General features: G+C 68.8%; 40 protein-coding genes and 1 tRNA gene. 19 read left to right on the top strand and 22 right to left on the bottom strand.

Annotated elements, in window-relative coordinates:
• Positions 1 to 43 precede the first annotated feature (43 nt).
• The 3 genes from AC1RVW_RS24295 to AC1RVW_RS24285 form a co-directional block, all read right to left on the bottom strand.
• On the bottom strand, positions 44 to 1591 hold the full coding sequence (locus tag AC1RVW_RS24295; RefSeq protein ID WP_493203048.1) for a benzoate-CoA ligase family protein: 1548 nt from the start codon (positions 1589 to 1591) through the stop codon (positions 44 to 46).
• Positions 1592 to 1622: 31 nt separating this feature from the next.
• Entirely contained in the window at positions 1623 to 3173 is a 1551-nt protein-coding gene (locus tag AC1RVW_RS24290; RefSeq protein ID WP_493203046.1) for a 3,4-dehydroadipyl-CoA semialdehyde dehydrogenase, read from the bottom strand.
• 123 nt (positions 3174 to 3296) lie between these two features.
• Positions 3297 to 3788, bottom strand: a complete 492-nt coding sequence (locus AC1RVW_RS24285; protein ID WP_493203044.1) for a 4-hydroxylaminobenzoate lyase — start codon at positions 3786 to 3788, stop codon at positions 3297 to 3299.
• A gap of 163 nt (positions 3789 to 3951) precedes the next feature.
• On the opposite strand from AC1RVW_RS24285, the gene AC1RVW_RS24280 reads away from it, so the two are divergent.
• The 5 genes from AC1RVW_RS24280 (at position 3952) to AC1RVW_RS24260 (ending at position 10324) form a co-directional block, all read left to right on the top strand.
• Positions 3952 to 4899 carry a helix-turn-helix transcriptional regulator gene (locus AC1RVW_RS24280; protein ID WP_493203042.1) on the top strand — a complete coding sequence of 316 codons (948 nt, stop codon included), beginning with the start codon at positions 3952 to 3954 and terminating at the stop codon, positions 4897 to 4899.
• 416 nt (positions 4900 to 5315) lie between these two features.
• Positions 5316 to 6992: a 2,3-epoxybenzoyl-CoA dihydrolase gene (boxC, locus tag AC1RVW_RS24275; protein ID WP_493203040.1), complete on the top strand. Its 1677-nt coding sequence runs from the start codon at positions 5316 to 5318 to the stop codon at positions 6990 to 6992.
• Positions 6993 to 7023: 31 nt separating this feature from the next.
• The gene (gene boxB, locus AC1RVW_RS24270) at positions 7024 to 8451 is read left to right on the top strand and encodes a benzoyl-CoA 2,3-epoxidase subunit BoxB (protein ID WP_106936228.1); all 1428 of its coding nucleotides are present in this window, start codon (positions 7024 to 7026) and stop codon (positions 8449 to 8451) included.
• Positions 8452 to 8586: 135 nt separating this feature from the next.
• On the top strand, positions 8587 to 9870 hold the full coding sequence (boxA, locus tag AC1RVW_RS24265; RefSeq protein WP_493203038.1) for a benzoyl-CoA 2,3-epoxidase subunit BoxA: 1284 nt from the start codon (positions 8587 to 8589) through the stop codon (positions 9868 to 9870).
• Between the two features lie 10 nt (positions 9871 to 9880).
• A complete protein-coding gene (locus AC1RVW_RS24260; RefSeq protein WP_493203036.1) occupies positions 9881 to 10324 on the top strand; it encodes a MaoC family dehydratase in 444 nt (147 codons plus the stop codon).
• An 80-nt stretch (positions 10325 to 10404) separates the two neighbouring features.
• Here AC1RVW_RS24260 and AC1RVW_RS24255 read toward each other — a convergent pair whose 3' ends face one another.
• Positions 10405 to 10833 carry an adhesin gene (locus AC1RVW_RS24255; protein WP_493203034.1) on the bottom strand — a complete coding sequence of 143 codons (429 nt, stop codon included), beginning with the start codon at positions 10831 to 10833 and terminating at the stop codon, positions 10405 to 10407.
• Positions 10834 to 11055: 222 nt separating this feature from the next.
• Here AC1RVW_RS24255 and AC1RVW_RS24250 point away from each other — a divergent pair, with 222 nt between their 5' ends.
• The 3 genes from AC1RVW_RS24250 to AC1RVW_RS24240 all read left to right on the top strand — a co-directional run bounded on the left by AC1RVW_RS24250 (position 11056) and on the right by AC1RVW_RS24240 (position 12548).
• Positions 11056 to 11517: an RrF2 family transcriptional regulator gene (locus AC1RVW_RS24250; RefSeq protein WP_285413749.1), complete on the top strand. Its 462-nt coding sequence runs from the start codon at positions 11056 to 11058 to the stop codon at positions 11515 to 11517.
• A complete protein-coding gene (locus AC1RVW_RS24245; RefSeq protein WP_106936224.1) occupies positions 11507 to 12409 on the top strand; it encodes an NAD(P)/FAD-dependent oxidoreductase in 903 nt (300 codons plus the stop codon). The genes AC1RVW_RS24250 and AC1RVW_RS24245 overlap by 11 nt, the downstream gene beginning before the upstream one ends.
• Positions 12410 to 12472: 63 nt before the next feature.
• Positions 12473 to 12548, top strand: a tRNA-Gly gene (locus AC1RVW_RS24240).
• Positions 12549 to 12626: 78 nt separating this feature from the next.
• Here AC1RVW_RS24240 and AC1RVW_RS24235 read toward each other — a convergent pair.
• From AC1RVW_RS24235 to AC1RVW_RS24195, 9 genes are all read right to left on the bottom strand, one after another.
• Positions 12627 to 13667, bottom strand: a complete 1041-nt coding sequence (locus tag AC1RVW_RS24235; protein ID WP_493203031.1) for an RNA ligase (ATP) — start codon at positions 13665 to 13667, stop codon at positions 12627 to 12629.
• Positions 13668 to 13783: 116 nt separating this feature from the next.
• Complete coding sequence (locus AC1RVW_RS24230; RefSeq protein WP_159053677.1) at positions 13784 to 13924, bottom strand: hypothetical protein; 141 nt, start codon at positions 13922 to 13924, stop codon at positions 13784 to 13786.
• Positions 13925 to 13989: 65 nt separating this feature from the next.
• Entirely contained in the window at positions 13990 to 15315 is a 1326-nt protein-coding gene (gene fahA / locus AC1RVW_RS24225) for a fumarylacetoacetase (RefSeq protein WP_493203029.1), read from the bottom strand.
• A 10-nt stretch (positions 15316 to 15325) separates the two neighbouring features.
• Complete coding sequence (locus AC1RVW_RS24220) at positions 15326 to 16132, bottom strand: cyclase family protein (protein WP_081267321.1); 807 nt, start codon at positions 16130 to 16132, stop codon at positions 15326 to 15328.
• Between the two features lie 41 nt (positions 16133 to 16173).
• Positions 16174 to 16953: an ABC transporter permease gene (locus AC1RVW_RS24215; protein ID WP_493203026.1), complete on the bottom strand. Its 780-nt coding sequence runs from the start codon at positions 16951 to 16953 to the stop codon at positions 16174 to 16176.
• Complete coding sequence (locus tag AC1RVW_RS24210) at positions 16950 to 17720, bottom strand: ABC transporter permease (RefSeq protein WP_081267323.1); 771 nt, start codon at positions 17718 to 17720, stop codon at positions 16950 to 16952. The genes AC1RVW_RS24215 and AC1RVW_RS24210 overlap by 4 nt, the downstream gene beginning before the upstream one ends.
• Positions 17713 to 18570, bottom strand: a complete 858-nt coding sequence (locus AC1RVW_RS24205; RefSeq protein ID WP_493203024.1) for an ABC transporter ATP-binding protein — start codon at positions 18568 to 18570, stop codon at positions 17713 to 17715. The genes AC1RVW_RS24210 and AC1RVW_RS24205 overlap by 8 nt, the downstream gene beginning before the upstream one ends.
• The gene (locus tag AC1RVW_RS24200; RefSeq protein ID WP_493203022.1) at positions 18567 to 19529 is read right to left on the bottom strand and encodes an ABC transporter substrate-binding protein; all 963 of its coding nucleotides are present in this window, start codon (positions 19527 to 19529) and stop codon (positions 18567 to 18569) included. Before AC1RVW_RS24200 ends, AC1RVW_RS24205 begins: the two co-directional genes overlap by 4 nt.
• Positions 19526 to 20266, bottom strand: a complete 741-nt coding sequence (locus AC1RVW_RS24195) for a TetR/AcrR family transcriptional regulator (RefSeq protein ID WP_493203019.1) — start codon at positions 20264 to 20266, stop codon at positions 19526 to 19528. The genes AC1RVW_RS24200 and AC1RVW_RS24195 overlap by 4 nt, the downstream gene beginning before the upstream one ends.
• Before the next feature lie 100 nt (positions 20267 to 20366).
• Between AC1RVW_RS24195 and AC1RVW_RS24190 the strand changes: the two genes are divergently transcribed.
• Both AC1RVW_RS24190 and AC1RVW_RS24185 read left to right on the top strand, forming a co-directional pair.
• Positions 20367 to 22370: an acetoacetate--CoA ligase gene (locus AC1RVW_RS24190; RefSeq protein ID WP_493203017.1), complete on the top strand. Its 2004-nt coding sequence runs from the start codon at positions 20367 to 20369 to the stop codon at positions 22368 to 22370.
• A 7-nt stretch (positions 22371 to 22377) separates the two neighbouring features.
• A complete protein-coding gene (locus AC1RVW_RS24185) occupies positions 22378 to 22824 on the top strand; it encodes a YbaY family lipoprotein (RefSeq protein WP_493203015.1) in 447 nt (148 codons plus the stop codon).
• A gap of 9 nt (positions 22825 to 22833) precedes the next feature.
• On the opposite strand, the gene AC1RVW_RS24180 is transcribed toward AC1RVW_RS24185, so the two are convergent.
• Positions 22834 to 24768, bottom strand: a complete 1935-nt coding sequence (locus AC1RVW_RS24180; protein ID WP_493203013.1) for an adenylate/guanylate cyclase domain-containing protein — start codon at positions 24766 to 24768, stop codon at positions 22834 to 22836.
• 191 nt (positions 24769 to 24959) lie between these two features.
• Complete coding sequence (locus tag AC1RVW_RS24175) at positions 24960 to 25670, bottom strand: 2OG-Fe(II) oxygenase (RefSeq protein WP_493203011.1); 711 nt, start codon at positions 25668 to 25670, stop codon at positions 24960 to 24962.
• 98 nt (positions 25671 to 25768) lie between these two features.
• On the opposite strand from AC1RVW_RS24175, the gene AC1RVW_RS24170 reads away from it, so the two are divergent.
• Positions 25769 to 26119 carry a hypothetical protein gene (locus tag AC1RVW_RS24170; RefSeq protein ID WP_493203009.1) on the top strand — a complete coding sequence of 117 codons (351 nt, stop codon included), beginning with the start codon at positions 25769 to 25771 and terminating at the stop codon, positions 26117 to 26119.
• Positions 26116 to 26928 carry a zeta toxin family protein gene (locus AC1RVW_RS24165; RefSeq protein WP_493203007.1) on the top strand — a complete coding sequence of 271 codons (813 nt, stop codon included), beginning with the start codon at positions 26116 to 26118 and terminating at the stop codon, positions 26926 to 26928. The genes AC1RVW_RS24170 and AC1RVW_RS24165 overlap by 4 nt, the downstream gene beginning before the upstream one ends.
• Before the next feature lie 51 nt (positions 26929 to 26979).
• Here the strand turns inward: AC1RVW_RS24165 and AC1RVW_RS24160 are convergent, their stop codons facing one another.
• Positions 26980 to 27882: a LysR substrate-binding domain-containing protein gene (locus tag AC1RVW_RS24160; RefSeq protein ID WP_081267332.1), complete on the bottom strand. Its 903-nt coding sequence runs from the start codon at positions 27880 to 27882 to the stop codon at positions 26980 to 26982.
• 190 nt (positions 27883 to 28072) lie between these two features.
• Here AC1RVW_RS24160 and AC1RVW_RS24155 point away from each other — a divergent pair, with 190 nt between their 5' ends.
• Entirely contained in the window at positions 28073 to 29272 is a 1200-nt protein-coding gene (locus AC1RVW_RS24155; RefSeq protein ID WP_081267333.1) for an acyl-CoA dehydrogenase, read from the top strand.
• An 8-nt stretch (positions 29273 to 29280) separates the two neighbouring features.
• The gene (locus tag AC1RVW_RS24150) at positions 29281 to 30519 is read left to right on the top strand and encodes a CaiB/BaiF CoA transferase family protein (protein WP_493203004.1); all 1239 of its coding nucleotides are present in this window, start codon (positions 29281 to 29283) and stop codon (positions 30517 to 30519) included.
• A gap of 73 nt (positions 30520 to 30592) precedes the next feature.
• Here the strand turns inward: AC1RVW_RS24150 and AC1RVW_RS24145 are convergent, their stop codons facing one another.
• Positions 30593 to 31051: a CopD family protein gene (locus AC1RVW_RS24145; protein ID WP_493203002.1), complete on the bottom strand. Its 459-nt coding sequence runs from the start codon at positions 31049 to 31051 to the stop codon at positions 30593 to 30595.
• 56 nt (positions 31052 to 31107) lie between these two features.
• A complete protein-coding gene (locus tag AC1RVW_RS24140; protein ID WP_493203000.1) occupies positions 31108 to 32076 on the bottom strand; it encodes a LysR family transcriptional regulator in 969 nt (322 codons plus the stop codon).
• Between the two features lie 127 nt (positions 32077 to 32203).
• Here AC1RVW_RS24140 and AC1RVW_RS24135 point away from each other — a divergent pair, with 127 nt between their 5' ends.
• From AC1RVW_RS24135 to AC1RVW_RS24115, 5 genes are read left to right on the top strand one after another with little or no spacing between them, the layout of a single operon-like run.
• The gene (locus tag AC1RVW_RS24135; protein ID WP_493202998.1) at positions 32204 to 33544 is read left to right on the top strand and encodes a DUF3100 domain-containing protein; all 1341 of its coding nucleotides are present in this window, start codon (positions 32204 to 32206) and stop codon (positions 33542 to 33544) included.
• Between the two features lie 29 nt (positions 33545 to 33573).
• Positions 33574 to 34764: a M20 aminoacylase family protein gene (locus tag AC1RVW_RS24130; protein ID WP_493202996.1), complete on the top strand. Its 1191-nt coding sequence runs from the start codon at positions 33574 to 33576 to the stop codon at positions 34762 to 34764.
• Positions 34761 to 36146, top strand: coding sequence for an L-serine ammonia-lyase (locus tag AC1RVW_RS24125; RefSeq protein WP_493203050.1), 1386 nt, complete (start codon positions 34761 to 34763; stop codon positions 36144 to 36146). Before AC1RVW_RS24130 ends, AC1RVW_RS24125 begins: the two co-directional genes overlap by 4 nt.
• 55 nt (positions 36147 to 36201) lie before the next feature.
• Positions 36202 to 37032, top strand: a complete 831-nt coding sequence (locus tag AC1RVW_RS24120; RefSeq protein ID WP_106936206.1) for an isocitrate lyase/PEP mutase family protein — start codon at positions 36202 to 36204, stop codon at positions 37030 to 37032.
• A 4-nt stretch (positions 37033 to 37036) separates the two neighbouring features.
• The gene (locus AC1RVW_RS24115) at positions 37037 to 37612 is read left to right on the top strand and encodes a uracil-DNA glycosylase family protein (RefSeq protein ID WP_493202993.1); all 576 of its coding nucleotides are present in this window, start codon (positions 37037 to 37039) and stop codon (positions 37610 to 37612) included.
• A gap of 6 nt (positions 37613 to 37618) precedes the next feature.
• Here AC1RVW_RS24115 and AC1RVW_RS24110 read toward each other — a convergent pair whose 3' ends face one another.
• From AC1RVW_RS24110 to AC1RVW_RS24095, 4 genes are all read right to left on the bottom strand, one after another.
• On the bottom strand, positions 37619 to 39298 hold the full coding sequence (locus AC1RVW_RS24110; RefSeq protein ID WP_493202991.1) for an amidohydrolase: 1680 nt from the start codon (positions 39296 to 39298) through the stop codon (positions 37619 to 37621).
• Between the two features lies 1 nt (position 39299).
• Positions 39300 to 40289: a tripartite tricarboxylate transporter substrate binding protein gene (locus AC1RVW_RS24105; RefSeq protein ID WP_493202989.1), complete on the bottom strand. Its 990-nt coding sequence runs from the start codon at positions 40287 to 40289 to the stop codon at positions 39300 to 39302.
• 65 nt (positions 40290 to 40354) lie between these two features.
• Entirely contained in the window at positions 40355 to 40711 is a 357-nt protein-coding gene (locus AC1RVW_RS24100; protein ID WP_493202987.1) for a cupin domain-containing protein, read from the bottom strand.
• Between the two features lie 24 nt (positions 40712 to 40735).
• Positions 40736 to 41743 carry a quinone oxidoreductase family protein gene (locus tag AC1RVW_RS24095; protein ID WP_493202985.1) on the bottom strand — a complete coding sequence of 336 codons (1008 nt, stop codon included), beginning with the start codon at positions 41741 to 41743 and terminating at the stop codon, positions 40736 to 40738.
• Between the last annotated feature and the right edge of the window lie 137 nt (positions 41744 to 41880).

Raw genomic sequence — 41880 nt, 5'->3', positions numbered from 1 at the left:
CTCCCCCAGCGGGGGAGGGAGCAAGACAGAAACAGCGCGCCCGTCACGCCTGCTTTTCCTTCTCACGCAACCTGAACCGCTGGATCTTGCCCGTCGCCGTCTTCGGCAACTCGCTCACGAACTCCAGGAAGCGCGGGTACTTGTAAGGCGCAAGACGTTCCTTCACGAAGGCCTTGAGTTCTTCCTCGCTGGCCGCGGCGCCGTCCTTCAGCACCACGAAGGCCTTGGTCTTCGTCAGCCCTTCGGCGTCTTCCTTGCCGATGACGGCGGCCTCGAGCACCGAGGGGTGCTGCATCAGCGTGGCCTCGACCTCGAACGGCGACACATAGATGCCGCTGACCTTGAGCATGTCGTCGCTGCGCCCGGCGTAGGTGAAGTAGCCGTCGGCATCGCGCGTGTACTTGTCGCCGCTCTTGGTCCAGCCGCCCTGGAAGGTCTCGCGCGACTTCTCGCGGTTGGTCCAGTACATCAGCGCGGCGCTGGGGCCGCGGATGTAGAGGTCGCCCACCTCGCCGTCGGGCACGGGGCGCCCGTCCTCGCCGCGCAGCTCGACCTCGTAGCCGTCCACCGGCTTGCCGGTGGTGCCGTAGCGAATGTCGCCGGGCCGGTTGGAGATGAAGATGTGCAGCATCTCGGTCGAGCCGATGCCGTCGATGATCTCGCAGCCGAACTGCGCCTTGAAGCGCTGCGCGATCTCTCCTGGCAATGCTTCGCCGGCCGAGGAGCACATGCGCAGCGCCACTGCTTCGCGCGCGGGCAGCTTCGGCGAGGCGAGCATGCCCGCGAAGCCGGTGGGGGCGCCGAAGAACACGGTGGGCTTGTGTTCCACCCAGCGGCGGAAGGTGGCGTCGGGCGTGGGGCGCTCGGCCATCAGCACCACGGTCGCGCCCACCGACAGCGGGAAGGTCAGCGCATTGCCCAGGCCGTAGGCGAAGTACATCTTGGCGGCCGAGAAGCACACGTCGTCTTCGGTGAGCCCGAGCACCGGCTTGCCGTACAGCTCCGCCGTCCACCACAGGTTGGCGTGCGTGTGCACCGTGCCCTTGGGCTTGCCGGTGGAGCCGGAGGAATACAGCCAGAAGCCCGGGTCGTCGGAGGCCGTGGTCACGGGCGATGCCAGGGGCTCGGCGGCGGCGATCGCGGCATCGAACTCCTGCGCGTTGTCCGGCAGCGGGCCCGTCGGCTGCGACACCAGCATCGCCTGCACTTCATGCCCGCCGCGTGCCATGGCTTCCTGCAGCGTCGGCAGCAGCGCGCCCGACACCAGCACCGCCTGCGCGCGGCTGTGGTCGAGCATGTAGGCGTAGTCGTCGGGCGTGAGCAGCGTGTTCACCGCGACCGGCACGATGCCGGCATACAGGCAGCCCAGGAAGCTCACCGGCCAGTCGTTGCCGTCGAGCATCAGCAGCAGCACGCGCTCTTCGCGCCGGATGCCGGCGGCCTTGAGCGCGGCGGCCAGCCGGCGCGCGCGTTCCTCGAGCTGGCCGTAGCTCAGCGCGCCGCGGTCGTCGATGTAGGCGGTGCGCGCCGCGCGGCCGCGGTTGAGCGCGAACAGGTGCTCGGCGAAGTTGAATCGTGTGGGCAGGGTCATGTCTTGTCTCCTTCGGCCGTGTGTTCTTGTTCTAGAGGCCGAGCGCGGCGATGACGCCGGGGCTCGCCTGCACCGCGCTGCGGCGGTGATAGAAATCGAGCGCGCGCAGCCCGCCGAGTTCGGCGCCGCCGCCCGCGCGGCCGGGGCCGCCGTGCAGCGACATCGGCATCACGTTGCCGTGGCCGGTGTGGGCCTGGGCCACTTCGGGAGTGATGACATGCACGCGGCCGTGGCTGGGCGCCACTGCAAGCGCAGCCTGCGCCAGGGCCGCGTCGTCGCTGCCATACAGGGATGTGACCAGCGAGCCCTGGCCGCGATGCGCGAGCGCGATGCCGTGCGCGAGGTCGCGGTACGGCAGCAGCGTGGCGACGGGGCCGAACACTTCCACGTCGTGCACGCGCTGCGCCGCGTCGGCATCGCGCGCGCCGAGCAGCACGGGGCCGATGCATGCGGCCACGGCCGGATCCGCATCGACCAGCGGCTTGTCGCGGCCGTCGTGCAGCACCGTGGTCTGCGCGGCCAGCGCGTCGAGGCCTTCGCGCACCGCGTTCAGCTGCGCGCGGCTCACCAGCGAGCCCATGCGCACGCTCTCGTTGCGCGGATTGCCGACGGTGATGCCCGCGAGCTTGGCGCCGATGGCTTCGGCCGCCGCGTCGTACAACCCGGCCGGCACCAGGATGCGGCGGATGGCGGTGCATTTCTGGCCCGACTTGACCGTCATCTCGCGCACCACTTCTCGCACCAGCAGGTTGAAGGCCTCGCTGCCGGGCGCGGCGCCGGGCAGCAGCAGGGCGCTGTTGAGGCTGTCGGCCTCGATGTTCACGCGCACCGAGCGCTCGGCCACGGCGGGGTGCGAGCGGATCACCGCCGCTGTCTCGGCCGAGCCGGTGAAAGAGGCCACGTCGAAAGGCTGCAGGGCATCCATCAGGCCGGCCGAACTGCCGCAGACGATGGACAGCGCACCGGCGGGCAGCACGCCCGCATCGACCACGTCGCGCACCATGCGCTGCGTGAGCCAGGCGGTGGCGGTGGCGGGTTTCACGATCACCGGCACGCCCGACAGCAGCGCGGGCGCGGCCTTTTCCCACAGGCCCCACGACGGGAAGTTGAAGGCGTTGATGAACAGCGCCACGCCATGCGTCGGCACCTGCAGGTGCTGCGACTGGAACACCGGCTCCTTGCCGAGCTTGACCGCCTCGCCGTCGCGCAGCGCACGCACGTCTCCGAGCGCATTGCCCCACTTCGCGTACTGGCCGAGCGTGAAGATCGCGCCGTCGATGTCGACGGCCGAGTCGTTCTTCACCGTGCCGGAGTTGGCGGTGGCGATCTCGTAGTAGGCGTCTCGGTTGGCCTGCAGCACTTTCACGACGGCGGCGAGCAGCTCCGCGCGCTGGCGGTAGGTGAGGGCGCGCAGCGCGTTGCCGCCCTGTTCGCGTGCAAAGGCAAAGGCGGCGGGCAGGTCGAGGCCGGTGGCGTCGACGCGCGCGAGCTCGGTGCCGAGCACCGGGTCGAACAGCGGCGTGCCTGCGCCCGAGCCGCTTTGCCAGCGGCCTGCAACGTAGTTGGAAAGAAGCTCGGTCATTCGATGGGTCTCAACGTGGGCAGATTCGGGGAACACCGCGGAACCGGCTTCGACGGGCCGCTGGTGTTGCCCCCGGCGAGGGGATTGGCGGCCACACCAAGTGGGCGAGCCTTGGGGAGTACTTCATGCGGTGAACTTGATCTGCCCTTCGGGCAAGAGATACAGGACGAGTGCGCGGCCCTGGGCCACGGTCGGGCGATGCGCGGTGCCCGGGCCGTAGACGCACCAGCCGGCGGGCCGCCCGTCGAAGGTGGCGGGATGGTCGTCGAGCGGCATGATCAGGTCGATCTCGCCGTTGGGATGCGTGTGGTGCGGGCCGGCGATGTCCTGCATGTCGACCACGTCGACCGAGAAGCGGTGCAGCGCGTCTTCGGCCTTGAAGACGCGGCCGTACTTGATGCCGCCGCCTTCGCGCTCGCAGAGCCAGCCTTCGGCCACGCCGCCGATGCAGGCCTGGCGCAGCGCCTCGAAGCTGGGGCTTCCCGCGCCATGGTTGGCGTTGAGCCACTGGTCGAGCGCGCTGCCGAGCGGCTTGCCGGCAATTTCGGCGGTCAGGCCGGCAATCAGCTGGTGAAATGCTTCCTTGCCGGTGGCGGGTGTGTTGCGGTCGGACATCGTGGGGCCTCGAACTTATGAACTACCTTGCAGGAATGCTGCGTGTGCAGTATCTTGCTTGTGGCCGAACAATAAGCATCGAGACAATGAGTGTCAAGCAATATAGTGCATCTATGGTGTTTACCCTGAGCGCGCACAATCCCGGCGAAGAACGAGGAATTGCATGAACGAGCATGTAGACGCGGTGCTGGCCACCGCGCCCGAAAGCGCCACCGGCGGCAGCGGCGCGGCGCCGGCCGGGGAGGCCAAGAATCCGTTGCTGGCGGCATTGGGCGACCGCGTGCGCAACCTGCGCGCGCAACGCGGCCTCACGCGCAAGGCGGTGGCGCTGTCGGCCGACGTGTCGGAGCGGCACCTGGCCAACCTCGAGTACGGCATCGGCAACGCGTCGATCCTGGTGCTGCAGCAGGTGGCGGGCGCGCTGCATTGCTCGCTGGCCGAACTGGTGGGTGACGTCACGACCAGCTCGCCGGAGTGGCTGCTGATCCGCGAGCTGCTGGAGAACCGCAGCGAAGCCGACCTGCGCCGCGTGCGCGTGGCGCTCGGCGAGCTGCTGGGCACCGCCTCCGTCGACCCGGCGCGGCACCGCCGCATCGCGCTGGTGGGCCTGCGCGGTGCGGGCAAGTCGACGCTGGGCCAGATGCTGGCCGAAGACCTGGAGATTCCCTTCATCGAACTGAGCCGCGAGATCGAGAAGCTCGCCGGCTGCAGCGTGCGCGAGATTCACGACCTGTACGGCACCAACGCATACCGCCGCTATGAGCGCCGCGCGCTCGAGGAGGCGGTGCAGATCTACAGCGAGGTGGTGATCGCAACGCCCGGCGGCATCGTCTCGGACCCGGCTACTTTCAACGAACTGCTCGCGCACTGCACCACGGTATGGCTGCAGGCCGCGCCCGAGGAGCACATGGGCCGTGTGGCCGCGCAGGGCGACACCCGCCCGATGGCGGCCAGCAAGGAAGCGATGGAAGACCTGCGCCGCATCCTGAACGGCCGGGCCGCCTTCTATTCGAAGGCCGATCTGTCGGTAGACACCAGCGGCAGGACTTTGTCGCAGAGTTTCCAGGCGCTGCGGGCGGTGGCTCGGCAGTCGATGGGTCTGGGCGCCTGAATCTCCAGGCTCTTGTTCGGGGCGCGCTCACGCCGACGGGGTACCTTGCTCCGCGAATGTCCTCCGCCCTTCGGGCTCCCCCTTTATTTCGCTGCGCAAGGCACCCCGCCGTCGTGAGCGTCCAGAGCACTTGTTGACCAGCCAGCACAAGAGCAGCGCTCGTCGTGCACAGGGCGCCGGGTGCTCCCCGCAGCGAAATAAAGGAGGAGGGCGAAGCCCGGGGGACATTCGCGGAGGGGAGTACCCGGTGGCCTGGGCACGCACCCCGAACCCAACCAGCCCGAAATCTGAAAAAAAAGTGCAGCAGGCATTGACTTGCTTCTTTGCATGCAGCATGATGCATGTCATCGGAGCAGTAAAGTGCATTATCTTTCCTGTTCACGGTTTCCGAACACTGCCCCACAGGAGACTTCCGCATGACAGACACCACCACGCTCCAGGCGCCCCCGCGCGTCGACTACCGCACCGAGCCCGGCCAATACCGCCACTGGTCCCTCAGCTTCGACGGCGCCATTGCGCGCCTCGTGCTCGACATCGCGGAAGACGCGGGCATCCGCCCCGGCTACAAGCTCAAGCTCAACAGCTACGACCTGGGCGTGGACATCGAGCTGAACGACGCGCTCAACCGCGTGCGCTTCGAGCATCCTGAAGTGCGCAGCGTCATCGTCACCAGCGGCAAGGACCGCATCTTCTGCTCGGGCGCCAACATCTTCATGCTGGGTGTCTCCAGCCACGCCTGGAAGGTCAACTTCTGCAAGTTCACCAACGAGACGCGCAACGGCATCGAAGACTCGTCGAAGCACTCGGGCCTGAAGTTCCTCGCGGCCGTGAACGGCGCCTGCGCCGGCGGCGGCTACGAACTGGCGCTGGCCTGCGACGAGATCCTGCTGGTGGACGACCGCTCCTCCGCCGTCTCGCTGCCCGAAGTGCCGCTGCTCGGCGTGCTGCCCGGCACCGGCGGCCTGACCCGCGTGACCGACAAGCGCCATGTGCGCCATGACCTCGCCGACATCTTCTGCACCAGCGTCGAAGGCGTGCGCGGCCAGCGCGCGGTCGACTGGCGCCTGGTCGATGCCGTGGCCAAGCCCGCGCAGTTCGCTGCCGCCGTGCAGGACCGTGCTTCGCAGCTCGCCGCGGGCAGCGACCGCCCCGCCGGCGGCAAGGGCGTGGCCCTGACCCGCCTCGAACGCACCGACAGCGCCGACGGCATTGCCTATTCGCACGTCAACGTGCAGATCGACCGCAGCAAGCGCACCGCCACCATCACGGTGAAGGCGCCGACCGGCACGCAGCCGGCCGACGTGGCAGCCATCGAAGCGGCGGGCACCGCCTGGTGGCCGCTGGCGTTGTGCCGCGAACTCGACGACGCCATCCTCAACCTGCGCACCAACGAACTCGACGTCGGCACCTGGCTGCTCAAGACCGAGGGCGACGCCGCCGCGGTGCTCGCGTCGGACGCGGTGATGTTCGCCAACAAGGACCACTGGCTGGTGCGCGAAACCATCGGCGCGCTGCGCCGCACGCTGGCGCGCCTGGACGTGTCGTCGCGCAGCCTGTTCGCGCTGGTCGAAGCCGGCTCCTGCTTCGCCGGCACGCTGGCCGAACTGGCCTTTGCCGCCGACCGCACCTACATGCTCGCGCTGCCCGACGACGCCGAGCGCGCGCCCAAGCTCACGCTGGGCGAATTCAACTTCGGCTTCTTCCCGATGGTGAACGACCAGAGCCGCCTGCAGCGCCGCTTCTATGAAGAGGCCGCGCCGCTCGAAGCCGCACGCGCAGCCGCCGGCAAGCCGCTCGACGCCGACGAGGCCCTGAAGCTCGGCCTGGTCACTGCCGCTCCCGACGACATCGACTGGGACGACGAGATCCGCATCGCCATCGAGGAGCGCGCCGCCATGTCGCCCGACGCGCTCACCGGCCTCGAGGCCAACCTGCGCTTCGCGAGCAAGGAAAACATGGCCACTCGCATCTTCGGCCGGCTCACCGCCTGGCAGAACTGGATCTTCAACCGCCCCAACGCCGTCGGCGAAAAGGGCGCGCTGAAGGTCTACGGCACCGGCCAGAAGGCCGGCTTCGACATGAATCGCGTCTGATAGCGCAGTCCGTACAACCCAAGGAACAACGATGAGCACGATCAACTACAGCGAGAAGATCCCCAACAACGTCAACCTCGGCGAAGACCGCACGCTGCAGCGCGCGCTCGAAGGCTGGCAGCCCAACTTCATCAACTGGTGGGACGACGTGGGCCCCGAGGGCTCCACCAACCACGAGGTGTACCTGCGCACGGCCGTGAGCGTCGATCCGCAGGGCTGGGCCCAGTTCGGCCACGTGAAGATGCGCGACTACCGCTGGGGCATCTTCCTGAATCCGGGCGACGCCAACCGCGAGATCCACTTCGGCGACCACAAGGGCGAGAAGGCCTGGCAGGACGTGCCCGGCGAGCACCGCGCCAACCTGCGCCGCATCATCGTGACGCAGGGCGACACCGAGCCCGCCTCGGTCGAGCAGCAGCGCCACCTGGGCCTGACCGCGCCCAGCATGTACGATCTGCGCAACCTGTTCCAGATCAACGTGGAAGAAGGCCGCCACCTGTGGGCCATGGTCTACCTGCTGCAGAAGCACTTCGGCCGCGACGGCCGCGAAGAAGCCGACGCGCTGCTGCAGCGCACCTCGGGCGACGACAACAACCCGCGCATCCTGGGCGCCTTCAACGAGAAGACGCCCGACTGGCTCGCGTTCTTCATGTTCACCTACTTCACCGACCGCGACGGCAAGTTCCAGCTGGCCGCGTTGGCCGAGAGCGCGTTCGACCCGCTCGCGCGCACCACGAAGTTCATGCTGACCGAAGAGGCGCACCACATGTTCGTGGGCGAGAGCGGCGTGTCGCGCGTCATCGCGCGCACCGCGCAGGTCATGAACGAGCTGAAGACCGACGACGCGCAGAAGGTGCGCGCGGCCGGCGCCATCGACTTGGGCACCATCCAGCGCTACCTGAACTTCCACTACAGCGTGACCATCGACCTGTTCGGCGCCGACCAGTCGAGCAACGCCGCCATCTTCTACAGCTCGGGCCTGAAGGGCCGCTATGAAGAAGGCAAGCGCGACGACGACCACGTGCTCAAGGGCCAGACCTACAAGGTGCTGGAAGTGAAGGACGGCCAGCTCGTCGAGAAGGACGTGCCGATGCTCAACGCGCTGAACGAAGTGCTGCGCGACGACTTCATCAAGGACTCGGTGGCCGGCGTGAACCGTTGGAACAAGGTGCTCGAGAAAGCCGGCATCCCGACCCGCCTGAGCGTGCCGCACAAGGCTTTCAACCGCCAGATCGGCGCGCTCGCGGGCATCAAGATGTCGCCGGACGGCCGCGTGGTGAACGAGGTGGAATGGGCCGCCAAGCGCGACGAATGGCTGCCGAGTTCCGAAGACTTCGCTTTCGTGGCATCGTTGATGGGCCGCGTGGTGGAGCCTGGCAAGTTCGCAGGCTGGATCTCACCGCCGGTGATGGGTATCAACCGGCAGCCGGTGGATTTCGAGTACGTGCGTTTCGGTTGATCGAGGTAATTCGATATTGCTCCTTCCCCCTCTGGGGGAAGGCAGGGATGGGGGCCAGCGGCGCGACCACGACAAGCGCCGCAAGCCCCCACCCGACCCTCCCCCGAAAGGGGAGGGCTTTCAGGAGAGAACAACATGGACATGGCCGTTGAAGCCGGAGTCATCAAGCAGCACCTGATCGACCCCGAGATCTGCATCCGCTGCAACACCTGCGAGGCCATCTGCCCCGTGAACGCGATCACGCACGACGACAACAACTACGTCGTGCGCGCGGACACCTGCAACGGCTGCATGGCGTGCATCTCGCCGTGCCCGACGGGCTCGATCGACAACTGGCGCACCATGCCGGTGGTGCGCGCCTATTCGATCGAGGAACAGTTCACCTGGGAGTCGCTGCCCGACGAACTTTCCCCTGAAGAGCTCGAAGCCGCCGGCGTGTCCGCCGATGCGGCCGGCGACCCCGCCGCGTTGCCCGCACAGACGCATGCCCAGGCGGCCGTCGAGTCGGTGGAGCCGGTCTTCAACTCGGCGCAGTACGGCGCCAGCGTGCCGCCCTGGTCGGCCGCGCATGCGTACACCAACCTGTTTCCGCCGAAGACCCCGACGACCGCCACCGTGGTCGGCAACTTCAACTGCACCGAGGCGGGCTTCGACAGCGAGACCCACCACATCGTGCTGGACTTCGGCGTGGTGCCGTTCCCTGTGCTCGAAGGCCAGTCGATCGGCATCGTGCCGCCGGGCATCGACGCCATCGGCAAGCGCCACCATGCGCGCCAGTATTCGGTGGCCAGCCCGCGCAACGGCGAGCGGCCCGGCTACAACAACGTGTCGCTCACCGTGAAGCGCGTAACCGAAGACCACGAAGGCGAACCGGTGCGCGGCGTGTGCTCCAACTACGTGTGCGACCTGAAGGTGGGCGACACGGTGCAGGTGGTCGGGCCCTTCGGCTCGTCCTTCCTGATGCCGAACCACCCCAAGTCGCACATCGTGATGATCTGCACCGGCACCGGCAGCGCGCCCATGCGCGCCATGACCGAGTGGCGCCGCCGGCTGCGCAAGAGCGGCAAGTTCGAGGGCGGCAAGCTGATGCTGTTCTTCGGCGCGCGCACGCAGCAGGAGCTGCCGTACTTCGGCCCGCTGCAGTCGCTGCCCAAGGACTTCATCGACATCAACCTGGCGTTCTCGCGCACGCCGGGCCAACCCAAGCGCTATGTGCAGGACCTGATGCGCGAGCGCGCCGCCGACCTGGCCGCGTTGCTGAAGGACGGTGCCAGCCACTTCTACGTGTGCGGCCTGAAGAGCATGGAAGAGGGCGTGGTGCTGGCACTGCGCGACGTGGCGAAGGAAGCGGGGCTCGACTGGGACACCGTCGGCGCCGCCTTGAAGCGCGAAGGCCGCCTGCACCTCGAGACCTACTAAGCTGCGGCGGATGCAGTTCGCCGACTTCCATGCGGGCCAGGTCATCGAGGCCGGGCCCTATGTGCTCACCGAAGCCGAACTCGTGCAGTTCGCGCGGGCCTACGATCCGCAGTGGTTTCACACAGACGCCGAAGCCGCCGCAGAAAGCCCTTTCGGCGGGCTGATCGCGAGCGGCTGGCACACCTGCTCCATCGCGATGCGGCTGGTGGTCGACGCGGTGCTGGCGGGCTCGGAGTCTTTCGCATCGCCAGGGCTCGAGCATGTGCGTTGGCCCAACCCCGTGCGGCCCGGTGATGCGCTTCGGCTGGTGGCCGACGTGATCGAGGCGCGCCGCTCCGAGAAGCGGCCCACGCTCGGCATCCTGCGCTGGCGCTGGCGGCTGTTCAATCAGCGCGAGATGCTGGTGCTCGATGTGGAAGTCACCAGCCTGTTCAGGCTGAAGCCGATCGACTGAGGTTTTCTACAGACGAACAAAAAGGCCCGCCGCGCAATCAAGCGCCGCGGGCCTTCCACTTCGGGTGGCTCTGGCTTACCTTACTTCTTGAGGTCGACCGCGCCCGAACCCTGGGCCTTGCCGTTCGCCTTTACGCCCGCCGCGGGCGCCTTCACTGCACTGCCGGCCGAGCCCACGGCGCCGGTCGCGCCATTGAGCGTGCCGCCCACGGTGTTGGTCACACCGCCCACCGCGTTCGTGGCACCGCCGACAGCGCCCGTTGCACCGCCCAGCACGCCACCCACGGCATTGCCCGCACCGCCTGCCGTGCTCCCGGCATTGGCCTTGGCTCCTGCATTGGCGCCGGCAGCTGTGCCAGCGTTGCCGCCTGTGCCTGCACCGGATGCGTTCACGTCGGCATTGACGCCCACGCCAACCCCGACGCCTTGCGCCTGGGCCGCTCCGCCGATGGCCAGCAGGCCTGCGAGCACGGCGCCGATGAGGATGCGGTTGTGTTGTTGTTGCTTCATGGGTGACTGTTCCTTTCGTAGCATGGTCACGAATCAAGGAGCGACCGAGGTTCGATCGATCCGGGTGCAACCATGGCCGGGCCGTCGTCTGTCGCCATGTGCGCCACAGTCGCCCACGCGTGTGGGACATGGCTGTCGGCGGGATCGGGAGCTCGAACGTTTGCGCGGCGCCCCAAGACCCCAGGGCTTGTCATGTTAAAAACACGCAACTCATAATGTTGCATGAAAAGAGACAGCAAGCTTTCAGGCGTTCTCCACGTGCTGCTGCACATGGCCGAGATGGAGGGGCCGGTCACCTCCGAGTTGCTCGCGGTCGCGATGCACACCAACCCGGTCGTCATCCGCCGCCTCATGGCCGGCCTGCGGCAGGCGGGTTTCGTGAGTTCGGCCAAGGGGCACGGCGGCGGGTGGGTGCTGTCTTGCTCGCTCTCGGCGGTCACGCTGGGCGACGTGCACAACGCCGTCGGCGCGCCCGCGCTGCTGGCCATGGGCAACCGCACAGAGAGCCCGGGCTGCATCGTCGAGCAGGCGGTGAATGCCGCACTCGACGGCGTGTGCGATGAGGCCGAGGCGCTGCTGCTCAGGCGTTTCAACAGCATCACGCTGGCCGATCTTTCCAGGGACTTTCATCGCCGCATGACGGGCGGCGGCTTCACTTCAAAGGACATTGAACATGCGCTATGACGCTCTGGTGGTGGGCGGCAGCTTTGCCGGCCTTTCAGCCGCGATGCAACTGGCCCGCGCACGCAGGAAGGTATGCGTGGTCGACGCGGGCGCGCCGCGCAACCGCTTTGCCGCTGCGTCGCACGGCTTCTTCGGGCAGGACGGCACGCCACCGCTGAAGATGGTCGCCGATGCGCGCGCGAAATTGCTCGCGTATCCGTCGGTCGATTTTGTCCAGGGCAGCGTGACGGCCGCCGAGGCCGACGACTCCGGCGGCTTCACCGTGTCTGTGGCCGACGGCGCGCAGCTGTCGACCCGCAAGCTGCTGCTGTCGTTCGGCGTGCAGGACGGACTGCCCGACATTCCCGGAATCGGCCAGCGCTGGGGCAAGAGCGTGCTGCACTGTCCTTACTGCCACGGCTACGAGTTCGGCGAGCGCCAGCTGGGCCTGCTGTTCCACGCCGGCGGCCCGCCGGACCATGCATTGCTGATCGCCGAATGGGGTCCGACCACGCTCTTCCTGAACGGCAGCAAGGGCCCCGATGCGGAGGTTCGCGCCAGGCTGCAGTCGCGCGGCGTGACTGTCGAGCCGGGGCGTATTGCCGGGCTGGAAGGCGAGGCGACGGGCCTGGCCGGCGTGCGCCTCGAAGACGGCAGGCTCGTGCCGGTCGAGGCGCTGTTCGTGGCGCCGCACACGCGGCCTGCCAGCCCGCTGGCCGAACAGCTCGGCTGCGCCTTCGACGACGGCCCGATGGGCCAGGTGCTGCGCGTCGATGCCATGAAGATGTCGACGGTGCCCGGCGTCTACGCGGCGGGCGATCTTGCGATGGCGTTTTCCAACGCCACGCTGGCGTCTGCGGACGGGTTGATGGCCGGCGTGTCGATGCACCGGTCGCTGGTGTTCGGGGCCTGAAAGAACTTTTTTCCCGGATTCGGAAAAACCCGTCGAAAATCACCCTATAATCTGAGGCTCGACGCGGGAGTAGCTCAGTTGGTAGAGCGCAACCTTGCCAAGGTTGAGGTCGAGAGTTCGAGACTCTTCTCCCGCTCCAACATTGCCGAAAAAGGCCACCCATACGGGTGGCCTTTTTTCGTTGCGGCAAGCCTTTCCTGTCGGCTTGCCTTTTCGTTCAACGATCCGAGTGCTTCAGCAGGTAGCTGTTCGAGATCGCCTTGAACGACAGCCCGCCGTCCAGCCGCTTGAACACCACACCTTCCCGCTGGGTGTCCGGGTTCAGCGACGGCCCCTCGGCATACGCCAGCACCTCGGCGGTCGAGCCGCCGAAGCGTTCGAGCGTGGTCACTTCGAGCAGCGGCACGGTGCGAACCGTCGCCCCCAGCACGCGAAGCACGTCGATAACGGCGTTGCGCTCTTCCATCCCGCAGTAAGTGCCCCGGTCGATGTCGAACACATCGAACACGTGGAACGCCTGCCCGCGCAGCTTCTCCGGGTTGCCCTGGATGCCCTCGCCGACGATCTCGCCCTGCAACGCGAGGTTGCGGCCCAGCGTGGCCAGCGCTTCGAGCAGGCGGTCTTGCCGCGCCACGCGCCACAGGCTGTTGCCTGGGGTTTCGCGAAGCTGCCAGTTGCGTCCGCACACACCGAGCGCGCCTGCGTTGTGGAACACGGTCATGCTCGAGCCGTCGAGCTTGACCGTGACCTCGAACGACTGCCCGTCATGGGCCGCGAGCACCTCGGGCAGGTTCTGGATGCGCTCCTGGTCGGTCTTGGCGATGAACGCCGGAAATGCGCCTTCCACATCGCCCGACAGGCACGCCGGAATCACCGGCTCCCACTTGCCGACGCCGAACAGCTCGGCCCAGTCGCGTTGGCGAAGCGCCGGATCGGCCAGCGCGAGCGCGTCGATCTCGGCGAATCGCGACAGCGGCAGGATCAGCCCTTGCGAGATCTGCCCGCGCAGCTTCATCGTGCGAAGCCGTACGCCGCGCTTGCCGTTCCAGGTGATGGCCGACTTCTCGAGAAAGGCGAAGCGCGGATCGTCGAGCGGCAGGAACGCGTCGATCTCGAAGAAGACGCCACGGTCGCCGGCGGCGAACTCCCCCTTCTTGGTGACGACGGTCCAGCCTTCGACGATGGCGCATTCGATCGCGTCGGCCCCGGGGATGGGGCGAACGGCATCGAAAGTGCGGACGGTGACAAGCTTGCGCATGGTTTTTTCTCCCTGTGGTTGATTGATGATGAACTGACGGTGACGCAAAAAAAGAAAAAGGCCCGGAACCATTCGGTGTCCGGGCCTCTTGTGAAAGAGTGTCGAAGAGATGTGCGCTATGCGCTGCCCCCGCCCGGTGGTGTGTGTTCGCCTGCCTGCTGCAGGTTCGTCGCATGGTCGATGCCGTACGCGAATGTGCCGCCCGATGCGGGGCAGACGATGCGGCGGATGTTGGCGATGACCGATGCGGCGTTCACGATGAAGTTTCGGTGGAGGTGTGCGTTTCGAAGGAGGCGGACTGTAAAGAGTATTTACCGGGCCGTCAACCTCTGGCCGGCAGCACCATCCCCCGGCTCTCCCCGAACCCGATGCGCGCATGCCCCGGCTTCTCGCACCAGCCGCGCAGCAGCACAGCGTCGCCGTCTTCGAGAAAGCCGCGCTGCTCGCCGTTGGCCAGCGTCACCGGGCTCTGCGCCGCGCGCGTCAGCTCGATGATCGCGCCGGCCTCGCCGGGGCCCGGCCCGGAGATCGTGCCGCTGCCGAACAGGTCGCCGGGGTTCAGGCTGCAGCCGCCCATGGTGTGGTGCGTCACCATCTGCGCCACGCTCCAGTACTGGTGCCTGAAGCTGGTGGACGAGAGGCGCGATGGCCCTGTCTTCTCCTTGCGCGCTTTCTCGCTCTCGAGCCAGACCTCCAGGCGGATGTCGAGCGCGCCGCTCTCGCGGTTCGCCGCGTTCTCCAGATAGGCAAGCGGCTGGGGCTCGTCGGCCGGGCGCGTCCACGCTTGCCGGTAAGGCGCGAGCGCTTCCATCGTCACGATCCACGGCGAGATCGTGGTCGCGAAATTCTTCGCGAGGAACGGCCCGAGCGGCGCCATCTCCCAGAACTGGATGTCGCGCGCCGACCAGTCGTTGAGCAGGCAGATGCCGAAGATGTGCTCCTCCGCGCGCTCCAGCGCAATGGGCTCGCCCTGCGCATTGCCGGTGCCGATCCACACGCCCAGCTCCAGCTCGTAGTCGAGCCGCGCGCAGGCCTGGTACGTGGGCGCCTTCGCGCCGGGCGCCATCGCCTGGCCCATCGGCCGATGAAAGCGCTGGCCGCTCACGCCGATGGTCGACACCCGCCCGTGGTACGCCGTGGGGATCCAGCGGAAGTTGGGTGTCACGTCGCCGTCGGGGTTCATCAGCCGGCTGATGTTCAGCGCGTGATCGATGGAGGTGTAGAAGTCGGTGTAGTCGCCGATGCGCGCTGGCACGGTGTATTCGGCATCGGCCTGCGGCACGAGGCATTCGCGCACCGCCTGCACCGTGGCGACTGGCGCATCGTTCTTCAGCAGGCCGAAGAGCGCATGGCGGAGCGCCTTCCACGCGGCGGGGCCGAGTGCGAAGAAGTCATTCAGCGCAGGCTGCCCGGCCGCGCGTGCCGCATGCAGCGCGAGGCCCTCGAGCTGCTCGCGCGTGACCAGCGCAGCGAGGTCCAGCACCTGGTCGCCGATGGCGACGCCGCCGCGAAAAGCCTCGCTGCTTCCCGCGCGGCGGAACACCGCATGCGGCAGGTTCTGGATCGGAAAGTCGCTGCCGGCCGCATTGGCGGATTCGACCCAGCTGCGCGCATGAACGTCGTGCGTGTGGTTGAGTGCAATGCTCATGAACGGGCCCTCACACCGAAGCCATCAGCGCGTCGTCGAAGATCGCGACCGCGCGGGTCCAGCCCGCGGATGCGCCACGGATCTTGTGCGGAAAGCAGCTGATGAAGAAGCCGGTAGGCGGCAGCGCCTCCAGGTTGTGCAGCTTTTCGATGTGGCAGTAGCCGATGTCGCGGCCGGCCTTGTGGCCTTCCCAGATCAGCGAGGCGTCTTGCGTCTCGCCGTATTTCTTGGCGGTGTGCACGAAGGGGGCGTCCCAGCTCCATGCGTCGGTGCCGGTGAGGCGCACACCGCGCTCCAGCAGGTACATGGTCGCTTCATAGCCCATGCCCGCGCCGGCCGACACGTAGTCGGGGTTGCCGTAGCGCGAACCGGCGCGCGTGTTGACCACCACGATCTCCAGCGGGCTCAGCGTGTGGCCGATGCGCTTGAGCTCGGCCTCGACGTCCGCGGCGGTCACCACGTAGCCGTCGGCGAAATGCCGGAAGTCGAGCTTCACGCCGGGCTGGAAGCACCACTCTAGCGGCACGTCGTGGATGGCGATGGCGGGCTTCTTCTCGCCCAGCGCCTTGTCCATGGTCGAGTGGAAGTGATAGGGCGCATCGAGGTGCGTGCCGTTGTGCGTGGACAGCTGCACCAGTTCCACCGCCCAGCCCTCGCCGTCGGGCAGGTCTTCCTTCTTCAGGCCCGGAAAGAAGGGCTCGATCTGCTCGTAGGTCTGCTCGTGCGTGAAGTACTGGATCTTGGGCGCGAAGGCCGGCGGGTCGGACAGCACGTCGTTCTCCAGGAAGATCGACAGGTCGACGAATTTGCGTGGCATGGGAACTCCTTGTGGGGTGTTGGTGTTGGAAGACGAAGGAATCAGGGGTGCTGCCAGCGCAGCAGGCGTTGTTCGGCAAAGGCCAGCAGCGCATTGCTCGCGAAGCCGATGAGCCCCAGCAGCACGATGCCCGCGAACAGGTCGCTGGCGCGGAAGGCGCGCGCCGCCAGCAGGATGGCCTGGCCCAGGCCGCTTTGCGAGGCGATCATTTCGCCCACCACCGCGACGATGAGCGCAATGGTCAGCGCCAGGCGCATGCCGGCCAGGATGTCGGGCATGGCATTGGGCAGGCCCATCTTCCAGATGTACGCCGCGCGCGACATCTGCAGGCAGCGCGCCACTTCCGACAGGCGCGGCTCCACCGCAGCGAAGCCGTGCACCGTGGCCAGCAGCACCGGCCACATCGCGCCGAACGCGACCACGAAGAGCACCATGCCGGGGTTCAGGCCGAAGATCGAAATCGCCAGCGGCAGCAGCGCGGAAGCGGGCAGGGGACGGATGAACTCCAGTGTCGGCTGCACCCAGGCGCGCACCGAGGGCGATACGCCGATGGCCGCGCCCAGCAGCACGCCGAACAGCGAGGCCAGCAGCCAGCCTTCGATCATCCGGCCCACCGTGGCCTGCGTGAAACCGAGCAGTTCGCCGTTGCCGCCGGTGCCCGAGAGATTCAGCCCTTCGAGCAGGCTTGCGAACGTGGTCTGCGGCGTGGGCAGGAACACGCGGCTGACCCAGCCCGCATTGCTGGCCACCCACCACAGCCCGACCAGCGCGAGGAGCACGCCGAGCGAGCCGAGGCGATTCAGATGCGCGCGGCCATTCATGGCTGCACTCCCATCCGCCGCGCCACCATGCGCTGCAACAGCAGCATGCCGGCGTTGATTGCGAAGCCCACCACGCCGATCCAGCCCAGCCAGGCGAGCATCAGCGCGGGGTCGAAGCTCTGCTGCGCGATCATCATCGCGTAGCCCATGCCGTTGGGGTTGGCCGCGATCTCCACCGTCACGGCCACCACCAGCGCCACCGCCACGCCCAGCCGCAGCGCGACGAACAGGCGCGGCACGATGGCGGGCAGCACGATCTTGAAGGCCCGCTCGCGCGCCGACAGCCCCAGCACGCGGCTCACCTCGAGCAGCCGGGGCTCGACCTGCTGCACCGCCGCCTGCACCAGCACCAGCAGCGGCCAGAAAGTGGCAAAGGCGACGATGGCCAGCTCCATGCGCACGCCGAAGCCGAAGCCCAGCATCGCGAGCGGAATCAGCGCGACTGAAGGCACCGGGCGCAGCACCTCGATGGACATCGACCCGAGCTGCGCCGCACGGCGCGAGAGCCCGAGCACCAGGCCCAGCGCAATGCCGAGCACCGCGCCCAGCAGCAGGCCCAGCGCGGCGGTGCCCAGCGTGAAGCCGGTGGCCTGCCAGAGCGAGCCATCGATCGCCGCGCCGGCGAAAGCCTTGGCCGCGGCACTTGGTGGCGCGAGCGAATCGCTGCCCAGGGCAGCCGCGCGGCGCGCATACCACTCGAAGAGGCCGATCAGCAGCGCAGGAAACACCCACGGCCGCAGCCAGCGAAACAAGCCGCGCTCAGTCATGGCCCTGCTCGATGAAGGCGAAGAGTTCGCGCCGCAGGCGCAGGTACTCCGGATGCTCCTTGGTCGTGAGCTGGTCGCGCGGACGCGGGATCTTCACGTCGATCATCCGCGCGAGGCTGGGCCGGCCCGGACCGGGGTTGGCCTGCAGCGCGATCACGCGGTCGCCGAGGTAGATGGCCTCTTCCAGGTCGTGCGTGACGAACAGCACCGTGAGCCCGTCGTCGCGCACCAGCCGTGCCAGCTCGTCCTGCAGGCTCTGCCGCGTCAGCGCGTCCAGCGCGCCGAAGGGCTCGTCCATCATCATCAGCTCGGGCTTCTGCGCGAGGCAGCGGGCAATCTGCGCGCGCTGCTGCATGCCGCCCGACAGCTGCACCGGGAACTTGTGCGCATGTTTGGCCAAGCCGACCTTGCCGAGCACATCGGCAATGCGCGGCGCGCGCTCGGCCGTCGGCACGCCGGCGGCTTCCAGCGCCAGGCTCACGTTGCCTTCCACCGTGCGCCAGGGCAGCAGCGCGCGGCCGTAGTCCTGGAACACGAACGCCACTTCGCGCGAGGGCTCGGTCATCTTCACGCCGTTGCGCCGCACCTCGCCCGCGCTGGCAGTGACGAGGCCGCTGGCCGCGCGCAGCAGCGTGGTCTTGCCGCAGCCGCTGGGGCCGACGATGCAGACGAATTCGCCGCGCGCCACGTCGAACGAGGTGGGCGACAGGATCTCTCGGCCGCCGAGGCGGATGGTCACGCCGTCGAAGCGCAGGAAGGGAGTGTCTTGCATCGCGGGGCGGGCTGGCGAATCGAATGCGCTCGCCGACAGCGCGGCGCGCGCGGTGACAGGGGCGGGCGCCGAGATCACTTGGCCACCAGCTTCGCCACGTCGATGTTCGTCTTGAGCATGTCCTGCTCCTTCATGAGCCCGGTCCAGTAGGCGAGCTGCTTCTCGGTCACCACGGGGCCGGGCGGCGAGACCTGCACCTTGGCCAGCACCTCGGGCGGCAGCTTGATGTACTTGCCGATGGCCGCGCGCACCTTCGCGTCGTTCTTCGGCTGCTGCATGAACGCGGCAGCTTCCACCAGCGCCTCGCGGAACGCGCGCGCCGCCGCCGGGTTCTTCGCCACCCATTCGCGCTTGGCCGCATGCACGATGGTCTGGTTGTTCTCGGGCAGGAAGGTGGAGTAGTACGAGGCCACGTAGCCCGCGCCGCTTTCGGTGATGCGGCTCATGAACGGGTCGGCGGACACCACCGCGTCGACCGAGCCGCCTCGCAGCAGGTCGGCATGCTGCGGAAACGCAGCCTCCACGAAGTTGACCTTGCGGTAGTCCACGCCGCTGTCCTTCAGCCATGCGCGGAAGGTCACGTGCAGGAAGGCGCCCAGGCCCGGCACGCCGATCTTCTTGCCCACGCAGTCCTGCGCGCTCTTGATGCCCGAGCCAGCGCGCGCCACCAGGCCGAAGCCGGTGATGGTCTTCGAGGTGAGCCCGCCGCCGGCCACCAGCACCAGGTCCAGGCCGCCGTCCACCGCCTGCAGGAACACCGACGGCGTGGGCCCGCCGATCTGCAGCGAGTCGGACTGCAGCGCGGCCGGGATGGTCGAGTTCAGCGGAATGAACTTGAGCTCGACATCGAGGCTGCGCTTCTTGAAGTAGCCCTCTTCGGCCGCCACGAACACCGATGCGAAGTCGGTCACGGCCGTGTAGCCGAACACGATCTTCGTGGCGGACTGCGCGAGCGCGGGCAGCGTGGCGGCGGCCGATGCGGCAGCGAGCGCCGACAACAACAGGGTGCGCCGTTTCACCGGGGTCTTCGTCATCATGTCTTCTGTCTCCGTGGGGTGGTTTTCGTGGATGGATTCCTGGCCGCCTTGGGGCGAGGCAGCGCGGCGCGCAGGCCGCCGACGATGAAGTTCACGAGCATCGGCGCCACGGCCGGGTCGGCGCGCTTGTTCTCGCCGCGCGAGAGCCGTTCGATGCGGCTGTCGTTCAGGTGGTGCAGCAGCGAGCCCAGCGCGAACTGGTAGCCCCAGGCGACCTGGCTGCGCGAGGCGTGCGGCAGCGCGATGTGCAGCGCGTCGATGTAGGCCTCGGCCAGCGGGTCGAAATAGCCGCGCAGCACGCGGTCGGCTTCCTCGGTCGCGTGGTACAGCTCGCGCGCCACCAGCAGCGCGTAGTACTCGCCCTCGGCGCTCGCGCGCAGCGCCAGCACCGGCGCGGTGAAGGCTTCGATGATGCGCGGCAGCGTGCGCACGTCTTCGGGGTCGAGGGTCAGGGCGGCCAGGCCGGCGAGCCGCTCCTCGATGGTGTGGCCCCAGTGTTCGAAGATGGCGTGAAACAGCTCGTGCTTCTGGCCGTAGTAGTAGCCCACGAGCGCCAGCGGCACGCCGGCTTCCTCGGCGATCTGGCGGATGGTGACCACGTGGTAGCCGTGCCGCGCAAAAAGCTTCTCGGCCGCCAGCAGGATGGCGTGCTTGCGGTCGGGGCGGGCAGTCTCGGCGGCGGCAGGTGCCGCGGCGCGCGAGGCGCCGCGCCTGTGGGTCGGTGTGCGGGTGCTCATCGGGGCGTATTGAACGCTTGTACAAAAAACTTGAACACACGTACAAACCCTGAGGTCAACCCCGATTGAGCACGGTCGTTCGCAGCGCTACGCTTGCAGGATGCCCGCCCCCAACATTCCCCAGATCCGCCTCTATCAGAACTGGCTGCGCGAGAAGCGCGGCCTCTCCTTCGACAGCTACGACGCGCTGTGGCGCTGGTCCGTGACCGAGCTCGACGCCTTCTGGCGCAGCATCTGGGACTACGCCGCCATCCAGTCCCCCACGCCGCTCGCGCCCGGCGCCACCGTGCTGGCCGAGCGCCGCATGCCCGGCGCGCAGTGGTTCCCCGGCGCCCAGGTCAACTACGCGCGCGAGGTGCTGCGCCACGTCGATGCGGCGCACGCGGCCGGCATGCCCGCGATCGTGAGCGACAACGAACGCGGCGACGTGCGCGAGATGTCCTGGCCCGAGATGCGCCGCCAGGTCGCGTCGGTCGCGCTCACGCTCAGGGCGCTGGGCGTGCGCCGCGGCGACCGCGTCGCGGCCTACCTGCCCAACGTGCCCGAGACCATGGTCGCCTTCCTGGCGTGCTCCAGCATCGGGGCGATCTGGAGCGTGTGCGCGCCCGACATGGGCACCGCCGCCGTGGCCGACCGCTTCCGCCAGATCGAGCCCAAGGTGCTGATCGCGGTGGACGGCGTGCACTACGGCGGCAAGCCGCTCGACCGCAGCGCGGTGCTGCGGGAGCTGCGCGGCCAGCTGCCCAGCGTGAAGAAGCTGGTGCTGGTGAAGTCGCCCTTCGCCGCCAACGCTGTGCCGCACGACATCGACTGGTCGCGCGCCATCGGCCGCTACGACGACGAGGTCAACGCCTTCGAACCCGAATGGCTGCCCTTCGACCATCCGATCTGGATCGTCTATTCCAGCGGCACCACCGGGCTGCCCAAGCCCATCGTGCACGGGCAGGGCGGCATCATCCTCACCATGCACGCCTGCGGCCTGCACAACGACGTGGGCGCGAGCTACGGCGCCAACAACCTCGGCGAGCGCTACCACTGGTACAGCTCCACCGGCTGGGTCATGTGGAACTCGCAGCTCTCGGGCATGGCCTTCGGCGCCACCATCTGCATCTACGACGGCAACCCGGCGGGCAGCAAGGAGAAGCCCGACTGGAGCGTGCTGTGGCGCTTCGTGGCGCGGCACAAGGTCACCTTCTTCGGCGCCGGCGCGGCCTACTTCACCAACTGCATGAAGGCCGGCCTCGTGGCCAAGGACTGCGGCGACCTGTCGGCCGTACGCGCGCTCGGCAGCACCGGCTCGCCGCTGCCCGAGGAAGTTCAGCGCTGGGGCTCGCGGCAGATCCTCGACGCGGGCTCCCCCGACGTGTGGTGGTGCAACATCTCCGGCGGCACCGACTTCTGCGGCGCCTTCGTCGGCGGCAACCGCGACCTGCCCGAAGTGCCGGGACAGATGCAATGCCGCGAACTCGGCCATGCCGTGGAAGCCTGGAACGACGACGGCCAGCCCGTCATCGGCGAGGTGGGCGAGCTGGTGTGCACCCAGCCCATTCCGTCGATGCCGCTGTACTTCTGGGGCGACGAGGGCAACGCGCGCTACCTGTCGAGCTACTTCGACACCTACCCCGGCGTATGGCGCCACGGCGACTGGATCAGGATCGGCGCCGACGGCGGCTGCATCATCTACGGCCGCAGCGACGCCACCATCAACCGCCAGGGCCTGCGCATGGGCACCAGCGAAATCTACAGCGCGGTCGAGGGCCTGCCCGAGGTGCTCGACTCGATGGTGGTCGACCTCGAGTACCTGGGCCGCGACAGCTACATGCCGCTGTTCGTGGTGCTGCGCCCTGGCGTGGCGCTCGACGATGCCATGCGCGCGCGTCTGAACAACGCCATCAAGACGTCGCTGTCGCCGCGCTTCGTGCCCAACGACATCTTCCAGGTGGGCGAGATTCCGCGCACGCTCTCCGGCAAGAAGCAGGAACTGCCGATCAAGAAGCTGCTGCTGGGGCAGCCGCTGGAGAAGGTGGTCAACCGCGAAGCGATGGCAAACCCCGGAAGCCTCGAGTGGTATGTGGCCTTCGCAGCGGAGCGTGCCTCCGCATAATGGGCGCATGAAAAGACGTACCGGCCTCCTCATGTTTTCCGCCGTGGCAGGCGCTTCTTTGCTGGGTGCCTGCGCGGTGCCCTCGTCGTCCGGCGCGGCTGCTGGAGCCTCGCAGTTGCGCGTGACCGGCACCGTCGCCTATCGCGAGCGCATCGCGCTCGACCCCGCGGCCGAGATCATGGTGCAGCTGCTCGACGTGTCGCGCATGGACGCGCCCTCTACCGTGCTGGCCGAGCAGCGCTTCAAGGCCGATGGCAGGCAGCCGCCGTTCGCCTACGAGCTGAAGGTGGACGCGGCCCGCATCGATCCGCGCATGCGCTATGCCGTGTCGGCGCGCATCTCGCGCGGCGACCAGCTGCTGTTCATCAACGACACGCAGTATTCGGTGCTCACGCAGGGCAACGGCACCAGCGCCAACCTGGTGCTGGTGCGCGTCACCCAGGCGCCGCGCTAGAGCGGGCCGCTACGAAGTCATCAGCTCGTAGAGCACCATGCGCGTCTGCCGGCCGCGCAGCTCCACGAGTTCCTCGATGCGGCGCGTGTGCAGCCGGCCCTGCAGGCCCGCGAACGTCACCTCCGACATCAGCACCTGCGTGCCCAGCTGCTTGTTGATGCCCTCGATGCGGCTCGCCACGTTGATCACGTCGCCGAACGCGGTGTACGACAGCCGGTCGTTCGAGCCCAGCACTCCCGCGATCACCATGCCCGTGTGAATGCCCACGCGCGTGCGGAACTCGGGCAGGCCCTGTTCAACCCACCGGCGGTTGAGTTCGTCCATTTCCACGTGCAGCTCGCGGGCCGCCATGCAGGCCCTGTACTCGGCGTCGGGCAGGTCGGCGGGCGCGCCCCACAGCACCATGATGCCGTCGCCGATGAACTTGTCGACCATGCCGCCGTGCCGCGCGAACACCGCCGTCGCGAGGTTGAAGTACTCGGTCAGCATGCCCACCAGCACGTCGGTGTCGAGCGACTCCGAGATCGAGGTGAAACCCTCCACGTCGCTGAACATCACCGTCACCCGGCGCGGCGAGCCGTTGGGCGCGAGTGCGTGGCCGTCGGCGACCAGCTGGTTGATGACATCCACCGGCACGAACTTGCTGAAGGCCTTGAGGCTGCGCGCGGAATCGTCCAGCGCCTGGTCCAGGTGCTGGATCTCGAGCACGCGGCTGGGCTCGCGCGGCAGGTTGTCCAGCTCCAGCAGGCCGATGCGCCGCGCGATGTGCGAGAGGTTCTCCACCGGCGATGTCACCAGCTTCGACAGCTTGAGGGACATGAACAGCGCCACCGCCAGGAAGGCCAGCGCGAGCAGCAGGCTCAGCAGCACGGCATGCCGCAGGTCGCCCAGCAGGACGTCTTCGGGCACCCAGCTCACCAGCTGCCAGCCCGTGCTGGGAATGGACGAGGTCTGCACCAGATAGTTGCGCCCTTCGTGCGTGAAAGAAAACTCGGTGTCGTGGCGGCTGCCCGCGGTGCCGTCGGCCAGCATGTGGGCATGCAGCGCGCCGAGCACGCCCGACGGGAGCTCCAGCTTGTGGAGCACGCCCGGATGGTCGCTGCGCGCCAGCACGCGGAAGTCGGCGCTCAGGAGGGCGCTGTCGCCATGGCCGATGCTGCTGCTGAATTGCTGCACGAACCCCGACAGGCGCCCCAGCGACACGTCGCCCGCCACCACCAGCGCCTGCGTGCCGCCCTCGGCATAGCGCCGCTTGCCAGGCAGTGCGTAGGTCACGCCCAGTTCCTGCGCGGCGGCAAACACATAGGGCTGCGTCCATACCGGCCCCTGTGCCTTGCGGGCCTGCACGTACCAGCTGCGCTGCGTCGGGTCGTAGCTGCTGTGCAGGGTTTCGACGCGCCGCGTGGCGTAGCGGTCCTGCACGTCGGCTTCGGCCGAAGGCGGCGGCTTGTAGTGCCAGGTCTCGGTGGTGAACTGCGGGCCGCGCTCTATGTGGCGCATGGCGGGCGTGGGGTAGCGCAGGGCCATCAGCATCTGGCCGGCTTCGTTGGCCACGTAGATGCTGTCGAGCTCGGGCGATTGCGCCAGCAGCGTCCACAGCAGCTCCGACGTTCTCTCGGACTGCTCGCCCGCGGGCCGCAGGCTGGGGGCGCTGCCCGCCGCGTCGATCACCGACTCGGCCTTCTGCAGGAAGGCCAGCACTTTGTCCTCGGTGCGGTCGTGGTTGGCCTTGTGCGCGGAAGTGCCGATGCGCGAGACCAGCCGCTGCGACCCCCAATAGCCCAGCGACACCAGCAGCAGCGACTGCGTGAGCGCCACCGCGCTGACGATGGTGCCCACGTCCACCCTGAAGCGCCGCGAGCGCTTCGATGGCGGTGCCGCGGCGGCGGATTCGAAAGGCGGCTTTCCCGCCACACCCGGATTCCCGGACGAGTTCTTGTTCATACAGCTCCCTGACGACCACTCGAACACACCCGCGCCACGAAGGCACGGATCGGCATCCGGCGAGTCCGCGGCCCCGATCGTTGGTGTCGGAGATCCTGGCGGGTGCCTGATGCGGTGGCGATTTTCGCCGGTCTTGGCTGTGAATGCGGCCGCGCCCTACAAGTAGAACGACCGTGCGGGAAAGCCCTCGTTCAGCGCGCGTCGTGGAAGATGATGCCCAGCGTGTGCCTGCGGCCCGAGCGCAGGCGGCTCACGCCGTGGCGCATGGTCACGCGGTAGCTGCCGCGCGTGCCCGCCACGGGCCGCTGGTTGACCGCGAAGATCACCGCCTCGCCCAGCGCGAGCGAGACGACTTCGGCGCGCGACTGCATGCGCGGGCGCTGCTCGGTCAGCACGAACTCGCCGCCGGTGAAATCTTCGCCCGGCCGGCTCAGCAGCACCGTGAGCTGCAGCGGAAACTGCAGGTCGCCGTAGAGGTCCTGGTGCAGGCAGTTGTAGTCGCCTTCCTGGTAGCGCAGCAGCAGCGGAGTAGGGCGCGACTGGCCGGCTGCGTGGCAGCGCGCGAGATAGGCGGCGTGGTCCGGCGGGTAGTCGGCGGGCTGGCCCATCGCGGCGGCCCAGGCGTTGGCCAGCGGCGCGAGGCGTTCGTACAGCGCACCGCGCCAAGCGGCCAGCTTGGCCGGCAGCGGGTTCGCGAAGTACTGGTACTCGCCCTGGCCGAAGCCGTGGCGCTGCATGACGACGCGGCTGCGGAAGTGGGCGGGCCGGTCGTACATCGCCGTGAGCGCGGCGCACTCCTGCGGCGTGAACAGCACGCCGGTGGCGGCGCAGCCGCGGGTGGCAAGCTCGGTTTCGATGCGGGGCCAGTCGAGCGCTGCGACGAGAGAGGCGGGGCTTGTCATGCGCGGAGTTTCCGGCTTCGTCACTGCCTGCGCTCGCCGTTTCCGGACACGGGTCCGCGGCATGCGCCGTGCCGCCGTTTTTGAGCGATCATCCGGCCATGGCAAGAGAAAAGACGACGACCGCGCGTGCAAGCGCCACGGGGCAACTGGTTCAGGGCCGCTCGGTTGCGACGCTGGGGCGCGGCATGGCGCTGGTGAAGGTCGGCAAGGCGGCGCGGCCGGCAGTGCGCCCCGAGGACAACACCACGGTGCTGCTGAAGAAGGCGGCCCGTGCGCTCAACAAGCCCGGCATCGACAGGGCGGTGGTCTTTCGCGGACCCAACGCAGCCAAGATATTCGCCTACTACGCCTACCCGCAGGACCCGACCAAGGTCATCCGCGAGTCCGCCGACGGCACCCAGGTGGTCGGCCGGCTGGTCGACGGCAGGTTCCGCGCGAGCAAGGCGTGAGCCGCCGCCCACCCAGTCTCGAGAAGCTGCTCGAGCAGACGCAGGGGCCGCGCCCGGTGGCCTTCGTGCTTGCCGGCCACAACGGCTCCGGCAAGTCCACGCTGTGGTACTCGCGCCTGGCTGCGTCGCTGCGCATGCCGCTCATCAACGCCGATCGCATGATGATGTCGATCCTGCCGGACGCCGACCCCCGTACCGGGCACATCCCGCCCTGGGCCCAGCAGCTGCGCGACGACGACCTGAAGTGGCAGATCCTGTCGCAGGAAGGCGTGCGCGCCTTCAAGAGCCTGGTGATGGACCAGCGCATGCCCTTCGCGTTTGAGACGGTCTTCTCGCACTGGAAGCCGCTGCCCGGCGGCGGCCACGAATCCAAGGCGGACGACATCCGCGCAATGCAGCAGGCGGGCTACTTCGTCGTGCTGCTCTTCGTCGGCCTGGTGTCGGTCGACATGTCCGTCTTTCGCGTGAGCACCCGCAAGCAGCAGGGCGGCCACGACGTGGACCGCAGGAAGCTCGTCGAGCGCTTTCCCCGCACGCAGGCGGCGGTCGGGCATGCGGCGCAGATCGCGAACATGACGCTCATGTTCGACAACAGCCGCTCCGAGAAAGACGCCTTCGCGCTGGTGCGGGCGCAGGCAAAGAGGTCGGTTCTCTTCGACGCGCGCGATCCGCAGTTCAAGGTCGATCCTCAACTCCGTGCCGTGTGCGATCCGTGGCTGGAGAAGGTCGCGGGGCCGTTCAGGCCGCGGCGCATTTCGCCGCCGAAGAAGATTGCACCGGAACAAGCGCCTGGCGGGAACACCCCATGAGCACTGCCGTGACGCCGCAAGCGCTCGTCGATCTGCCCGGCGCGCTGCGGCTCACCCTTGCCGCGCCTGCCCGAGCAGCCAGTCACTGAAGAACTTCAAGAGCGGTCGCTGGTCGGCGCGCTCCGGCGTGACAAGGTAGTAGTTGCGCTCGCCCGACAACGGCCGCGCGCATGCGACGACAAGCTCGCCGCGCGCCAGTTCGTCGGCCACCAGCATCGTCGGCATCAGCGCCACGCCGAGGCCATGGGACGCTGCGGCCGCGAGGATGGAGAACAGCTCGTAGCGCGGTCCGCCGCGCGCGTTGGGCGCGTCGATCTGCTGCGCGTCGAACCACTGGCGCCAGCCGTCGGGCCGGGTGCTCTGCTGCAGCAGCGGCATCTTCGCGATGGCGGCCGGCGTCACGGCCTTGCCGCGCGGCAGCAGGGCGGGGCTGCACACCGGCACCACGTCTTCGTGCATCAGCAGCAGCGCATGCGTGCCGGCCCAGTTCTCGACCTGCGCGGGCGTGCCGGCGTAGAGCGCGGCGTCGAACTCGGCATCCGCGAACAGGAAGGGGCGGGTGCGCGTTTCGATGTGCACCACCACGTCGGGCTGCAGCGCCGCGAAACCTTTCAGGCGCGGCATGAGCCAGCGGGTGGCGAAGGTGGGCACGGCCGCCAGCGAGAGCGAGCCGCCCTCGCCCTGGTGCGCCATCGCGTCGAGCGTGTCGCGCTCCATGGCCTCGAGGCGCTTGGCCGTCTGCCGCGCATAGGCCGCGCCGCTGGCGGTGAGCGCCACGCCGTGCCGTGTGCGGCGGAACAGCGCCACGCCCAGGAAGGCTTCGAGCGTGCCGATCTGGCGCGACACCGCGCTCTGGGTGAGGGCCAGCTCCTGCGCGGCGCGCGTGTAGCTCTCGTGGCGCGCGGCGGCGTCGAAGCACACCAGGGTCTGCAGGGGCGGGATCTTGCGGCGCATGCATGTATGCCTGGAAAGTATGAATGGAACGCAGCGCTCGCCAATGAAGACGCTGCCCGAACATCTTGCAAGACATTCTACAAACGCATATCTGGGTGAGGAATCCTCGTTTGCGTCATGGCTTGCGCGTGGCTAGGATCGACCGATCCCCCTCTTTTTGTTTTCTTCCCCCTTCTCCGGAGACAGCCACATGGCCGCCAAAGCGCAATTCCACTGGGACGACCCCCTTCTTCTCGACCAGCAACTGACCGACGAAGAACGCATGATCCGCGACGCGGCCAACGCCTACTGCCAGGAGCGCCTGGCGCCCCGCGTCACTGAAGGCTTCCGCACCGGCGAGACCGACCCGGCCATCTTCCGCGAGATGGGCGCGCTCGGCCTGCTCGGCCCGACCATCCCCGAGCAGTACGGCGGCCCCGGCCTCAACTACGTGGCCTACGGCCTGATCGCCCGCGAAGTCGAGCGCGTCGATTCGGGCTACCGCTCGATGGCCAGCGTGCAGAGCTCGCTGGTGATGGTGCCGATCTTCGAATTCGGCACCGAAGCGCAGAAGCAGAAGTTCCTGCCCAAGCTCGCCACCGGCGAATGGATCGGCTGCTTCGGCCTGACAGAGCCCGACCACGGCTCCGACCCCGGCAGCATGGCCACGCGCGCCAAGAAGGTGCCGGGCGGCTACTCGCTCAGCGGCTCGAAGATGTGGATCAGCAACTCGCCGATCGCCGACGTGTTCGTGGTGTGGGCCAAGGAAGTCAGCGAAAGCGGCACGGTCGGCCCCATCCGCGGCTTCGTGCTCGAGAAGGGCATGAAAGGCCTCTCGGCCCCCGCCATCCACGGCAAGGTCGGCCTGCGCGCCAGCATCACCGGCGAGATCGTGATGGACGGCGTGTTCTGCCCCGAAGAGAACGCCTTCCCCGAAGTGCAGGGCCTCAAGGGCCCCTTCACCTGCCTGAACAGCGCCCGCTACGGCATCTCGTGGGGTGCCCTGGGCGCCGCCGAAGACTGCTGGCACCGCGCCCGCCAGTACACGCTGGACCGCAAGCAGTTCGGCCGCCCGCTGGCTGCCAACCAGCTCATCCAGAAGAAGCTGGCCGATATGCAGACCGAGATCACGCTGGGCCTGCAAGGCAGCCTGCGCCTGGGCCGCATGAAGGACGAGGGCATTGCCGCGGTCGAAATCACCTCGATCATGAAGCGCAACAACTGCGGCAAGTCGCTGGACATCGCCCGCATGGCGCGCGACATGATGGGCGGCAACGGCATCAGCGACGAATTCGGCGTGGCACGCCACCTGGTGAACCTGGAAGTGGTCAACACCTACGAAGGCACGCACGACATCCACGCGCTGATCCTGGGCCGCGCCATCACCGGCATCGCGGCGTTCGCGAACTGATCGAACGCATGAGCAACAAGCCCGCAGCACTCGACGGCATCAAGGTCCTCGATCTGTCCCGCGTGCTCGCGGGCCCGTGGTGCACGCAGATCCTGGCGGACCTGGGCGCCGACGTCGTCAAGATCGAGCGCCCCGGCCTCGGCGACGACACGCGCACCTGGGGCCCGCCCTTCATCAAGGACGCCGACGGCAACGACACCGACCAGGCCAGCTACTTCACCGCCTGCAACCGCAACAAGCGCTCGGTCACGGTCGACATGGCCACGCCCGACGGGCAGGCGCTGCTCAGGCAGATGGCGGCGCAGGCCGACATCGTGGTGGAGAACTTCAAGACCGGCGGGCTGAAGCAATACGGCCTCGACCAGGAAAGCCTGCGCGCGGCCAACCCGCGCCTCATCTACTGCAGCGTGACCGGCTTCGGCCACGACGGCCCCTATGCGGAGCGCGCCGGCTACGACCTGATGATCCAGGCCATGACCGGCATGATGAGCATCACCGGCCGCCCCGACGACGTGCCCGGCGGCGGTCCGCTGCGCGTGGGCGTGGCGCTGACCGACCTGTTCACCGGCGTCTACGCCAGCACCGCGATCCTCGCGGCGCTGCAGGTGCGCGACCGCACCGGCGAAGGCCAGCACATCGACATGGCGCTGCTCGACGTGGGCATGGCCATCCTCGCCAACCAGGCCAGCGCCTTCCTCAACACCGGCAAGGCGCCCGGGCGCCAGGGCAATACGCACCCGAGCCTCGCGCCCTACCAGGACTTTCCGACGCAGGACGGCGCGATGCTGCTGGCCATCGGCAACAACGGCCAGTTCGCGCGCTTCTGCGAAGCGGCGGGCCATCCTGAATGGGCGAGCGACGCGCGCTTTGCCACCAACACGCTGCGCGTGAAGCACCGCGGCGTGCTGATCCCGATGATGGAAGAACTCACGCGCACCCGCACCACGGCCGCGTGGGTCACGCTGCTCGAGGACAAGGCCGTGCCCTGCGGCCCTATCAACGACATCGCGCAGGCCTTCGACGACGCACAGGTGCAGGCGCGCGGCCTCAAGGTCACGCTGCCGCGCGACGCGGGCGACGGCATCGCCAGCATCACCGGCGTGGCGAGTCCGCTGCGCCTGTCGGCCACGCCGCCCGTGCTGCGCCACGCGCCGCCCGCGCTGGGCCAGCACACGCGCGAGGTGCTGGCGGAGATGGGCATCGACGACGCCCGCTTCGACGCCCTGCGGTCGGCCGGCGTGGTCTGAAAAAAACGGCGCAGGCACGGCGAGCCCGGTGCGCCTTCCGGCGCCTGCGGCCGCAATCGCCTGACGCCCTTCGTCAGCCCGCGCGCCCGATGGTCGCCACCGCGAACACCACCACGCCCAGCACCAGGTTCAGCGTCACCAGCTTGCGCACGGTATCCAGCCGCGCGGCAGCCACCGGCCACGCGCTTTCTTCCACCGCGCGCCGCATGGCCCGGAACACCGAAGCGCGGATGTAGGCGTAGATCGCGGCCATCACGATCGCGATGCTCATCATGGCCTCGATGCGCCAGTGCAGGCCGCGGAAGCCGCCTGCCGCCATGATCATTCCCACGCCGCTCACGAACAGCAGCGTGACCGACGCATCCACTCCCACGAAGAAGCGCCGCAGCGTCGCGGCCATCATGCGCAGCCGCAGCGGTGGCTCCAGCGTGGCGACGGCCGATGGGCGCACCGCGAAGTGCATGGTCGCCATGCCGCCTACCCAGAAGGCGGCGCACAGCAGGTGGATGAAGAGTGCAATGACGTAGGACATGGGGTCCGATCAGAACACCGAAGCGGCGATGTGCGCAATGCGGCGGATCATCCCTTTCAGGCCGGGGTGCTTCTGGCCCGCGCGGCCGTGCGTCTTTCCTTGGCGGACGTGTCGTCGGCATAGAGCCGCATGTCGGCCACCACGCGGCGCAGCAATTCGGCCGCGGCCGGCGACAGCATGCGCCCGTGGCGCGACACGATGTGCGAGCGCCCCTGCGACAGCAGCGGGTTCTTCATGGGCAGCTCCACCAGTTCGGGGCTGTCGGCGTTGGGCGTGAGCGAGATGCGCGTGCCCAGCGTGTAGCCCAGCCCTGCCGACACGAAATGGCCGAGCGCGCTGAACGAGGTGGTGGTCAGCAGCGCGGGCAGCCGCACGCCCTCGCTGACCTCCGCCGCCTCGATGTGCTGGCGCACGCCGAAGTGGCGGTGCAGCGTGGCGCCGGGGTAGGGCAGCAGGTCGGCCAGCTTGAGCGGCCGGCCCAGCTGCGCGAGCGGATGCGAGCGCAGCACCATCGCCTGGATGGGCTGCGGGTGCGACTGGTGCGAGGTGAGACGGTCGTCCTTCGGTGGCTGGAACAGCATGCCGATGTGGGCGCGCTCCTCGACCACGCGGCGCACGATCTCGTCGGTGCTGGCCACGTCCAGCTCGATGGTGATCTTCGGGTGCGTGGTCATGAAGTCGCGCAGGCTGTGGCGCATGAGCCAGTCGACGTAGCCCTCGCCCGCCACGATGTCGATGTGCCCGCGCTCGATCTTGCGGATGCTGTCCATCTGCGCCATGAGGTGCTGCTTCTGGCTGTTCTGGCGCCGCACGTAGCCGGCCAGCATCTCGCCCGCGTCGGTGGCCACCACGCCGCGTCCGTGGCGCTCCAGCAGCGGCACGCCGCACTCCTGCTCGAGGATGCCGATGGCACGGCTGACGGCCGAGGGGTCCATGTCCAGCACGTCGGCGGCGCCGCGCACCGAACCGCTGTCGAGCACCTGCATGAAGTAGCGCACGCGGCGCGTGTCGAGCTTGTCGTCCATGGCCCGGTCTCCTGAAGTTCGTGGCGAGTGTTGCATTCAATGCATCGAATATCCCGATTTACGGTCATTGATGCAATAGAGCCGGACGCGGAAACTCGCCGGCATTCCGCCAGAAGAAGCCCCACCCATGACCTCTGCCGCCTCCGTTCTTGCCGCACCCGCGCGCTCCAGCGCCTCCGGAAAACTCAAGCTCGTGCTCGTCACGCTGGCCATCGTGGCCGCGGCCGAACTCATCGGCCCGGTGCAGTTCAGCGTCGGCCCCGGCAAGGTGGCGCTGCTGCCGATGCTGTGGGCGCTGCTGATCGCGGCCGTGTGGGGCATTGCGCAGCGCCGCCTGCCGGGCGCGGTGCGCGTGGCCACGGCCGAGCAGTCGCTGGCCGGCGGCCTGCTGAACGCCGGCCTGCTGCTGTTCGTGGTGAAGCTCGGCCTCACGGTGGGCGCCGCGCTGCCGCAGGTCAGGCAGGCCGGCTGGGCGCTGCTGTTCCAGGAGTTCGGCCATGCGCTCGGCACCCTGGCGCTGGGCCTGCCGCTGGCGCTGCTGCTGGGCATCAAGCGCGAGGCCGTGGGCGCGACCTTCTCGGTGGGCCGCGAGGGCAACCTGGTGATCATCGGCGAGAAGTACGGCATGGCCTCGCCGGAAGGCCGCGGCGTGCTGGCCGAGTACATCACCGGCACCGTGCTGGGCGCGCTCTTCATCGCGGTGCTGGCGGGCTTCATCGCCAGCCTGCACATCTTCGATCCGCGTTCGCTGGCCATGGGCGCCGGCGTGGGCTCGGGCAGCCTGATGGCCGCCGCGCTGGGCGCCATCGCCGCGCAGCAGCCGGCCGAGATGCTGCCGCAGCTCACCGCCATTGCGGCCGCCTCGAACCTGCTGACCACCGTGGCCGGCTTCTACTTCACGCTGTTCCTGTCGCTGCCGCTGTGCTCGTGGCTCTACGGCAAGCTGGAGCCGGTGCTGGGCCGCTTCTCGAAGCGCGGCGCGCAGGACGCGGCGGGCACGGGCGCGGTGTCGCAAGTCAGCATGGCGCACGGCGGCGCCACGTCGCTGCGCGACACGCTCATCGCCTGGACGGTGGTGGGCGGCGGCGTGCTCATCGGCAATTCGCTGACCTACAAGGTGCCGGTGCTGGTGTCGCTCGAAGGCATGGCGGCGGTGGTGCTGATCGCGCTGGTGGTCGAGGGCATCAAGCGGCTGGTGCCGCGCCTGCCGATGGTGCTGGTGCTGTCGGTGGTGGCCACGCTGGCGGGCATTCCGGGGCTGTTTCCGTTTTCCGACGCGCTGATCGCCATCACCGCCAAGCTCAACTTCCTGGCCTTCACCACGCCGGTGCTGGCGCTGGCCGGCTTCTCGGTCGCGAAGGACCTGCCGGTGTTCCGCCAGCTGGGCTGGCGCATCGTGGTGGTGTCGCTCACCGCCACGGCCGGCACCTTCCTGGGTGCGACCCTGATCGCCGAATTCTTCCATTGACCCCGACAACCCCACGAGAGACCCACGCCATGTACCGCGACCCCGAAATCGCCGAAGACACCCGCGCCCGCATGCTCAGCTGGCGCCGCGACATCCACGCCAACCCCGAGACCGCGTTCGAGGAACACCGCACCGCCAACGTCGTCGCCAACGCGCTGATGCTGATGGGCCTGCCGGTGCACCGCGGCCTGGCCGGCACCGGCGTGGTCGGCACGCTGAAGAACGGCGAAGGCCCGAGCATCGCGCTGCGCGCCGACCTCGATGCGCTCAACATGCAGGAACTGGGCACGCAGGCGCACGCCTCCAAGTGCGCCGGCAAGATGCACGCCTGCGGCCACGACGGCCACACCGCCATGCTGCTGGGCGCCGCCGAGCACCTGTCGCGCCACAAGCCCTTCAAGGGCACGGTGCACTTCGTGTTCCAGCCCGCCGAAGAGAACGAAGGCGGCGGCCGCGTGATGGTGGAGGAGGGCCTGTTCGACCGGTTCCCGGCCGACGCCGTCTACGGCATGCACAACTTCCCGGGCCTGCCGCGCGGGCAGTTCGCGATCCGCAAGGGCACGATGACGGCCTTCCTCGACACCTTCGAGATCGTCGTCACCGGCAAGGGCAGCCACGGCGCCATGCCAGAGACCGGCATCGACTCGGTGGTGGTCTCGGCCCAGCTCGTCAATGCATTGCAGACCATCGTGAGCCGCCGCACCGGCGCGACCGACTCGGCCGTGGTCAGCGTCACGCAGATCCACGGCGGCGACACCTGGAACGTGATTCCCGAGACCGTGGTGCTGCGCGGCACCGTGCGCACGCTCGACGCCGCCATCCAGGACAAGACCCAGGCCGCCATGCAGCAGATCTGCGACGGCGTGGCCGCCACGCACGGCGCGAAGGTGGCGCTCGACTACCGCCGCGGCTACCCCGGCGTGGTCAACACGCCCGCCGAGACCGATGCCGCCGTGGCCGCCGCAGCCAGCCTGGTGGAGCGCGCGCAGGTCAAGACCGACATCCCGCCGGCCATGGGCTCGGAAGACTTCGCCTTCATGCTGCAGAAGCGCCCGGGCGCCTACATCGGCATCGGCGCGGGGGAAGGCCCGAACGACCCGAACGTGCACAACCCGTACTACGACTTCAACGACAACATCCTGCCGCTGGGCGCGGCCTACTGGGTGGCGCTGGTCAGGCAGCAGCTTCCTGCATCAGGGGATGAGGGCATGATGCGCTGATGCTCTCCGCCTTCGACATCTTCAAGATCGGCATCGGCCCGTCGAGCTCCCACACCGTGGGGCCGATGCGCGCCGCGCTCATGTTCGCCCGGTCGCTCGAGCGGCAGGGCGTGCTGGCGCAGGTGGCGCGGCTGCATGCCGACCTGTTCGGCTCGCTCGGCGCCACCGGGCACGGGCACGCCACCGACCAGGGCGTTATTCTCGGGCTCTTCGGCGATGCGCCCGACACCGTGCGGCCCGAGACCGTGCAGCCCCGGCTGGAGGCGCTGCGCCGCACCGGGCGGCTCGACCTGCTCGGCCGCAAATCCATTGCCTTCGACCGCGTGCGCGACATCGCCTTCCGCGGCGAGGAGTCGCTGCCGGAGCACCCCAACGCCATGCGCTTCACCGCGTTCTCGGCCGAAGGCGCAGTGCTGGCCGAGGGCACGTATTTCTCGGTCGGCGGCGGCTTCGTCGTCGAGGGCGGGCAGGCCGTGGCCGAGACGGTGGCCGCCGCGTCCGCCGTGCCGCATCCCTTCTCCACGGGCGACGAACTCATGGCCCAATGCCGCGCCACCGGCCTGTCGGTGGCCGCGCTGGTCATGCGCAACGAATGCGCCTGGCGACCCGAAGCCGAAGTGCGCGCCGGGCTGCTGCGCATCTGGGGCGTGATGCAGCAGTGCGTGCAGCGCGGCTTCGGCATCGACAACCCGCTGGCCGCAGAGGCGCTGCCCGGTCCGCTGCGCATGCGCCGCCGCGCGCCGGAGCTGAACCGCGAGCTGCTGGCGCAGGCCGGCGCGGCCGATCCGCTCGCGGTGATGGATTGGGTCAATGCCTTCGCGATGGCGGTGAACGAGGAGAACGCCGCCGGCGGCCGCGTGGTCACCGCGCCCACCAACGGCGCGGCGGGCGTGGTGCCGGCGGTGATGCACTACTACCAGCGCTTCGTACAGCAGGCGGGCGACGAAGGCATCGTCGACTTCCTGCTCACCGCCGCGGCCATCGGCATGCTCTACAAGGCCAACGCCTCCATCTCGGGCGCCGAGGTCGGCTGCCAGGGCGAAGTGGGCGTGGCCTGCTCCATGGCTGCCGGCGCGCTGGCCGCGGTACTGGGCGCCACGCCGGCGCAGGTCGAGAACGCCGCCGAGATCGGCATGGAACACAACCTCGGCCTGACCTGCGACCCGGTCGGCGGCATGGTGCAGATCCCGTGCGTGGAGCGCAACGCGATGGGCGCGGTGAAGGCCATCAACGCGGCGCGCATGGCGCTGCGCGGCGACGGCAGCCACTATGTGTCGCTCGACGCGGTGATCCGCACCATGAAGCAGACCGGCGAAGACATGAAGTCGACCTACAAGGAGACTTCGCTGGGCGGGCTTGCGGTGAACGTGGTGGAGTGCTGACCGAGCCTGCGTCAGAATGGCCGGCTCACTGTGCAATGCAGAAAGCCGAGGCCCCATGACCCGCTCCGTCGCCGAAAAGCGCGCCGACTTCCGCGCCCTCCACGAAAAAGGTTGCTTCGTGATTCCGAACCCCTGGGACACGGGCAGCGCGCGCTACCTCGAAGGCCTGGGCTTCAAGGCGCTGGCCACCACCAGCTCCGGCTTCGCTTGGTCGCGCGGACAGGCCGACGGGGCGCTGTCGCGCGCGCAGGTGCTCGACCACCTGCGCGAGCTGGTGGCGGCCACCGACCTGCCGGTGAACGCCGACTTCGAGAACGGCTTCGCCGCCGACGCGCAAGGCGTCGCTGAAAGCGTGCGCCTGGCCATCGAGACCGGCGTGGCGGGCCTGTCGATCGAGGACTCGACCGGCAACGCGGCCGACCCGCTCTTTCCCATTGAAGTGGCGGCCGAGCGCATGCGCGCCGCGCGCCAGGCCATCGACGCCTCGGGCGCCGACGTGCTGCTGATCGGCCGCGCCGAGAACTTCTTCGCCGGCCGGCCCGACCTGGACGACGCCATCGCGCGGCTCAAGGCGTATTCGGACGCGGGCGCCGACTGCCTCTACGCGCCCGGCATCAAGACCCGCGAGCAGATCGCGGCGGTGGTCGCGGCCGTGGCGCCCAAGCCGGTCAACCTGCTGGTCGGCGGAACCAGCGAGCTGAGCATGGTGGACATCTCCGAGCTCGGCGTGCGCCGCGTCAGCGTGGGCGGCGGCATGGCGCGCGCGGCCTGGGGCGGCTTCATGCGCGCCGCGCGCACGCTCGCCGACGAAGGCCGCTTCGACGGCTTCGCGGACGCCGCGGCGGGCAGCGAACTCAACGCCTTCTTCCGCCCGTTCGCCGGCTGACGCGGTGGATGCGCTGCTGGCCGAGGTGCGTGCCTGCCGCGCATGCGCGGTGCACCTGCCGCTCGGGCCGCGTCCCGTGGTGCAGGCCGGCGCGAGCGCGCGGCTGCTGCTCGTCGGGCAGGCGCCCAGCCTCACGGTGCACAAGACCGGCGTGCCATGGGACGACAAGAGCGGCGAGCAGCTGCGGCGCTGGCTCGGCGTGGACCGTGCCGTCTTCTACGACCCCGCACGCATCGCGCTCATGCCTATGGGCTACTGCTACCCCGGCCGCGGCACCAGCGGCGACCTGCCGCCGCGCCGCGAGTGCGCCGCGCTGTGGCACGACAAGCTGCTCGCGCGGATGCCGCACATCGAGCTGACGCTGCTCATCGGCCAGTACGCGCAGCGCCACTTCCTCGGCAAGACCGCGCGCGCCAACGTGACTGACACGGTCGAGGCCTTCGCCGACTACGCGCCGCGCTTCATTCCGCTGCCGCATCCGTCGCCGCGCAACACCGGCTGGTTCAAGCACCACCCGTGGTTCGAGAGCGACGTGCTGCCCGCGCTGCGCGAGCGGGTGCGACTGGCGCTCGGCACCTGACTGAAGTCAGCGCGCCGACGCCACCGGCACTGCCGCCGCATCGAACGGCCGCGCCGCGTACACCACGCGCCCGCCCACCACCGTCATCAGCGATGTGGTCTTTCCGATGCGCTCCAGCGGCACGCTGAGAAAGTCCTGGTCGAGCACCGCGAAGTCCGCCAGCTTGCCGACCTCCAGCGTGCCGCGCCGGTTCTCGTCGAAGCTGAACCATGCGCTGCCCGCCGTGTACAGGCGCAGCGCTTCTTCGCGCGAGGGCGTTTCGTCGAGGCCGCGCATGGCCTTGCCGCTCACCGTCTTGCCGTCGAGCATCCATTGCAGCGCGACGAAGGGGTTGTACGAGGCCACGCGGTGTGCGTCGGTGCCCGCGCCCACGTTCACGCCGGCACGCAGCGCGGTGCCGATGGGCGGCATGCGCCTTGCCGCGTCGCCGCGCACGGCGAGCGCGCGGTCGCCCTGGAAGTACATGGCGTCCTGCATCGTCCAGCCGATGCCCAGCGCCTTCATGCGCGCGAGCGTCTCGGGCGAGGCGTCGTCCAGGTGCGCGATGGACCAGCGCAGGTCCTTGATCGGCACCTCGGCGTTCAGCTTCTCGTACAGCCCGAGCAGATGGTCGACCGAACCGTTCTCCTGCCAGTGGATGGTGACGGCCAGCCTGCGCTGCGCCGCCCACCTGATGAGCTCGTAGAACTTCGCCTTCGCCGCCTCGTCGGGGAAATTGTTGTTGTACATCGCGAGCGTCACGCGCTCGCCCAGGCCGTTGAACTTGAGCATGTCGTCGCCGAAGCCCATCGGCAGCATCTGGGTGAGGTCGCGAAACTCCTGCAGCTCGGCGCCGGGCTTCTGCGCGAACACGCTGTAGGCCACGCGCAGCGTCAGCGCCTTCTCGCGCCACAGCTCGAACAGCGCCGCGTACTGCGAGGGCGCGATGCTGAAGCCGCCCGGGTCCACCAGGCCGGTGATGCCGAGCCGGTTCAGCTCGGTGAAGAAGGCGCGCGTGCCGGCCAGGTTGTCGTCGTAGGTCGGCTTGGGCAGCTTGTCGAACAGCGCCGAGATGCCGACGATGTCGCCGGTCATCCAGCCCGGCGCGCCGTCGGGCGACGGCTTCATGCCCGCGGGCAGCGTGCCGGCGGGAACGCCCAGCGCCTCGAGCGCCTTGGGCGTCATCACCACCGCCTCGTAGAAGAGCTGCACGTACACCGGATTGTTCGGCGCGGCCTCCTGCAGTTCGGCCAGCGTGGGGCGGCGGCGTTCTGCGAACTGCTGCTCGGTCCAGCCGCCGGCCACGATCAGCCAGCCGCCAGGGCGCGCATTGGCCGCTGCGGTGCGCAGGCGCGCCATGGCCTCCGCGATGGTGCCGGCACCGAACCAGTTGACCTCGGTCGAATAGCTCAGCGCGGCGCGCACCGCGTGCATGTGCGAGTCGATGAGGCCGGGAATGACGGTGCGTCCGCCCGCGTCCACCGTGCGCGTGGCGGGGCCCGACAGCGCGCGCACCTGCGCGGCGTTGCCGACGGCCAGGATGCGCCCGTCGCGCACAGCGAGCGCCTGCGCGGTGCTGCCGGCTTTGTCGAGCGTGACGATCTTCGCGTTGATGACGACGAGGTCCGCCGGTTGCGCCTGCGCGGCGACGGGCAGCAGCAGGCTGGCGGCGAGGGCGGCTGCCGTGAAGAGTGTGCGTGGTGTCATGTCAGTCGACCTTGATGCTTGCGGCTTTCACGACCTGCTGGGCTTTTGCCGTCTCGTCGACGATGAACTTGTTGAACTGCGCCGACGACATCGTGAAGGGCTCGGCGCCCAGCTTCTCCAGCCGCTCCTTCAGTTCTGGCGACACCATGATCTTCGCGACCTCTGCCTGCAGCCGGTCGACCACCGGCTGCGGCGTCTTCGCGGGTGCGAACAAGCCGACCCAGAACAGGTATTCCGAGCCGGGCACGCCGGCCTCCACCGTCGTGGGCGCATCGGGCAATGCCGACGAGCGCTTGCCCGTGCCCACCGCCAGTGCCTGCAGCTTGCCGGTCTTGATGAGCGGCAGCGCAGACACCATCGGCGCGAAGAACCAGTCGACGCGCCCGGCCATCACCTCGGTCATGGCCTCGGGCGTGCCGCGGAAGGGCACGTGCTGCGCGTCGATGCCGGCCGCGAGGCGGAACACCTCGGCGTTCATGTGCGTGGCCGAGCCGTTGCCGGCGGAGCCGTAGTTGAAGCCGCCCGGCTTGGCCTTCACCTTGGCCACCAGGTCTTTCACGTCGGTGAAGTGCGAGGGCGCCGTCACCAGCACGTTGGGCAGGCTGGCCATCGGCGTGATGCCGGTGAAGTCTTTGAGCGTGTCGTACGACAGGCCCTTGTAGATCCACGGGTTCACGAGGTGGCCGGCCGAATGCACCAGCAGCGTGTAGCCGTCGGCCGGCGACTTGGCCGTGATGGCCGCGCCCAGCGTGCCGCCCGCGCCGGGCTTGTTGTCCACGATCACGCTGGTGCCCAGGGCGGGCCCCAGCTTCTCGGCCACCAGGCGCGCGACGATGTCGGTGCCGCTGCCCGCCGTGAACGGCACGACCAGCCTGACCGGCTGCGTGTCGGGCCACGGGCCCTGCGCGTGGGCGCCGGTGAGCGCGCAGGCCGCGAGAGTCGCCGCCACGGCCAGCGTGCGCCGGCGGCTCCAGTTGAGTGTCTTCTTCATGCGTCTTGTCTCCGTTGATTTGTTTGGTTGAGCGATGAATGACTGACCGACCGGCGAAAGAGCTGCTACGGCGGCGGCGCGTTGGGCATCACCAGCGCGACCAGCACCGGCCGGTTGGTGCGGTTCTCCAGCTGGCGCTTTTCACCGGGTGCGAAGCGGCAGCTGTCGTACTGCTCGAGCACGTCTTCCTGGTGCGCCCCGTCGATTTCGCCGACCACGTGGAGCCGGCCTTCGAGCACGAGGTAGAGCTTTTCCATCGGCGAGCCGTCCAGGCCCGTGTGGCCGCCGGGCAGGATCTGGCTCATGCCCATCCACATCTGCGTGGAGGGGCCTGCTTCCTTGCCTTGCAGGCGCAGGCAGCGCATGTCGAAATGGTTGGGCGCCTCGTAGTGCGGCGCCTCGCTGAAACGGGTCACGTGCATGGGATGTGCTCCAGGAGCGGTTCTTCAGGGCCGCAGCACGACGCGGTCGGTGCTGCCCGACAGCACCAGGCGGTAGGCGTCCATGGCTTCGTCGAGCGTGAAGTGGCGCGCGACCGGAAAGGGCTTCAGCGTGCCGCGCTCGAAGCCATCGCGCATGGCGTCGAGCTGCGCGGTGCTGGCGATGCAGTCCATCGCCAGCGAATCGATTCCCACGAAGGTGTGCATGCCGCGGTAGAACGCGAAGATGTCGAAGGGCACGGCGCGGTCGTGCGTGGCGATGAAGATCTGCGTCGCGCCCTTGGCCATGGCCTTGTTGGCGGCCTCGAAGTAGGCGCTGCCCACGGTGTTGTAGACGATGTGCGCACCGCGCCCGTCGGTGAGTTCACGCACCCGCGCGGCGACGTCGGTGTGGTGGCGGGCATCGATGAGGTCCACGGGCCCGTTCGCAAAGCCCGCGTAAGGCCCGGCATGGCGCTGCACCGCGATCACGCGCGCGCCGGCCTGCGACGCCAGTTGCACTGCCGCCTGCCCGACCTTGCCGTTGGCGCCGAGCACCAGCACGGTCTGCCCGGCCTGGGGCATGCCGCTGCGCCGAAAGCCTTCATACGCGGTGACGAAGGGCACGCCCACGGCGCCGGCCTCGTCCATCGAGATGCCGCGCGGCTTGGCGCGCAGCGCCTGTTCGGGCAGCACGAGATAGCGGCCGTGCGAGCCGTCGCGGGTGATGCCGATGTCGCCGCCGGAGCCGTAGACTTCGCGCCCGATCCATTCGGAAGGGCCGCTGACGACGGTGCCCGCGAAGTCGCGGCCGGGGGTGCGGGGCCACACGGCCTGCGGCATGATGCCGAGCGTCGCCTTGACGTCGCTGGGGTTCACTGCTGCGGCGTCGACGCGGACGACGGCGTGGCCCGGGGGCGGGGTGGGTTCGGCCTGCGGCGCGGCGTGCAGTTGCAGCGCGTCGAGGTTGGCGGCTTTTTCGTCCACGCGCAATGCGCGGGATGTGTGGGTCGTGTGCATGGCAGCGACGTTCATTTCTGTTTTCCTGCTTGCTGGGGTTTCTGGGGTTTTCTTGGGCGCTCTTGTTCGGGGTGTGTGCACAGGCCACCGGGTACTCCCCTCCGCGAATGTCCCCCGGGGCTGCGCCCCTCCTCCTTTATTTCGCTGCGGGG

Source organism: Variovorax sp. MPBD4-3, assembly GCF_058809745.1.
The sequence above is the reverse complement of the archived record's forward strand: the minus strand, read 5'-3'. Positions and strand labels throughout refer to the sequence as shown.

Coding starts and splice junctions, on each gene's coding strand:
- AC1RVW_RS24295 (WP_493203048.1), bottom strand. CDS start 1,591: ATGACCCTGCCCACACGATTCAACTTCGCCGAGCACCTGTTCGCGCTC.
- AC1RVW_RS24290 (WP_493203046.1), bottom strand. CDS start 3,173: ATGACCGAGCTTCTTTCCAACTACGTTGCAGGCCGCTGGCAAAGCGGC.
- AC1RVW_RS24285 (WP_493203044.1), bottom strand. CDS start 3,788: ATGTCCGACCGCAACACACCCGCCACCGGCAAGGAAGCATTTCACCAG.
- AC1RVW_RS24280 (WP_493203042.1), top strand. CDS start 3,952: ATGAACGAGCATGTAGACGCGGTGCTGGCCACCGCGCCCGAAAGCGCC.
- boxC (WP_493203040.1), top strand. CDS start 5,316: ATGACAGACACCACCACGCTCCAGGCGCCCCCGCGCGTCGACTACCGC.
- boxB (WP_106936228.1), top strand. CDS start 7,024: ATGAGCACGATCAACTACAGCGAGAAGATCCCCAACAACGTCAACCTC.
- boxA (WP_493203038.1), top strand. CDS start 8,587: ATGGACATGGCCGTTGAAGCCGGAGTCATCAAGCAGCACCTGATCGAC.
- AC1RVW_RS24260 (WP_493203036.1), top strand. CDS start 9,881: ATGCAGTTCGCCGACTTCCATGCGGGCCAGGTCATCGAGGCCGGGCCC.
- AC1RVW_RS24255 (WP_493203034.1), bottom strand. CDS start 10,833: ATGAAGCAACAACAACACAACCGCATCCTCATCGGCGCCGTGCTCGCA.
- AC1RVW_RS24250 (WP_285413749.1), top strand. CDS start 11,056: ATGAAAAGAGACAGCAAGCTTTCAGGCGTTCTCCACGTGCTGCTGCAC.
- AC1RVW_RS24245 (WP_106936224.1), top strand. CDS start 11,507: ATGCGCTATGACGCTCTGGTGGTGGGCGGCAGCTTTGCCGGCCTTTCA.
- AC1RVW_RS24235 (WP_493203031.1), bottom strand. CDS start 13,667: ATGCGCAAGCTTGTCACCGTCCGCACTTTCGATGCCGTTCGCCCCATC.
- fahA (WP_493203029.1), bottom strand. CDS start 15,315: ATGAGCATTGCACTCAACCACACGCACGACGTTCATGCGCGCAGCTGG.
- AC1RVW_RS24220 (WP_081267321.1), bottom strand. CDS start 16,132: ATGCCACGCAAATTCGTCGACCTGTCGATCTTCCTGGAGAACGACGTG.
- AC1RVW_RS24215 (WP_493203026.1), bottom strand. CDS start 16,953: ATGAATGGCCGCGCGCATCTGAATCGCCTCGGCTCGCTCGGCGTGCTC.
- AC1RVW_RS24210 (WP_081267323.1), bottom strand. CDS start 17,720: ATGACTGAGCGCGGCTTGTTTCGCTGGCTGCGGCCGTGGGTGTTTCCT.
- AC1RVW_RS24200 (WP_493203022.1), bottom strand. CDS start 19,529: ATGATGACGAAGACCCCGGTGAAACGGCGCACCCTGTTGTTGTCGGCG.
- AC1RVW_RS24195 (WP_493203019.1), bottom strand. CDS start 20,266: ATGAGCACCCGCACACCGACCCACAGGCGCGGCGCCTCGCGCGCCGCG.
- AC1RVW_RS24190 (WP_493203017.1), top strand. CDS start 20,367: ATGCCCGCCCCCAACATTCCCCAGATCCGCCTCTATCAGAACTGGCTG.
- AC1RVW_RS24185 (WP_493203015.1), top strand. CDS start 22,378: ATGAAAAGACGTACCGGCCTCCTCATGTTTTCCGCCGTGGCAGGCGCT.
- AC1RVW_RS24180 (WP_493203013.1), bottom strand. CDS start 24,768: ATGAACAAGAACTCGTCCGGGAATCCGGGTGTGGCGGGAAAGCCGCCT.
- AC1RVW_RS24175 (WP_493203011.1), bottom strand. CDS start 25,670: ATGACAAGCCCCGCCTCTCTCGTCGCAGCGCTCGACTGGCCCCGCATC.
- AC1RVW_RS24170 (WP_493203009.1), top strand. CDS start 25,769: ATGGCAAGAGAAAAGACGACGACCGCGCGTGCAAGCGCCACGGGGCAA.
- AC1RVW_RS24160 (WP_081267332.1), bottom strand. CDS start 27,882: ATGCGCCGCAAGATCCCGCCCCTGCAGACCCTGGTGTGCTTCGACGCC.
- AC1RVW_RS24155 (WP_081267333.1), top strand. CDS start 28,073: ATGGCCGCCAAAGCGCAATTCCACTGGGACGACCCCCTTCTTCTCGAC.
- AC1RVW_RS24150 (WP_493203004.1), top strand. CDS start 29,281: ATGAGCAACAAGCCCGCAGCACTCGACGGCATCAAGGTCCTCGATCTG.
- AC1RVW_RS24145 (WP_493203002.1), bottom strand. CDS start 31,051: ATGTCCTACGTCATTGCACTCTTCATCCACCTGCTGTGCGCCGCCTTC.
- AC1RVW_RS24140 (WP_493203000.1), bottom strand. CDS start 32,076: ATGGACGACAAGCTCGACACGCGCCGCGTGCGCTACTTCATGCAGGTG.
- AC1RVW_RS24135 (WP_493202998.1), top strand. CDS start 32,204: ATGACCTCTGCCGCCTCCGTTCTTGCCGCACCCGCGCGCTCCAGCGCC.
- AC1RVW_RS24130 (WP_493202996.1), top strand. CDS start 33,574: ATGTACCGCGACCCCGAAATCGCCGAAGACACCCGCGCCCGCATGCTC.
- AC1RVW_RS24120 (WP_106936206.1), top strand. CDS start 36,202: ATGACCCGCTCCGTCGCCGAAAAGCGCGCCGACTTCCGCGCCCTCCAC.
- AC1RVW_RS24110 (WP_493202991.1), bottom strand. CDS start 39,298: ATGACACCACGCACACTCTTCACGGCAGCCGCCCTCGCCGCCAGCCTG.
- AC1RVW_RS24105 (WP_493202989.1), bottom strand. CDS start 40,289: ATGAAGAAGACACTCAACTGGAGCCGCCGGCGCACGCTGGCCGTGGCG.
- AC1RVW_RS24100 (WP_493202987.1), bottom strand. CDS start 40,711: ATGCACGTGACCCGTTTCAGCGAGGCGCCGCACTACGAGGCGCCCAAC.
- AC1RVW_RS24095 (WP_493202985.1), bottom strand. CDS start 41,743: ATGAACGTCGCTGCCATGCACACGACCCACACATCCCGCGCATTGCGC.